The sequence below is a fragment of the Leptolyngbya sp. CALU 1928 genome, assembly GCF_056784215.1.
Window position 1 is genome coordinate 2,248,283 of the sequence record NZ_JBXBCE010000001.1, and the last position, 57,671, is coordinate 2,305,953.

The 57,671-nt window shown below is 49.0% G+C and carries 54 protein-coding genes and 1 tRNA gene (1 of these 55 cut by a window edge); 30 read left to right on the top strand and 25 right to left on the bottom strand.

Features of this window, described 5'->3' with window-relative positions; translation table 11 throughout:
• A protein-coding gene (cobJ, locus tag AC1S5B_RS10430) for a precorrin-3B C(17)-methyltransferase (RefSeq protein ID WP_482035611.1) crosses the window boundary here: on the top strand, positions 1–658 show its end. 764 nt of this gene lie to the left of the window's left edge; 658 of the gene's 1,422 nt are visible here — the last part of the coding sequence; its start codon lies beyond the left edge, outside the window; it ends in the stop codon at positions 656–658.
• A 206-nt stretch (positions 659–864) separates the two neighbouring features.
• Here cobJ and AC1S5B_RS10435 read toward each other — a convergent pair whose 3' ends face one another.
• Entirely contained in the window at positions 865–1,578 is a 714-nt protein-coding gene (locus AC1S5B_RS10435) for a Uma2 family endonuclease (RefSeq protein ID WP_482035612.1), read from the bottom strand.
• An 88-nt stretch (positions 1,579–1,666) separates the two neighbouring features.
• On the bottom strand, positions 1,667–1,849 hold the full coding sequence (locus AC1S5B_RS10440) for a hypothetical protein (protein WP_482035613.1): 183 nt from the start codon (positions 1,847–1,849) through the stop codon (positions 1,667–1,669).
• A 189-nt stretch (positions 1,850–2,038) separates the two neighbouring features.
• Here AC1S5B_RS10440 and AC1S5B_RS10445 point away from each other — a divergent pair, with 189 nt between their 5' ends.
• Both AC1S5B_RS10445 and AC1S5B_RS10450 read left to right on the top strand, forming a co-directional pair.
• Positions 2,039–2,470, top strand: coding sequence for a response regulator (locus AC1S5B_RS10445; RefSeq protein ID WP_482035614.1), 432 nt, complete (start codon positions 2,039–2,041; stop codon positions 2,468–2,470).
• 299 nt (positions 2,471–2,769) lie between these two features.
• Positions 2,770–3,231, top strand: a complete 462-nt coding sequence (locus tag AC1S5B_RS10450; RefSeq protein WP_482035615.1) for a WGxxGxxG family protein — start codon at positions 2,770–2,772, stop codon at positions 3,229–3,231.
• A gap of 217 nt (positions 3,232–3,448) precedes the next feature.
• On the opposite strand, the gene AC1S5B_RS10455 is transcribed toward AC1S5B_RS10450, so the two are convergent.
• A complete protein-coding gene (locus AC1S5B_RS10455) occupies positions 3,449–4,657 on the bottom strand; it encodes an amidohydrolase family protein (RefSeq protein ID WP_482035616.1) in 1,209 nt (402 codons plus the stop codon).
• Positions 4,658–4,774: 117 nt separating this feature from the next.
• On the opposite strand from AC1S5B_RS10455, the gene lepB reads away from it, so the two are divergent.
• Complete coding sequence (lepB, locus tag AC1S5B_RS10460) at positions 4,775–5,362, top strand: signal peptidase I (protein ID WP_482035617.1); 588 nt, start codon at positions 4,775–4,777, stop codon at positions 5,360–5,362.
• Between the two features lie 213 nt (positions 5,363–5,575).
• Positions 5,576–7,579 carry a hypothetical protein gene (locus AC1S5B_RS10465; RefSeq protein ID WP_482035618.1) on the top strand — a complete coding sequence of 668 codons (2,004 nt, stop codon included), beginning with the start codon at positions 5,576–5,578 and terminating at the stop codon, positions 7,577–7,579.
• Positions 7,580–7,692: 113 nt separating this feature from the next.
• Here the strand turns inward: AC1S5B_RS10465 and rppA are convergent, their stop codons facing one another.
• The gene (rppA, locus tag AC1S5B_RS10470) at positions 7,693–8,379 is read right to left on the bottom strand and encodes a two-component system response regulator RppA (RefSeq protein ID WP_482035619.1); all 687 of its coding nucleotides are present in this window, start codon (positions 8,377–8,379) and stop codon (positions 7,693–7,695) included.
• A gap of 163 nt (positions 8,380–8,542) precedes the next feature.
• Here rppA and hisG point away from each other — a divergent pair, with 163 nt between their 5' ends.
• The 3 genes from hisG (at position 8,543) to AC1S5B_RS10485 (ending at position 14,195) form a co-directional block, all read left to right on the top strand.
• Complete coding sequence (gene hisG, locus AC1S5B_RS10475) at positions 8,543–9,175, top strand: ATP phosphoribosyltransferase (RefSeq protein ID WP_482035620.1); 633 nt, start codon at positions 8,543–8,545, stop codon at positions 9,173–9,175.
• A 448-nt stretch (positions 9,176–9,623) separates the two neighbouring features.
• Positions 9,624–11,732 (top strand): bifunctional arginine dihydrolase/ornithine cyclodeaminase, encoded by a 2,109-nt coding sequence (gene argZ / locus AC1S5B_RS10480; RefSeq protein WP_482035621.1) that lies wholly within the window; start codon positions 9,624–9,626, stop codon positions 11,730–11,732.
• 654 nt (positions 11,733–12,386) lie between these two features.
• Positions 12,387–14,195, top strand: coding sequence for an iron uptake porin (locus tag AC1S5B_RS10485; protein WP_482035622.1), 1,809 nt, complete (start codon positions 12,387–12,389; stop codon positions 14,193–14,195).
• Positions 14,196–14,288: 93 nt separating this feature from the next.
• Here the strand turns inward: AC1S5B_RS10485 and AC1S5B_RS10490 are convergent, their stop codons facing one another.
• Positions 14,289–15,278, bottom strand: a complete 990-nt coding sequence (locus AC1S5B_RS10490) for an ADP-ribosylglycohydrolase family protein (protein ID WP_482035623.1) — start codon at positions 15,276–15,278, stop codon at positions 14,289–14,291.
• Positions 15,279–15,496: 218 nt separating this feature from the next.
• On the opposite strand from AC1S5B_RS10490, the gene AC1S5B_RS10495 reads away from it, so the two are divergent.
• Positions 15,497–15,706 (top strand): hypothetical protein, encoded by a 210-nt coding sequence (locus tag AC1S5B_RS10495; RefSeq protein ID WP_482035624.1) that lies wholly within the window; start codon positions 15,497–15,499, stop codon positions 15,704–15,706.
• A gap of 11 nt (positions 15,707–15,717) precedes the next feature.
• On the opposite strand, the gene AC1S5B_RS10500 is transcribed toward AC1S5B_RS10495, so the two are convergent.
• The gene (locus AC1S5B_RS10500) at positions 15,718–17,307 is read right to left on the bottom strand and encodes a glycoside hydrolase family 57 protein (RefSeq protein WP_482035625.1); all 1,590 of its coding nucleotides are present in this window, start codon (positions 17,305–17,307) and stop codon (positions 15,718–15,720) included.
• 246 nt (positions 17,308–17,553) lie between these two features.
• On the opposite strand from AC1S5B_RS10500, the gene AC1S5B_RS10505 reads away from it, so the two are divergent.
• Entirely contained in the window at positions 17,554–18,678 is a 1,125-nt protein-coding gene (locus AC1S5B_RS10505; RefSeq protein WP_482035626.1) for a type IV pilin-like G/H family protein, read from the top strand.
• A 150-nt stretch (positions 18,679–18,828) separates the two neighbouring features.
• Positions 18,829–19,692 carry a slipin family protein gene (locus AC1S5B_RS10510; protein ID WP_482035627.1) on the top strand — a complete coding sequence of 288 codons (864 nt, stop codon included), beginning with the start codon at positions 18,829–18,831 and terminating at the stop codon, positions 19,690–19,692.
• A gap of 19 nt (positions 19,693–19,711) precedes the next feature.
• Here AC1S5B_RS10510 and AC1S5B_RS10515 read toward each other — a convergent pair whose 3' ends face one another.
• Positions 19,712–20,113, bottom strand: coding sequence for a GFA family protein (locus tag AC1S5B_RS10515; RefSeq protein WP_482035628.1), 402 nt, complete (start codon positions 20,111–20,113; stop codon positions 19,712–19,714).
• Between the two features lie 122 nt (positions 20,114–20,235).
• On the opposite strand from AC1S5B_RS10515, the gene AC1S5B_RS10520 reads away from it, so the two are divergent.
• Positions 20,236–21,204 (top strand): Hpt domain-containing protein, encoded by a 969-nt coding sequence (locus AC1S5B_RS10520; RefSeq protein ID WP_482035629.1) that lies wholly within the window; start codon positions 20,236–20,238, stop codon positions 21,202–21,204.
• Between the two features lie 128 nt (positions 21,205–21,332).
• Here AC1S5B_RS10520 and psaC read toward each other — a convergent pair whose 3' ends face one another.
• Positions 21,333–21,578: a photosystem I iron-sulfur center protein PsaC gene (gene psaC / locus AC1S5B_RS10525; protein WP_171572613.1), complete on the bottom strand. Its 246-nt coding sequence runs from the start codon at positions 21,576–21,578 to the stop codon at positions 21,333–21,335.
• Between the two features lie 308 nt (positions 21,579–21,886).
• Here psaC and AC1S5B_RS10530 point away from each other — a divergent pair, with 308 nt between their 5' ends.
• A complete protein-coding gene (locus tag AC1S5B_RS10530; RefSeq protein ID WP_482035630.1) occupies positions 21,887–22,270 on the top strand; it encodes a hypothetical protein in 384 nt (127 codons plus the stop codon).
• A 135-nt stretch (positions 22,271–22,405) separates the two neighbouring features.
• On the opposite strand, the gene AC1S5B_RS10535 is transcribed toward AC1S5B_RS10530, so the two are convergent.
• The gene (locus AC1S5B_RS10535; protein WP_482035631.1) at positions 22,406–23,308 is read right to left on the bottom strand and encodes a CoB--CoM heterodisulfide reductase iron-sulfur subunit B family protein; all 903 of its coding nucleotides are present in this window, start codon (positions 23,306–23,308) and stop codon (positions 22,406–22,408) included.
• Between the two features lie 301 nt (positions 23,309–23,609).
• Between AC1S5B_RS10535 and acpP the strand changes: the two genes are divergently transcribed.
• The 9 genes from acpP (at position 23,610) to AC1S5B_RS10580 (ending at position 33,867) form a co-directional block, all read left to right on the top strand.
• Positions 23,610–23,861: an acyl carrier protein gene (acpP, locus tag AC1S5B_RS10540; RefSeq protein WP_482035632.1), complete on the top strand. Its 252-nt coding sequence runs from the start codon at positions 23,610–23,612 to the stop codon at positions 23,859–23,861.
• Positions 23,862–23,981: 120 nt separating this feature from the next.
• Entirely contained in the window at positions 23,982–25,235 is a 1,254-nt protein-coding gene (fabF, locus tag AC1S5B_RS10545; protein ID WP_482035633.1) for a beta-ketoacyl-ACP synthase II, read from the top strand.
• Between the two features lie 210 nt (positions 25,236–25,445).
• Complete coding sequence (gene tkt, locus AC1S5B_RS10550) at positions 25,446–27,464, top strand: transketolase (RefSeq protein ID WP_482035634.1); 2,019 nt, start codon at positions 25,446–25,448, stop codon at positions 27,462–27,464.
• Between the two features lie 219 nt (positions 27,465–27,683).
• Positions 27,684–28,862, top strand: coding sequence for a branched-chain amino acid ABC transporter permease (locus AC1S5B_RS10555; protein ID WP_482035635.1), 1,179 nt, complete (start codon positions 27,684–27,686; stop codon positions 28,860–28,862).
• Positions 28,852–29,706 carry an ABC transporter ATP-binding protein gene (locus AC1S5B_RS10560; RefSeq protein WP_482035636.1) on the top strand — a complete coding sequence of 285 codons (855 nt, stop codon included), beginning with the start codon at positions 28,852–28,854 and terminating at the stop codon, positions 29,704–29,706. The genes AC1S5B_RS10555 and AC1S5B_RS10560 overlap by 11 nt, the downstream gene beginning before the upstream one ends.
• A 362-nt stretch (positions 29,707–30,068) precedes the next feature.
• Positions 30,069–30,323 (top strand): 30S ribosomal protein S16, encoded by a 255-nt coding sequence (gene rpsP / locus AC1S5B_RS10565; RefSeq protein WP_482035637.1) that lies wholly within the window; start codon positions 30,069–30,071, stop codon positions 30,321–30,323.
• Positions 30,324–30,335: 12 nt separating this feature from the next.
• Positions 30,336–30,740: a KH domain-containing protein gene (locus tag AC1S5B_RS10570; RefSeq protein WP_482035638.1), complete on the top strand. Its 405-nt coding sequence runs from the start codon at positions 30,336–30,338 to the stop codon at positions 30,738–30,740.
• A 48-nt stretch (positions 30,741–30,788) separates the two neighbouring features.
• Positions 30,789–31,745 carry a PhoH family protein gene (locus AC1S5B_RS10575; protein WP_482035639.1) on the top strand — a complete coding sequence of 319 codons (957 nt, stop codon included), beginning with the start codon at positions 30,789–30,791 and terminating at the stop codon, positions 31,743–31,745.
• Between the two features lie 241 nt (positions 31,746–31,986).
• Positions 31,987–33,867, top strand: a complete 1,881-nt coding sequence (locus tag AC1S5B_RS10580; RefSeq protein ID WP_482035640.1) for a CHASE2 domain-containing protein — start codon at positions 31,987–31,989, stop codon at positions 33,865–33,867.
• 93 nt (positions 33,868–33,960) lie between these two features.
• On the opposite strand, the gene AC1S5B_RS10585 is transcribed toward AC1S5B_RS10580, so the two are convergent.
• The gene (locus AC1S5B_RS10585) at positions 33,961–34,128 is read right to left on the bottom strand and encodes a hypothetical protein (protein ID WP_482035641.1); all 168 of its coding nucleotides are present in this window, start codon (positions 34,126–34,128) and stop codon (positions 33,961–33,963) included.
• 552 nt (positions 34,129–34,680) lie between these two features.
• Between AC1S5B_RS10585 and AC1S5B_RS10590 the strand changes: the two genes are divergently transcribed.
• Positions 34,681–35,658 carry a DUF1517 domain-containing protein gene (locus tag AC1S5B_RS10590; RefSeq protein WP_482035642.1) on the top strand — a complete coding sequence of 326 codons (978 nt, stop codon included), beginning with the start codon at positions 34,681–34,683 and terminating at the stop codon, positions 35,656–35,658.
• Positions 35,659–35,732: 74 nt separating this feature from the next.
• Here the strand turns inward: AC1S5B_RS10590 and AC1S5B_RS10595 are convergent, their stop codons facing one another.
• The 6 genes from AC1S5B_RS10595 to murA form a co-directional block, all read right to left on the bottom strand.
• Positions 35,733–36,338, bottom strand: a complete 606-nt coding sequence (locus AC1S5B_RS10595; protein WP_482035643.1) for a DUF3318 domain-containing protein — start codon at positions 36,336–36,338, stop codon at positions 35,733–35,735.
• Between the two features lie 323 nt (positions 36,339–36,661).
• Positions 36,662–37,351, bottom strand: coding sequence for a hypothetical protein (locus AC1S5B_RS10600; protein WP_482035644.1), 690 nt, complete (start codon positions 37,349–37,351; stop codon positions 36,662–36,664).
• 258 nt (positions 37,352–37,609) lie between these two features.
• The gene (locus AC1S5B_RS10605; RefSeq protein WP_482035645.1) at positions 37,610–38,017 is read right to left on the bottom strand and encodes a hypothetical protein; all 408 of its coding nucleotides are present in this window, start codon (positions 38,015–38,017) and stop codon (positions 37,610–37,612) included.
• A 112-nt stretch (positions 38,018–38,129) separates the two neighbouring features.
• Positions 38,130–39,773 carry an ArnT family glycosyltransferase gene (locus AC1S5B_RS10610; protein ID WP_482035646.1) on the bottom strand — a complete coding sequence of 548 codons (1,644 nt, stop codon included), beginning with the start codon at positions 39,771–39,773 and terminating at the stop codon, positions 38,130–38,132.
• A 43-nt stretch (positions 39,774–39,816) separates the two neighbouring features.
• Positions 39,817–40,707: a M48 family metallopeptidase gene (locus tag AC1S5B_RS10615; protein WP_482035647.1), complete on the bottom strand. Its 891-nt coding sequence runs from the start codon at positions 40,705–40,707 to the stop codon at positions 39,817–39,819.
• 204 nt (positions 40,708–40,911) lie between these two features.
• A complete protein-coding gene (murA, locus tag AC1S5B_RS10620; RefSeq protein ID WP_482035648.1) occupies positions 40,912–42,411 on the bottom strand; it encodes a UDP-N-acetylglucosamine 1-carboxyvinyltransferase in 1,500 nt (499 codons plus the stop codon).
• 99 nt (positions 42,412–42,510) lie between these two features.
• Here murA and AC1S5B_RS10625 point away from each other — a divergent pair.
• Positions 42,511–42,594 (top strand) — tRNA-Leu (locus AC1S5B_RS10625).
• Between the two features lie 125 nt (positions 42,595–42,719).
• A complete protein-coding gene (locus AC1S5B_RS10630; protein WP_482035649.1) occupies positions 42,720–43,499 on the top strand; it encodes a TrmH family RNA methyltransferase in 780 nt (259 codons plus the stop codon).
• 46 nt (positions 43,500–43,545) lie between these two features.
• Here the strand turns inward: AC1S5B_RS10630 and AC1S5B_RS10635 are convergent, their stop codons facing one another.
• Positions 43,546–43,809, bottom strand: a complete 264-nt coding sequence (locus AC1S5B_RS10635; RefSeq protein ID WP_482035650.1) for a hypothetical protein — start codon at positions 43,807–43,809, stop codon at positions 43,546–43,548.
• Positions 43,810–44,058: 249 nt separating this feature from the next.
• On the opposite strand from AC1S5B_RS10635, the gene lpdA reads away from it, so the two are divergent.
• The 5 genes from lpdA (at position 44,059) to AC1S5B_RS10660 (ending at position 49,654) form a co-directional block, all read left to right on the top strand.
• The gene (gene lpdA / locus AC1S5B_RS10640) at positions 44,059–45,492 is read left to right on the top strand and encodes a dihydrolipoyl dehydrogenase (RefSeq protein ID WP_482035651.1); all 1,434 of its coding nucleotides are present in this window, start codon (positions 44,059–44,061) and stop codon (positions 45,490–45,492) included.
• Positions 45,493–45,671: 179 nt separating this feature from the next.
• Positions 45,672–46,589: an indole-3-glycerol phosphate synthase TrpC gene (trpC, locus tag AC1S5B_RS10645; RefSeq protein ID WP_482035652.1), complete on the top strand. Its 918-nt coding sequence runs from the start codon at positions 45,672–45,674 to the stop codon at positions 46,587–46,589.
• Positions 46,590–46,685: 96 nt separating this feature from the next.
• Positions 46,686–46,958 carry a DUF5340 domain-containing protein gene (locus AC1S5B_RS10650; RefSeq protein WP_482035653.1) on the top strand — a complete coding sequence of 91 codons (273 nt, stop codon included), beginning with the start codon at positions 46,686–46,688 and terminating at the stop codon, positions 46,956–46,958.
• Between the two features lie 133 nt (positions 46,959–47,091).
• Positions 47,092–48,519 carry a hypothetical protein gene (locus AC1S5B_RS10655; RefSeq protein WP_482035654.1) on the top strand — a complete coding sequence of 476 codons (1,428 nt, stop codon included), beginning with the start codon at positions 47,092–47,094 and terminating at the stop codon, positions 48,517–48,519.
• A 433-nt stretch (positions 48,520–48,952) separates the two neighbouring features.
• Positions 48,953–49,654 carry an FHA domain-containing protein gene (locus AC1S5B_RS10660; protein ID WP_482035655.1) on the top strand — a complete coding sequence of 234 codons (702 nt, stop codon included), beginning with the start codon at positions 48,953–48,955 and terminating at the stop codon, positions 49,652–49,654.
• Positions 49,655–49,722: 68 nt separating this feature from the next.
• Here the strand turns inward: AC1S5B_RS10660 and AC1S5B_RS10665 are convergent, their stop codons facing one another.
• The 8 genes from AC1S5B_RS10665 to AC1S5B_RS10700 all read right to left on the bottom strand — a co-directional run bounded on the left by AC1S5B_RS10665 (position 49,723) and on the right by AC1S5B_RS10700 (position 57,608).
• Positions 49,723–50,571: a Tab2 family RNA-binding protein gene (locus AC1S5B_RS10665; protein ID WP_482035656.1), complete on the bottom strand. Its 849-nt coding sequence runs from the start codon at positions 50,569–50,571 to the stop codon at positions 49,723–49,725.
• Positions 50,572–50,748: 177 nt separating this feature from the next.
• Positions 50,749–50,946: a hypothetical protein gene (locus AC1S5B_RS10670; protein WP_482035657.1), complete on the bottom strand. Its 198-nt coding sequence runs from the start codon at positions 50,944–50,946 to the stop codon at positions 50,749–50,751.
• 188 nt (positions 50,947–51,134) lie between these two features.
• Entirely contained in the window at positions 51,135–52,811 is a 1,677-nt protein-coding gene (locus AC1S5B_RS10675) for a B12-binding domain-containing radical SAM protein (protein WP_482035658.1), read from the bottom strand.
• Positions 52,812–52,933: 122 nt separating this feature from the next.
• Positions 52,934–53,257, bottom strand: a complete 324-nt coding sequence (locus tag AC1S5B_RS10680) for a YnfA family protein (protein ID WP_482035659.1) — start codon at positions 53,255–53,257, stop codon at positions 52,934–52,936.
• A 117-nt stretch (positions 53,258–53,374) separates the two neighbouring features.
• Positions 53,375–53,971: a gamma-glutamylcyclotransferase gene (locus AC1S5B_RS10685; RefSeq protein WP_482035660.1), complete on the bottom strand. Its 597-nt coding sequence runs from the start codon at positions 53,969–53,971 to the stop codon at positions 53,375–53,377.
• Positions 53,972–54,182: 211 nt separating this feature from the next.
• Positions 54,183–55,490 (bottom strand): type III glutamate--ammonia ligase, encoded by a 1,308-nt coding sequence (glnT, locus tag AC1S5B_RS10690; protein ID WP_482035661.1) that lies wholly within the window; start codon positions 55,488–55,490, stop codon positions 54,183–54,185.
• A gap of 124 nt (positions 55,491–55,614) precedes the next feature.
• Positions 55,615–56,625 carry an alpha/beta fold hydrolase gene (locus AC1S5B_RS10695; RefSeq protein WP_482035662.1) on the bottom strand — a complete coding sequence of 337 codons (1,011 nt, stop codon included), beginning with the start codon at positions 56,623–56,625 and terminating at the stop codon, positions 55,615–55,617.
• Entirely contained in the window at positions 56,622–57,608 is a 987-nt protein-coding gene (locus AC1S5B_RS10700; RefSeq protein WP_482035663.1) for a fatty acid desaturase family protein, read from the bottom strand. Before AC1S5B_RS10700 ends, AC1S5B_RS10695 begins: the two co-directional genes overlap by 4 nt.
• Between the last annotated feature and the right edge of the window lie 63 nt (positions 57,609–57,671).

The following is a 57,671-nucleotide window of genomic DNA, read 5'->3' on the forward strand; positions in this document are numbered from 1 at the left end:
TTATAAAACCTATCTCGATTTGGCAGAACCCTTGCGGCAATCCCACACCACCCGCCACGAATCAGACAATCGAGTCGAACTCGATCGCGCCCGGTTTGCCTTGGATTTAGCCGCCAAAAAGCGAACTGTAGCGATCGTCTCCTCTGGCGATCCAGGAATCTATGCCATGGCAGCCGCCGTATTTGAAGTGCTGGAGCGTGAGGCAAAACCCGAATGGCAGGAGATTGAAATCCAAGTCTGTCCGGGAATTTCGGCAATGCAGGCAGCCGCAGCCCAAGTCGGCGCACCCCTGGGACATGATTTTTGCACGATCTCCCTCTCGGATATTCTCAAACCCTGGGACGTGATTGCCCAGCGGATTACAGCAGCGGCACAGGCAGATTTTGCGATCGCCTTCTACAATCCCGTTTCTAAACAGCGCACCTGGCAACTAGAAAAAGCCAAAGCCATTTTGTTGGAATGGCGATCGCCCGAAACACCCGTTGTGCTGGCTCGTAATCTGGGCAGACTAGGACAAACAGTAATAGTGAAATCGCTTGAGCAGTTAGAGATCGCGGATGCCGACATGCGAACCGTCATTTTGATTGGTTCCAGCAAAACTCGCACGGTTCAACAACGCCAGGGAAAACACTGGCTATACACTCCACGCCACTATTAAAGCTGGAGAAAAACTATAAAGATGCAAGTAAGTTGTATATGCATTCAAATTGTAGAGAGAAGGGGCTTAAGCCCCTTTTAATAAAAGGATTAAGGATTGAAGCAGCAGTTTCGCTATGACTATCAAGCGGGTGTTGAGCAGGGAAGCGATCGCGCCCATCATCAATAGGGTACACAATAATAGGGTACACAATGCTTGACAGGCGATTAGTCTGGTAAGCGATCGGGATCAATTCCTTGCGATCGCAAAAATGTCTCTAATCGTTCTCGTTGCTGTCTCTCTTGCTCTGTGCGTTGTCTCTCTTGCTCTTCAGGACTAAGATGGCGATCTCCCCGTTCGTCATACCAAGTCAAAATCTCCTGGGGCAATCCACCAACTACACCTCGATAGCGTCCAATCCCCAAGCCCACTTCCGGCATCCAGTAAGGTTCACCAATTTGTTGGTGATAAACGCCATTTTCCAGTTTGTAGAGTTCAAACGGTTGACGACGATCGCGCTGCCAAAACTCTGGATTGTAAATAAGGTAATACAGCACACCCAACTTGGTGTATAGATCCAGCTTTTCGTCATATTCTTCTCCAGGACGGTGGGATACCATCTCCAGCACAAAAATCGGCACTACCTCATTTTCTTCCCAAGTGGCATAGCTACGGCGGGATTTTCCACCCTTTCTACGTTCGACATTGAGGCTCAAGAACGCATCGGGCACGACTGGAACTTTTGGATTGATACCTGTCGTATGGTATACCGCCATGTCTACACCGAAGTACCAGTCTAGCCGCGCTGACCAGAGATGAATCAGCAAGAGTAAGAGCAGATTTGGTAGAAGGTTTTGGTCTTCATTATCCACGGGTTCATCATCCGAGCAGGGCAGGTCGGCAGTGCTGGGTAAGTTTTGCAGGGAAAGCTTAGAAATCACGATCAGAACCGCCAGAGACAGTTGTGGCTCAAGTATAGACCATGCCCAAGGTGGATGAATTAGAGCGATCGCTCAAAATAATTGTGCATCAATAGTGCCGCCGTATTGCAAAATCGTAGCGCTTCATCAGTTGCGCCGCCTCTTCTTGGGAGAGTTCAGTGTGAACTTTGATCGCGCGATCGCACCGCTTTAATCTTATCTTTTTTTGCCTGCTCAACTGTTGCTGAAAGAAGCAATACAGAACGATTGTTTTATTCTTGTACCCCTTCATAGAGCAATCGGGCAAAGGTCATATTCTCCTAGATTTGGGAGAAGAGTTTGGGGCATGAGGGCAAATTTGCGTAACTTGGGATGCACTCAGTAGATCTCTCTATAGTAGGAGTGAAATGCCGAGATTGATAGAGACAATAGGTATGTCTATCAAAAACTCTTTGCCTTTAGAAAAGTATTTTTTGCAGTAATGAATAGCTTATCTCCTCAAATAGCACCACAAGTCGATTGCATTCTAGTAGTGGATGACCTTTCCGATAACTCCTTTTTGCTACAAACAGTTTTAGAAAGTGAGGGATATAAAGTTGAGGTTGCTGATAGTGGACAATCTGCTTTGGAGAAGGTTGCTGCCCATCCACCAGAGTTAGTCCTGTTAGATGTAATGATGCCAGAAATGAATGGATTTGAGGTGACACGGCAGATTCGGAGAAATCCTCATTTGCCTTTTATCCCTATTCTTTTAGTAACTGGCTATAGCTCCTTGATGCCTGCGGAAGGATTTGATGCAGGAGCCGATGGGTTCATTCGTAAACCGATTGATTTCGAGAATTTACTCTATCAAATTAAGGCGATCTTACAGCCTAGCCACCAGATAAACCCAGCTATATCAGATTCCCTGTAGACCGGAAAGACCTTAATCAATACGCTACATTTCAAATTTATTGCGATCGCTAACTGCGCCTAACAAACCGCTATGAATACCAGAAAAATCTATGTCCTAGGTTGATATATTGCCAACAAAAACTATTTCTTGGGTAGGAACTAATTTAATACACTGCTGGTTATTCTACATAGATAAGTCAAGTATTTAGCTGCCCAATGCTACTTACTCTCAGATCATTAATCAATTTGCCCTACGCCAATTTGCTTTTCTAACAATCGAAGCATCAACTAATATCCAAACACTAAGGAGCCATACTCATGAAACTCTCAAACCTGTCTAAAGCTGCATTGACCAGTACTGCTGCGATAGCCCTTGCTGCACTTCCCATGTCTGCATTTGCTCAAAGTAGTAGTCCATCCGGTAGCAGTTCTTCCGGCACCTCTAGCACCACTACGACTCCTGACAGCACCGGCACAATGGGTGGTAGTTCTGTAGCTCCAGGAAGCGGTACTTCCAACACCACAACCACGACTCCTGATAGCACAGGCACCTCTGGTAGCATGACTTCTCCCTCCACCACTTCTCCTTCCACCACCTCTACGGATGGTTCTTCGTCCTATGGCACGACCAGCACAACCAGGGATGATGATGGGGCAGATTGGGGTTGGCTAGGCTTATTAGGCTTAGCTGGTTTAGCTGGATTGCGCCGTCCTAAGCATGACGAAACTACTACTCGCTATGAGCCAACTAACACCACAACACGTTCTGATTTTCGATAGTTTCTGATTTGTTTGTCTAAGTCTCTTCTCATCAAAGTTAGGTAGTTGTCATAGGTAAGCAGTGGAGGATCTAGTCCTACAAAACGGCTTACCTTTTGTCTGTTTTTCCACCTTGATGTTAATTTCGCTCAGTCAAAGTAGCGATGAACTATTGCATCATTTGGCTGCGATCGCCCCTTTCCAAAACACAACACTTTTCCAAAACACAACACTGTGATTATGCCGCTGGTTGTAACTGCGGCTCGAAGGGCGATCGCTCAATATGAAAATATTCTCCGCTGCGGCAAACCCCGTTTACCTTTAACCGTTGCGGTATGGTCTGGGTTTGATCGCTGTCATCCTTTGCAGGTGTGGGTTCATCGTTCCATTCAAAAATGGTGAAATCTGCCAGTTGACCGGGTTTAAATCCGCCTAGCTGACTGGATTGACCGATCGCGGCGGCTGGCTGATGGGTGACTCGTTCTACGACTTCGCTCAACGAAAGCCCCAAATTTATAAATCGAGTCATCACGGCGGCTAAGCTATCTGAGGTTCCCACAGTAGAACGGTTGAGATTAGTGGACAGAATATTCGGCAGAATGCCCTGAGCGATCGCGGCTTTTGCTAATTCAGTCGAACAGTCTGCATCGCTGTACCCTACATCTAACAACACGCCGCGATCGATCGCATCTTGGGCAGCAGGCAGTAGTTTATAGTTCTGATCAAACAGGGCATGATTGGGCTGAAAACAGTGGGTCACAATATCTGCCGCTTTTAGCTGGGGCAATAGCTCTGCGGCTGGTATCACTTCATCCTGAGAAAAATGCCCCAAATGCACCAGCAGCGGCAATGAAAACATTTCTGCTAGTTTTTTAGCAGTTTCCAACAGTGGCGAAGTGGTCTCCCCAATCCGACGAACTGGACGCACATGAAAGCCCACAATTACATCTCGGTGAGCTTCCACAACAGCAGCGGCGCGATCGATGTCTTGGTTCTGGGGATTGGCAACAATATCTAGCTGATGGGCGATTAGGTCTGAGGTGGCAACATACAGCAACGAGGGATTCATGAAAGAGAACACCCGTGTTTTTGCAGTCGCGATCGCCGTTTGCCGAAATGCATCAAAGGTAAGAATGCTGGAGGTGCCGGCATCGGCAATGGTTGTCACACCAGAGCGGATGCCCACATCATCAGCAGATAAGCAAAAATCGCCCAAGGTGTTACAAACATGAGTATGAATATCCATCCATCCAGGAGACAAAAAAGCTCCTTCTAGATCAATAATTTGGGTATCCCACTGGGGCACCAAAATAGGCACAATTTTACCGATCGCCGAGTCCTCTTGCAGCACGCCCACGATTTTGCCGTTATCCACCAGCACATCGCCGCGTCCTTCAATTCCCTGCATCGGATCAAGCAGGTGAGCATTTCTAAAAATTGTTGCCATAGCCCAATTTACTGTCCTTAACACGCCTTCCAGAATACCGTTTTTAGGGTGCGATGCAAGATTAAGTCATCAGAGAGAAGTTGCGCTCTGTGCCCTACGCTTGCGACAATACAATCTATGAATTCCGAAAAGACCTCTGAGCCAAAATCATCCCCGCCGATTCCGGCAAGCAAATCTCCCGGTCAGATTTGGTGGGATAACTTTCAAATTCTGTTTATTGCGCTGATTTTGGCGCTGCTGATTCGTGTATTTGTGGCTGAGCCGCGCTTTATTCCTTCTGATTCGATGGTGCCCACGCTGGAAGTGGGCGATCGCCTGGTAGTTGAAAAAGTCTCCTATCGGCTCCATCCGCCCCGCTTTGGCGACATTATTGTCTTCGAGCCGCCGCCACAACTCCAGAGCTTAGGATTTGCCAAAGATCAGGCATTTATCAAGCGGATTATTGCCACATCGGGTCAAACGGTTCACGTCCTCAACGGCAAGGTGTATGTCAACAATCAAGCCCTCGTAGAGCCATATATTGCCGCCCCGCCCAATTATCTGTTGGAGCCTGTGAAAGTGCCGCCCGATCAGTTTTTCGTCATGGGTGACAATCGCCCCAACAGCAACGATTCCCATGTTTGGGGCTTTTTGCCGAGCAAAAACATCATTGGTCGTGCCATTTTGCGATTTTATCCGTTCGATCGAGTGGGCAGGGTGAATTAAATAGTGGACAGGTGAATGAAATAAAGCCTAGTTTCTGACATTCCCCTTTCTCCACGAAATAAGGAATCTTAGAAATAAGGAATCTTAGCGTTCCCCATTTTTACAGCTAGAATAGCGCAAACCTCCGTCTGCACTAACCTCGTTGCTGAGCAGTTTGGCTGCGGTGAGGAGTGAAATAATAGCTTATGGGATGGACGATGGAGAGGAGAAGGCATGGTCAGCAAACAATCAAATCCTTTTGAACTAGACCCGGATAGTTCTAGCAGCCTAGCAGAGCCGGAAAAAGACCAGTCTGAATTAATAGTGCCTGTTTTAGAGCGTCGCCGGGGTTCTCCGCTCCGTTCTATATGGTCTAGAACAAAATCCTGGCGGTGGCTGTTGGTCAGTGCGGGAGTTTTTTGTGTCGTTGGCAGTGTTGGTACAGCGGCGCTATGGCTATTAGCAACGCCTCCTCCTTCCGCAGACTGCCAACAAACTTCATCGTTATCCACAGATATGGAGCAACTCTACTGCGCCCAAGAAGCGGCTCGTTCTGGAGAAGTGCCCAAGCTGCTAGCGGGAGTGGATACCTTAAATCGATGGACACCCGACCATCCGCTTTATCGAGAAGCTCAGCGGTTGATTGCAGAATGGTCGCAGCCTATTTTGACTGCTGCCCGCGATCGCATTCATCAAAGTGACTTAAAAGGAGCCGTAGAACTGGCAAGCCGCATTCCTAAAACAAGTCCACTCTATGGAGAAGCGCAGGCAGATATCACACAGTGGCGGCAATTTTGGCAGGAAGGGGAAGCCGTCTCCACGGCTGTTCAAAAGGCTTTGAAATCGCAACAGTGGACTATTGCCGCAGAAAAAATTGGCTTACTGCGAGAGTTTACGCAAGATTATTGGCGCTATGAACGGGCAACCGCGCTGACCCAGCAGCTTGAATCGGAACAGCGCGATCGTCGCTATTTTGCCCAAGCTCAGGAAGTCGCAAAGCTCAATCAACCGAAGCAATTGGGAGCCGCGATCGCAGCCGTAAGCCGGATGGATCCCAAAACCCATGCTTGGAGCGACGCGCAGCAATCTCTGAGCCAGTGGAGTGAAACCCTCCTATCGTTGAGCTATCAAAGTTGGGTCAAGGGCAATCTTGCCCAGTCGATGGCGCTGGCAAAGCTAGTGACTCCCAACCCAAAAATGACCCAAACCGCTCAGGATTTAATTTGGTTGGCTCAGGCGCGCAGTCATTCCCTAGGCAGCCGCGCAACCCTGAAGCCAACGTTGCCTCAGCTTTGGAACCTAACCGCCGCGATCTCCACTGCCGAGTTGCTTCCGCCTAACAGCCGTTACTATCCCCAAGCTCAAGCCAACTTAAAAAGCTGGACAGCGCAACTTCAAGATCTCACCCTCCTTCAGTTAGGTTGGGCTATGGGCAGTTTGCAGCATCCCCAAGCTCTTAAACTTGCGCTCTGGCAGGGGCAACAGATCACCCGCGATCGCCCCCGTCGTGCCCAAGCCCAAACCCTCGTTGCCTATTGGCAGCAAGAATTACTCAAGTCTGAAGATTTGCCCTATCTCGCCTACGCCAAAAAACTTGCCGATAAACGCTCAATTCCAGATCTGCAAGCGGCGATCGCTCAAGCCAATGGTGTACCGATCGGTCGTCCTTTACGTCAAGACGCTCAAACCTTAGTGGCGATCTGGACTGGAACCATTCAAACCATTCAAGACCAACCGACCTTAGACCGGGCTTGGGCACTGGCATCTCAAGGGAATTTGAATGGTGCCATGCAAACTGCGGCAGAAATAGCCCCCAAGCGATCGCTCTATGGACAGGCTCAAGGGGCGATCGCCAACTGGCAAGCCGAAATTCGAGCGGCAGAAATAGCCCGAATTCGAGCGGCAGAAATAGCCCTCGAACGTTCCCGCCGTTCCTTAAAAAAACCTCCGTCTTTCAATGAAAATCCATCCGATCAAGAACGCTCCTCTGATCCTGAAGATAGTTCATCACCCGATGCGACTCCATCCCCGAATGAATCTTTACCCCCTGAAACCCCAGTTAATGTTGCTCCCGCTCAACCCTATACTCAACCCTATACACCGCCGCCCCGCCGTCCTTCTGCCTATCCTGCTCCAGAAAGTGCCCCGCCGCCGCCCGTGGAACCTGCGCCACCACCTGTAGAGGCTGCGCCGCCCGCTTATGAGCCTTACGCACCCATCCTGCCGCCAGTTCGGTGACACTCTGATAGGCATTCAAATTGCAGGAAATAAGGGGCTTAAATCCCTTGTTCATCGAGATTTTTGAACTTTACAAGACTAAACTTAAATGACGATTAGCGTAGAAAGACTAATCATCTGAGAGTACAACAGCCAAAGCGGTAGCCTTTGCCATACACGGTGCTAATGAGGGGCGATTCATTATCCAGTTCAATTTTGCGCCGCAGCAGGCGGATTTGAGCCGCTAGGGTGTTACTGGTGGGTTTTTCGTCCCCCCAAACATGATGATAGATTTGCTCGTGAGTCAGTAATTGATTAGGCGATCGCATGAGATAGGCGAGTAGCTGGGCTTCTTTTTCAGAAAGTTCAATTTCGCGATCGCCCCGATAGGCAAGTTGGTTTTCGGGATCAAGTTCTAGATCGTTTACCTGGAGCCGTCGAGTGGAAGGCTCTAAAGTCGCAGTGGGTCGCCTTAGCAGCGCTCGCACCCTGGCTAGCAATTCTCGTAGCTCAAAGGGCTTGATCAGGTAATCATCGGCTCCAGCATCCAAACCCTGAACGCGATCGTCAATTGTATCTTTCGCAGTTAGAAATAATACTGGAGTCATGTTGCCCCGCGATCGCATGGCTTGGCACACTTCCAACCCCGTTTTTTTGGGCAGCATCCAATCTAAAATCAACAGGTCATATTGATTGTCTTGGGCAAGTTGATTCCCGCGATCGCCTTCATAGGCAACCTCAACCTCATATCCTTCCCGCATCAACAAACGGCTGAGGGGATCTGCCATTTCCACTTCGTCATCAACCAAAAGAATACGCATAGAAAGGGTTAACAGGTGTCAGGTGTCGGGTTTCAGGTTTTAGGTTCAGAGTGTGGGAGTAGGCAGTAGTGAGGTTGAGTATGAGGATGGCGTTATAGAATATAGCGTATCGTTATTTTTACTGATCCCCAATCATTCGTAATTCGTAATTCGCCATTCCTTTATGATTACCGTTGCTTTGCCCAAGGGCGCACTTTTAGATGACAGCATTCGTTTGTTTCAGTCCATTGGCTTAGATTTCAGCGCTTTTTTAGATAAATCCAATCGCCAACTCCAGATTTCAGACCCAACGGAAACCGCTAAAGCGCTGTTGGTCAGGGCGCAGGATGTGCCTGTATATGTGGAATATGGGCAAGCTCAGCTAGGCATAGTAGGGTACGACGTGCTGCGAGAGAAAACGTCGCAAGTGGCGCAGCTAGTCGATCTGGGCTTTGGTGGATGTCGCATGTCTGTTGCAGTGAAAGAGTCTAGTCCCTATCGCTCCTCTTTGAAATTGCCGCTGTATGGACGGGTTGCCTCTAAATATGTGCAGTGTGCGCGGGAATATTTTGATGCCCTCGATTTGCCAATAGAAATTGTGCCGCTGTATGGCTCAGTGGAATTGGGACCGATTACTGGAATGGCAGAAGCGATCGTGGATTTGGTTTCTACCGGGCGGACTTTGAAAGAAAACGGCTTGGTTGAAATCGATGTGCTGTATCACAGTACGGCGCGGTTAATCGCCCATCCTCTGAGCTATCGATTGAATGCGGATGGAATTCAGACCGTGATTGAACAGGTGCGATCGCACCTGTAGGTAGTTGCCAGGGGACAGGCGGTGCGCTGGCAGCATCAGCTTTCCTCCCATTCACTAACAATCGCTTACTTTCAGGTGTAAGCTGCCCTTCAAGAGTTTCCACCAATTCACGAACCACCTCCGTCTTAGTTCTGTCTTTTTGCTGGCACTATGCCTAGCTAAATCTCGATTTTACGAATCGTAGGGGGGACGGTCTACCACACTTTCAAGATACAAGGGTGAGGGCTACAAAAGTGCGATGCACTCAATCACTACTGCACAGGGCATCCGCTATGGACACTCCCCACGACATAAACTTTCCTGGATGACTTTGCAGATTGTCAGCAGTCTTTAACCATGTAGTCATTAGCTTTGCTTTTCGGCAATCCAGTCAATAGTAAGATGAAAGATTGGCTGATCTTTTGGCTGTATTTACGTTTGCCTCCTACCCATCTACAAGTTTAATGTTATGACTTCTGAAATCCGCATCTTGATGTGTGCCCCTGACCACTATGACGTGGACTATGTGATTAACCCGTGGATGGAAGGAAATGTCCACAAGTCTTCGCGCGATCGCGCCGTCCAACAGTGGCAAGGGCTGTTTGAGGTTCTCAAAGAACGGGCGATCGTGGAACTGGTCAAGCCTGAGAAAGGTGTACCCGATATGGTGTTTACTGCCAACGCTGGCTTGGTGCTGGGCAAAGAGGTGGTACTCAGCCGCTTTTTCCACAAAGAACGCCAGGGCGAAGAACCCTTTTTCAAGCAGTGGTTTGCCGATCAAGGCTTCACCGTGCATGAGTTGCCTAAAGATTTGCCGTTTGAAGGGGCGGGAGATGCTTTGCTCGATCGCGAAGGACGTTGGCTGTGGGCAGGCTATGGCTTCCGCTCCGAACTCGATTCTCATCCTTATTTAGCGAAGTGGCTGGATATAGAAGTGCTGTCGTTGCGGCTCATGGACGATCGCTTCTATCACCTGGATACCTGCTTCTGCCCCTTGACTGGCGGCTACTTACTTTACTATCCGCCTGCATTTGACTCTTACTCTAATCGCTTGATCGAAATGCGGGTGCCAGAAGTAAAGCGGATTCCCATTGGTGAGTCGGATGCCCTCAATTTTGCCTGCAACACGGTAAATATTGGCAACGTTGTGGTGATGAACAAAGCCAGCGATGAGCTAAAACAACGGTTGAACGCCGCAGGGTTTGATGTGGTAGAAACGCCGCTAACGGAGTTTTTGAAGGCGGGAGGTGCGGCAAAATGTTTGACGTTGCGGACGACGGAACCTGTGTTGGCAGATATTCATGCCAGCGGCACAGTGGAAAGCCGAATCGTGCGGATGGAAGGGCACTTGCTGGATGCAGGCTTGATTAATCAGGCACTTGATCTGATTGTGGAAGGCGGCGGCAGTTTCCAAGTATTGAACTTTAATCTGGGTGAACAGCGGCAAAGTACGTCTTCAGCGGAAGTGAAGGTGACGGCTCCTTCCCATGATGTGATGGAGGCGATCATGTCGCAACTAATCGATTTAGGGGCACTGCCTCGGCTGGATGAGCAATGTGATGTTCATTTAGAAGCGGTGATCCAGGATGGTGTAGCGCCTGACGATTTCTATGTGTCCACAATTTATCCAACGGAAGTGCGGGTAAATGGCGAATGGGTGCAGGTGCAAAAGCAGCGGATGGATGGCGCGATCGCCGTAGATATGACCGGAACCCCAACAGCAGCCTGTCGATTATTGCGGGATTTGAAGGCAGGCGATCGCGTGATCGTCGGAGTGGAAGGCATTCGCACCATCCGCAAACCCGAATCGCGCGAGACTCGCAGCCAAGAATTCAGCTTTATGGGATCTGGAGTTTCGAGCGAACGGCGGGTAGAACTGGTGGTGGAGCAAATCGCCTGGGAAATGCGCCAACTCCGCGATCATGGCGGCAAAGTAGTGGTTACAGCAGGTCCCGTGGTGATTCACACGGGCGGCGGCGAACACCTGTCTCACTTGGTGCGTGAGGGCTATGTGCAGGCATTGCTGGGCGGCAACGCGATCGCGGTTCACGATATGGAACAATCTATGCTGGGCACCTCCTTGGGCATGGATATGAAGCGCGGGGTATCCGTGCGGGGTGGGCATCGCCATCACCTGAAAGTGATCAACATTGTTCGACGCTATGGCAGCATCGCCAAAGCTGTGGAAGCGGGAGTGATTACCAGCGGCGTGATGTATGAATGCGTTAAGCACAACATTCCTTTTTCGCTCGCTGGCTCCATTCGGGATGATGGTCCATTGCCTGACACCGAAATGGATTTGATCAAAGCGCAAGAAGCTTACTCGCGCTTGATTGAAGGGGCTGACCTGATTTTGATGCTGTCTTCCATGCTGCACTCGATCGGCGTGGGCAACATGACCCCGGCTGGCGTGAAAATGGTCTGCGTGGATATCAATCCAGCAGTAGTGACCAAACTCAGCGATCGCGGCTCTGTCGAATCCGTCGGGGTCGTTACCGATGTAGGTTTGTTCCTCAGCTTGCTAATCCAACAACTCGATCGCCTCACCCATCCCTATCCAATCGCTCAACGGGTGTAGAAGGCTACCAGGGATGGAATGCAGATTCTTGCCCATCATCCCAATCCGCGATCGCTTTGAGAAGTGATCGCTGGCATCAATCGCATAACGATCAACATTTTTCTCTCCAAGGGTTCAAGCCCTTGGAGAGATTTTATTTATTTTGCTTTTACTACCGATTCTTATTAGCAATTTGAGTCATGAAAAGTAACTTTTTTGATAAAAATAAAACTCTTTAGACTATGAATAATCTTAATAGATCATCCTCTATGAAAAACCATAGACTTCCTTCTCAGGGAAGCATCAATTTAACTCGATCATCAACTTGAGATTATCTATTTCATAACAATTTCAAAGTGTTGTTTACGTCACAAAAGGCTTCCATAGCAGGTACAATTCAAACACAAACCCTATCTGCTACTTTTCTTTTTAGAAGCTCTAAGGCGGTAGATACAGATTGACAAGTTTAGAAAATATGCTCAGCTTGCTTAATGCGATCGCATATTTAAAGAACATTTCTAATCATTAAAACCAGCCTTCAATAGGCTAATAAAATCACATCTTTTTTGATAGAAATCATTCTATCTTTCTTGCGAAAGTTTTGCTCATTTGCATTGACTTCGCCCGGATAAAGAACTGTGAAAAAATCAGTGAAATTCTACGTGAGGAATTACCGTGTATATCAATTCACCTGTGAGTATTTATAAGGCTCGGCTGTATACAAAACTGTTAAGTGTGCTGGCGGGTTCTTTCGTAGTTGGCACTTTCCCTGTGAATGCTGCGGAGCAACCGCAATCGGTTGTGGATGACTCTTTCGCTCAATCGTCATCAATGACTCAGGTGACTTCTGTCTCCCAGCTATCCGACGTAAAGCCAACCGATTGGGCATTTCAGGCACTGCAATCTCTGGTTGAGCGATATGGCTGCATCGTCGGCTATCCCGATAAAACCTTTCGGGGCAATCGGGCACTGACTCGCTTTGAATTTGCGGCAGGATTAAATGCCTGCCTAGATAAGATTCAAGAATTGATTGCTGCCGCCACTGCCGACTTCGTTAAAAAAGAAGATCTAGAAGTTGTTAAAAAATTACAAGAAGAATTTGCGGCAGAATTGGCATCCTTGCGCGGTCGAGTTGATGCCCTGGATGTTCGCACTGCAACCCTAGAGAAACAGCAGTTTTCAACCACAACCAAGCTGAGCGGAGAAGTCATTTTCAGTCTGGCATCTGCCTATGGTGCTTACCCCGGCCCCAGACGCAATGCGGCTCCCTTCAATACTTCTAGAACAGGATTAGGACCCGCCGCCGATACATCACCTGGGAGAGACGCAGAGGTTGTATTCAACAATCGCGTTCGGCTCAAGCTACTCACCAGTTTTTCTGGTAAAGACTTATTGATTACGGGATTGCAAGCCTACAACTTTGGTGGCGGCGCTGGCAGCCTTGCCTCTCGTTTAGGAAGTCTGTCAGGCACTTTGGGCTATGGTGACGGAGTGTTTGGCACGGCGAGTAACGTCCGGTTGGCATATGAGCCGCAGTTTGGCACAACCAACCCTTCGACCCTAGGCGATGCACCTGGTGCTAATAATTCGGTGGGCTTGTATAAGCTACTGTACATTTTCCCCGTTGCATCCAAACTCACTGCCTTTGTAGGAACGGCGGCTGAGGCAGATGATGCATTCCCTGAGATCGTGCCATTTTATGGCGATGCTCAGGAAGGCATTTCTCGATTTGGACAAATGAATCCGATTTTGCGGATATCGGGGGGTACGTCTGGGATTGGGTTGGCTTCGGCGGCGGGGTTGATCTGGAATGTGTCCAACGCGATCGATTTTCGAGTGCTGTATGGCAGTGTGAATGCTAATTTGCCCAATAACTTAGGTTTTCCAGGAACACCGTTAGGCGCAGGCTTGTTTGGTGGTAGCTATGTGGCAGCAGCGCAGTTGACGATCAAGCCGTCTCCAGCGTTTGATATCGCCTTGAACTATGCTCACAGCTATCACCAAATTAACATTTTAGGATTGGGTGAATCGGCGGTGGCAGTGGGGGCAATTCCAAACGTTGCCGCAACCACACCCGTCAAGCTCGATTCGTTTGGCGCAACAGCTGTTTACCGCATTACTCCTAAAGTCAGTCTCACGGGGTTCTTCTTCTACAGCATGGTGGATGCGGCTTCGCGGGTGGATGCGGGAACAGATATTCTCAGCTACATGGGCGGAATCCACTTTAAAGACGTGCTGAGTACTGGCAGCACGGCGGGGGTTTTGTTTGGGCAGCCGCCAGCGCGGGTGAATACGTCTGGTGTTGCTTCGCAAGTTCCTACCCTCGAAAACGCCAAGCCTTATCATCTTGAGGCTTATTACAAATACCGGGTGACTGACAACATCAGCATTACGCCCGGATTATTTGTGATTTTCAATCCAGAGGGCTTTAGCGGCAACCCGACCGTATTCGTTCCGGTAATTCGGACTACGTTTACCTTTTAACGAAAGCAAAAATGCTGAAAGTGGTAAGTCAACAGCAACCGCGATCGCGATCGCAACTCCGTCGAATCGGTGAACGTTGCGACTGATGTTGGTTTATTCCTCAGTTTCCTGATCCAACAACTCGATCGCTTGACCTAGTCCACCATAAAGCTGATGGGCAAGCGCGCTGATTTCTTGGCGCATGGTCAGTTGGCTGAGCCAATGGGGTGGGATTCCCAACTCTCCATAATGCGCTCCCGCAAGTTGACCACAAATGGCGGCGGTGGTATCTGCATCGTCGCCCAAGTTGGTTGCTGCAAGAATCGCCTGTTCAAACGTTTCTGTTATCCAGAAGCACCACAGCGCCGCTTCGAGGCTTTCTACTACATAGCCCATACCGCGAATATTATCGATTGTTTTAGTGCGATAGTCACCAGCCGCGATCGCTTGAATGGCTGGCGATCCTATCCCAGTTCGCTCATTTCTAAACAGAATTTCAGTTTTGCTAGCTCCTGAAAGGGCGCGAAAAATCATCTCCCCAAACAAACAACTTGCGTCAATGCATTCTGCCGCACCATGAGTCGTGCGAGAACTCTCGCCAGAAAAATGTACAACGCGATTCCGCAAAGCGGACCCCTCACGGGAATCGCGGTCTGGAAAGTAGAACATCGGCACGGGTGCCAATCGCATCAAGCAGCCATTCCCTGCCGACCTAGGATTTGTGGAGCCACTGAACGGATTGCCAGATAGCTTGTATTGCTGCAAGGCTTGACTAACGGTATTGCCAATATCAAAACAAACTCCTGTACTGCTCAGATAACCCTCTTCATACCAGCGACAGTAGCGATTCATTTGATCGGCGGCATCAAACCCGTCCATTTTGATCAGACTGGTGGCAAGGCATAGCGCCATCGATGTATCGTCAGTCCATTGACCTGGCTTCAGATTAAAGGGACCGCCACCCACCATATCGGTCACGGGTGAAAATGAGCCACGCTGCCGAAACTCAACGGTTGTGCCAACTGCATCCCCAGCCGCCAGACCCAACAGGCATCCTCGAAATCGTTCTAATGAATCCACTACACTGGCCTCTGCTTCGTCCATTTCAATCAAATTCATGAATGGATTCGATCGGAAACTTTTATCACGAATCACTCATCTGAGGGGTGTAACCCCCTATCCTAGAAAGATAAGATAACCCTCATGACCCAGGGTTTGAAATAATAGCGATTTTTTCGATTTCGATAGTGAACTTTTCTGATATTACTGCGTCACCTGTGTTGTAGATAGCATGACCCATTTATAAAGTGTGGATCCCTCCCATGGAAAACTTCGCTTACACCTACTGGAATTGGCACAAAGAAAGTGAGCAGGGCGCTACGACCCCGATCTCGTCTAGTGACTCAGCCAAAACAATCGAGCGAGATCGCGATTCTGCCAGCCAACCCGATACCTGGCTATGTCCATCCCTTCTAGATGATGTCAGCTTAGAATTTGATGCCCAATCTTGCCCGACCTATTTTTTGATGTAGGGTAAAGCAGCTTAAAGCGGTCGATAGACTTGATAGTTAATGTTTGGGAAGATATTGTCGATCGCTTCCACTTTTTCCACCCAGCCGGAATCAATCTTGCTTTGCAGGATATCTTCATAGAGCTTGTTGAATCGCATCAAGTGCGATCTCGTGCGGCGTACTGCATAGGGCACCATCGTTCCCGTCCGCATGATAAACGCCCAATCTGAAGACTGCGCCAGCAATAACTCACGCGCTGCCTGATTCAATGCCTTGCGCTCCAGTTCATCTACCGCTTCCCGCTTTGCCAACTCGATCATTCGCTCGGTTGCTTTGTGCAAATGGGGATAGATCCAAGCATTCGTTTCATTCAGCCAATATTCATGAAACCCTTTGTAGCCCCAGCTAGACTGTGCCGGATTAATCATTTGCTGAGTCGGGTTTTCCCTTAGGTAATCCGCTAAATGAGTCATTTCATAGCTGCCTTGGTCAAACCAGGTTTTGCGGAACAGATAATCCAAAAACCAGGGACCCTCATACCACCAGTGCCCAAAAAGCTCGGCATCATAGGGCGACACAATAATCGGCTTTCGCTGCATCATGCCGTAGAGATGCTCCACCTGCCGCGCTCGATTCACCATAAAGTTGCCTGCGTGTTCGGCGGTTTTTTCCCGTGCCCAGTAGGGATCGTATAGTTCCTTATCGCTTAGCCCAAAGCCACGCCCAGTAATTTTGTGATACTTGATGCCTACATTCTTCCGCTGACCATTGGGCATGACGTAGGGCTTGATATATTCATACTCCGCATCCCAGCCCAAATCGCGGTAAAACTCCCGATATTCTGGCGCGCTAGGGTAGCCTACCTCCGATGACCACACCTGCTGAGACGACTCGTGATCGCGCCCAAAAGCTGCTACCCCAGACTGAGTATAAACTGGGGCATAGGTGCCAAAGCGGGGACGAGGGCGACCATACAAAATCCCGTGCCCATCGGTAAGAAAGTAGCGCAGTCCGGCATCTGCCAGCATCCGCTCCACACCCTCGTAATACCCACATTCCGGCAACCAAATCCCGTTAGGTTTGCGTCCAAAATTTTCTTCGTAATGCTCGCACGCCACCTGAATCTGCGCCCATACTGCTTGGGGGTACATCTTCATTAACGGAAAATATCCGTGGGTTGCGCCGCAGGTGATAATTTCTAAGTTGTTGCTGTCGGCGAATTGTTTAAAGGCTTTGACTAGATTGCCGTTATGGCGCTCCCAGGTGATGCGAACTTGGTTAAATTCGTTGGCGTAGTGTTCTGATAAATACTTCAGATGTCCGTTGAACGCGTTGCGCGTCGCTTCTAATTCGGTCAGTTCTTCCAGCTTGGCAAGATGTTCGCTGTAGCGCTCTTGCAAGAGGGGATCAAGCAACATGGAGATTAATGGCGGGGTCAAACTCATGGTGAGCTTGAAGTTTACTCCGTCGCGCTTTAAGCCTTCAAAAACCTGAATGAGGGGAATGTAAGTTTCGGTGATAGCTTCAAACAACCACTCTTCTTCAAGAACGTAATCGCTCTCTGGGTGCCGCACGAAGGGCAGATGAGCATGAAGAACGAGCGCGAGGTAGCCAATACTCATAAAAACGGGTGAAACGGAAAGGGCAAAGAGTGATTGCCAAAATTGTAAGGCGAAACGGGAACGAAAAGAGGCTCTCTAATCAAAGCTGCATACCTTGGTTGGGACAGGTGTTAGGTTTCGGGTTTTAGGTGTTAGGTTTCGGGTTTTAGGTTTAAGGAATCCTGATCCCTGCAAAAAAAAGTGGCTACTTAAGAGTTTGCGAGTACTTTAGAAGTGCATTTTTACTTCTTGCGTTTGGCATCTTTTATGGTGACTCAATCCCAATTACTCAATCTGGCGAAACAGGGGAATCCTCAAGCGATCGCGGCACTGATGAACTCGGTTTTGGAACCAAAAGGCGTGACAACGATCGCGCAATTAACTAATGATTGTTTGCTGATCGAAGTGCAGTCAGAAAAGCCGTTAAATCAAGCGGCGATCGTGAGTTTCATTCGTACTGGTATTGGCGCATTAGGGGCAGCATCGATTCGCAAGGTCAAAGTATCTGCTCAAACCGGAGAATCAACACTATGGACAGAAGAATTTCAACTCGGAAGTTCTGCGTCCCGTGAACCCATTCTCACCTCAGATTTAGCATCAAGCCAAGCCTTAAAATCTTCTTCACATCAGCCTATAACTAGCGCCTCTTCTTGGACACAGCGAATTATTCAGCAAGTCTCTAGCTTTGCGTTGACAACTCGATTGTTCCCCAAAGCAAGTTCGACGAGATCAAAAGTACCCCCAGCGAACGCGCTTTCGATGCCAATGCCAACCATAGTCCAGCGCTTACTGTCCAAAATTAACCCTTCAAATCAATGGATGGTGTTGGGTGGAATGGCGGCGATCGCCTTTGCTTCCGGCGGGATTGTGGCAGCCGTCACCAATGCTGCCATACCCAAAAAGCCCCCAGCCCCAGCCCCAGCCGCTCCCAAAGCATCTTTTCCCGCAGCCATGGTGCCACCAGCAGCCCAGCCCCAACCCCAACACACGACTCAATCGCTGACTGATCTCACGATTGCGGTGCAGCAGAATGAGGTGAAAGACTACCTGACTAAAATGGGCACTGCCCAGCAAGCGTTTTATCAAACGAACGGTCGTTTTACTTCTAGCTTGGCAGACTTAGAGCAGACAGCTATCCCCAAAAGCGCCTACTACACCTACAAATTGACGGTCATTGATCAAACTCAGGCAAAGCTAACCGCTATCCCTAAAACCGAAAAACTAAAAAGCTACGTCAGCGCAATTCTGGCTAATCCAGCGAGTGCTAATGCGTCGAAAATGGCAACTATCTTATGTGAAAGTGCCCAACCCTCGACCTTGGCACCTGCTGTGCCTGAAGTGATTGATGGTGCGATCGCCTGTGAAGCAAGCTCAATCGACGTAGGGACGTAGGGCAAAAGGACGAGGAGCAGGGAGAGAGATTTTCATTATCCGAAACCTGACCCCCGAAACCTGACACCTGATCCTCCCTCTCATGTAAATCTTTAGATCAATCCCAAGCAGTCTCTCTAAAATAGAACTATCGCAAGGGATTAAGTCGCCATGGAAGCTTTAATTGGGTTGCTGTTCGGCGCAATGATTTTTGCAGCGGGTGGAATTAAGCTCGATCGCGAATATCAGCGCGGGGTAATTTTTCGGTTGGGGCGATCGCGCGGCGTTCTCGGACCCGGCATGTATTGGATTGTGCCTTGGGTGGACCAAAAAATGCAGGTGGATGTCCGTACCAAAACCGTCAACATTGAGCCACAGGAAACCGTTACCGCCGATAGCGTCACCATTCGAGTCAATGCTGTGCTTTATTACCGCATTCTCGATCCAGCCAAAGCGATTAACCGGGTAGAAAGCTACGAAATGGCGGTGTACCAAATCGCATTAACCACCCTTCGCAATGTGGTTGGGCAAAATATTTTGGATGACGTGTTGCAAAATCGCGACAAAATCAACGTCAAAGTCCAGGAAATTGTGGATGAAATCACCGAGCCGTGGGGCATTGTGATTGAACGGGTAGAAATGAAAGATGTAGAAATTCCCACCAGTATGCAGCGGGCAATGGCAAAAGAAGCCGAAGCCATTCGGGAAAAACGGGCGCGGATTATCAAAGCTGCCGCTGAACAGGAAGCCTCTCAAAAACTGGCGCAAGCGGCTGAAACAATTAGTGCTAATCCCACGGGTTTAGAATTGCGCCGCCTGCAAATGCTGACCGAAATTGGGGCTGAAAACAACACGACGACGATCGTGATGATTCCTTCCGATTTCGTGAATTTGGCGCGGCACCTCTCTCAAACAGAACCCAATGCGGCTCTGACTCAAATGAATCGTCCATTTAATCCAGAGGTGTTGGTAAACAACAAGCCTGTAGAAGAGAAGATTGAAGACAAGAGAACTGGGAGAGTTCCTAACGATTAAAATCGTTTTCAGCGCAGTTTTAGTCTTGCGTCTGAATTTGATGCACATTGGCTTCCCAATTTTGACCGTCGAATGGAGTGATGCAAAATTGGGAGAGTACATTTTCATCCAGGCAGCGGAGGTTGACATCTATTTTGTGAGGATGCGATCGCGGACGATAAAAAGCATGAATGCCACAAATCCGGCAAAAAAGATGTTTGGCAATGCCTGTATTAAAGGTATAAGTTACCAAAGTATCTTCACCCTGAAATAGGGTAAATTGCTCCAGCGGCACAATCAAATGCAGAAACCCTTTTTTGCGACAGATAGAACAGTTGCAATCCGAGACTTCATCTTGTTTCGGGTTTGCCTTCACTTGAAATCTGACTGCCCCACAATGACAGCCCCCTTCATAAGTCACTAGGTCAGTTGTCTGTGTCATAAGATTTCCTGTTTACAAACCGATAAAAAGTGAACGGATAGGGGAACATTAGAAAGGAGAGACAACGGAGGAATTGCAATCTCTGTGGCTCGTACAACGTTAACATTCAGAGGATTTGGGTTGTGCAAGCGACGAAACAACAGCAAATTATGGGGTTCTTTATCGAGGAAGCGAAAGAACACCTCGATACGATCGAACAAGGGATGCTAAATCTAGAGGCAACCTTGGCAGATCCTGAACAGATGAATGAAGTCTTTCGAGCGGCTCATTCGGTGAAGGGGGGGGCGGCAATGCTTGGCTTTGATAGCATCCATCGCACCGCCCATCACCTTGAGGATGCTTTTAAGATTTTGAAGGACAATCCGGTCAAGCCTGATCGCCAGCTAGAAAACTTGTTTCTCAAAGTGTTTGATGTGCTGAAGGAATTAGTTGAAGCACTTCAATCTCCATTTGGTTTTCAAGAAGCTCAAGCAGAGCAGATTGTCCAAAGTGCTCAGCTCGCTTTTGTAGAAGTTGAAACTTACTTACACCATTTAATCCAAAATAGGTCAACTAAAGCCGTTATCGCCATCAAGGTCAGTGCTGAAGCGCCTGCATTTATCAACGCGGCTTTAAGAAAGATGTTGCAGTTGTTTAAGCAGGGCGACACGCAAGTTTGCCGTCAGCAACTCTCTATCCTTTGTGATCGCATGGCACAACTCAGCAATTGCTCATCTTGGCGAGGGTTGTTGGCAGTGGCTCAAGGCGCGATCGCCAATTCGCACACTTCCTATCCTGTCCTAGCCCCGCTGATTATTAAAGAACTCAAGCAATCGGGTGATTTGCTAGTCACCGGGCGATCAAGCGAAATTATTCCCAGCGATAAACTGCGACAGCTTGCCCCAGCAGTCACTTTTGCGCCCGTTTCAGCGATCTCGCAGTCCCCAACCTTAACAGCGGGTCTAACAGCCCCTGATCAAAACGGGGCAACCCGGACTCAGCAGATTTCGATTCCTGTAGAACCTCGAGCTGCTGCCAGAGCCTTACTAGGTGCCTTTAACAAGCAGCAATTGATTGAATTAGCAGAGTTTTTGATGAAAGCGATTCAATAACAAAAGGCTGATTTATTGATAGAAACAAGAAAGAGGGAATTACTCCCTCCTTTTTGCGTAAGTCTGGATTATGAATAAACCCACGGACTAAAGCGATCGCATTAAATTTACCGCTCTAGATCCCCCGTTTAATAAGCCAGACCCATACTACGAGTCGTTTCAGCCCCTAGATACACACGAATGCTGAGAAAATCAGTTGGGCAAGCCGTTTCGCAACGTTTGCATCCAACACAATCTTCCGTTCTAGGAGAAGAAGCAATTTGCCCTGCTCTACAGCCATCCCAGGGAACCATCTCTAGGACATCTGTTGGGCAAGCACGAACGCATTGGGTGCAGCCAATGCAGGTGTCATAAATTTTGACGCTATGAGACATGTTATTAAAGGCTCCAATGATTGCTTGACACTTCGCAATATTTATTAGCCCATCGGATCAACAGCATAGTGCCGCCAAACCTTGGATGAACGTCAGTTTACCCTAACGCCTGAGACACGCTCGATGAACCGCTGTAAAAGTTTAAACAACGTAATAGAGCAAGCAAGAGTTGGGGTTCAGAGTTTGGGGGTTCGCTATTCGCCTCTTGTCAATCACCAAAGCCTTACATGAAGATAAAGAATACTAAACTATCCGAAAAACCCTTGATATGATAATGGCGATCAAAACGAGTGGAGCATTAACTCGATATGGCTACTGCAACGGTTTTGAAGTTTATGCAGAAGACTGCGGAAGACGAAGCTTTGCGCCAGCAGCTTGAAACTCTATTAGGCGTTGGAGATGGCAATATTAGCAGCGAAGCAGATTTAGACCCTGCTGAATCGGAGGCGTTAAAAGGGGAGCGCGCTCCAGTGGTTGCCGAGTTCGCTGCCCAAAAAGGCTACTCGTTTTCTGTGGATGAATTGATCACCGTCGTAGATGCTTTCCAAAAGCATCAGGCGGGCGAACTGTCAGATAGTGATTTTGCGGCGTTGTTGGGGGTCTCTTTTTCTGCTCAGACGAATGAAGCAGGAATGCTGAGTGCTGCAAAGGTAAAGAATTGGTTTATGAGAACTTATCTTGGCGCTCGATAGTTTGCTTAGCGATCGCGCCTGAGATTTCTCAAAAAAGCTAGCAAACAGCCTATAGAGGATCGCAACCCCGTGCTTCTATAGGCTTTTGCACTCACTAACTTTATTGATGTGAACCCGCACCCCGTACCCCGCACTCTACCTCAGCTTACTCAGAACAGAGCTTGTCGAAACAATGTGACGATCTAAGCCGAGTTGTTGGGGACTAACACCCAACGCCAACGCCACCAACTGTGGCAAATGCAAAATGGGGAGTCCTAATTTGGAGCCAATCACTTTTTCAACTTCGGGTTGGCGAGAGTCTAAATTGAGGTGGCATAGAGGACAAGGGGTAACGAGACAGTCAGCACCAGCGGCGATCGCCGCTTGAATATGTCCACCTGCCATCGTAAACGACTGCTCCGTTGCATAGCTAGCTAGTGGCCAACCGCAGCACTGAGTCCTCCCCGGAAAGTAAATCGGCGTGGCACCCACTGCTCGAAACACATTTTCCATTGACTGCGGATTATAGGGATCGTCGTAAGGAATATGATCTTGGGCACGCAGCAAATAACAGCCATAAAATGCCGCACACTTTAGCCCAGCCAGTTTGCGAGTTACTTTTGCCTGTAACGCCTCCAAGCCATAATCTCCCACCAGTGCCCAGAGAATGTGTTTCACCTCACCGCTGCCTTGATAGGGAGAACAGCCTTCTTTTTTAAGCAATCCATTCACTTGTTCCACGTAGGCGGGATTCTTAGCTTGAGCGTCCTTCAAGCGTTCATCTACATGACCCAATACACCCTGACAAGTACTGCAATGGGTCAACAGGGGCAGGTTTAATTCCTCTGCTAAGGCAAGATTTCGGGCGTTTACGGTGTCTTCCAACAGTTGAGAATCTTCCTTAAACGTGCCGGACCCGCAGCAAGAGGCTTTTTTGAGTTCGACTAATTCAATGCCTAAGGCTTGAGTTAGAGCTTGGGTGCTTTGATACAGTTCTCGACAAGCTCCTTGGGCAACGCAGCCAGGAAAGTAAGCATATCTTAAGGATTTAGAGGTCATAGAGAAGGTTCGGCGGAATGGCGAATTTTCAAGCAGTGTTCTGATTAAGCCACAATGAGTCTGGATGTTCCTATCTTTGAATGTTGTGATCTGAAATCTACTAGATTCTTAGATTCTTGTCGGTCAAAATTAGAAAGCGTCCACTCTGCTTCAGAGCGATCGCGCTTTCAGCTTAAGATAGTGAAATGCCTAAACTAGATATATCTGGCAAAAAAGTGTCATCAACGCTTAAACCATTTATATCTGGACATTGTACACACTCCGGCATGAGTTTTTGTCAGTGCATTCAGCGAGGGAGTTTATGAGCGAAACCGAAATTTTCAATAAAGTTCAGAAGATTGTGGCTGACCAACTGGGAGTTGATGCCACTGAGGTGACTCCTCAAGCCAGCTTTGCCAACGACTTGGGAGCCGATTCCTTGGATACTGTTGAGCTAGTCATGGCATTAGAGGAAGAATTTGACATTGAAATCCCTGATGAAGCGGCTGAGGAAATCGCTACCGTACAATCGGCAGTGGACTATATCAGCAACAAAGCAACCGCATCTGCCTAACCAGACAGTAGGTAATGAGTTATGAGTCGCGAGTTTCCTGAAAAAATATTTCAGATCAAATATTGCTATTCATAACTCAAAACTTTTTCAGTTTGGGTTATTTATTTTTACGTTGAAATCATGACAAACGTTGTTCGTAAGCGTGTTGTCGTCACTGGGCTTGGCGCAATTACCCCCATCGGAAACACCGTGGGTGACTATTGGGACGGCTTGATGAGTGGACGCAACGGCATCGATTCCATTACCTTATTTGATGCCTCCCGACATGATTGCCGCATGGCTGGGGAAGTGAAAGGCTTTGATCCACTCGCCTACCTGGATCGTAAAGAAGCAAAGCGGATGGATCGCTTTGCCCAGTTTGGCGTATCTGCCAGTAAGCAGGCGATCGCGGATGCTGAGTTTGTGATTAATGACCTGAATGCTGAGCAAGTCGGCGTGTTGATTGGCACAGGCATTGGCGGCTTGAAAGTGCTGGAAGATCAGCAGGAAATTTACCTGACTAAGGGACCTGATCGCTGTAGCCCCTTTATGATTCCGATGATGATTGCCAACATGGCAGCGGGTTTGACCGCCATTCACACGGGTGCCAAAGGACCTAACTCTTGTTCGGTTACGGCGTGTGCGGCGGGTTCCAACGCGATCGGGGATGCCTTTCGCCTCGTTCAGCAAGGCTATGCCCAAGCCATGATCTGCGGCGGCACGGAAGCCGCAGTCACTCCTTTATCCGTTGCAGGATTCGCGGCTTGTAAGGCAATGTCTACTCGCAATGATGATCCCGCCCATGCCAGCCGCCCGTTTGATAAAGATCGGGATGGGTTTGTGCTGGGTGAAGGCTCCGGTATTTTGATCCTAGAAGAGTTAGACCATGCTCTAGCGCGCAACGCCAGAATTTATGCGGAGATTGTCGGCTATGGCATGACCTGCGATGCCTACCACATGACCTCTCCCGTGCCCGGTGGCGAAGGGGCTGCTCGTGCGATCGCCCTCTGTCTCAAAGATGGCAACCTCACTCCTGATCAGGTGAGCTACATTAATGCTCACGGCACCAGCACCCCTGCCAACGATTCCACAGAAACTGCCGCTATTAAGAAAGCATTAGGCGATTCGGCTCATCAGATTTCTGTGAGTTCAACAAAATCAATGACTGGGCACCTCTTGGGCGGATCGGGTGGCATTGAGGCGGTCGCAACCGTGATGGCAATCGTCAGCGATCGCGTTCCTCCTACTATCAACTTAGTCAACCCTGATCCAGATTGCGATTTAGATTATGTGCCCAACCACAGCCGAGAGCAGATTGTAAACGTGGCGTTGTCAAATTCTTTTGGGTTTGGGGGACATAACGTGACCCTTGCCTTCAAAAAGTATATTGCCTGAGAATAGATTGTTGAGTCATTAAAACCAGCGTTGCTGGCTGATTTGAGGAGTTGTTCAGTTAATACCAAAACTATTAGTTTTTCCAATAGGAATTATTGCCTACCGTCTCTAATAATGGGATGATGAGGCAAAGAAATTATCGGGTGGCTTGTCTTACCCAGCATCTTGTTTATCCCCGTCCTAACGCTAATTCATCACTGAGTAGGAATCATGGCTGTCGTAACTCAATCACTTGAAGAACTTTGCATTAATTCAATCCGTTTCTTGGCGGTAGATGCTGTTGAGAAAGCAAAATCGGGTCACCCTGGGCTACCCATGGGCGCGGCTCCAATGGCATTTGTGCTGTGGGATCAGTTCATGCGGTTTAATCCTAAGAACCCGCAGTGGTTTAACCGCGATCGCTTTGTCCTGTCGGCAGGTCATGGCTGCATGCTGCAATACGCCCTGATGTATTTGACTGGGTACGACAGCGTCACGATTGAGGACATCCAACAGTTCCGCCAATGGGGCTCTAAAACCCCTGGACATCCCGAAAACTTTGAAACTCCCGGTGTAGAAGTGACAACGGGTCCCTTGGGTCAAGGGATTGCGAACGCCGTGGGTCTGGCGATCGCCGAAGCCCATATCGCCGCCAAGTTCAACAAACCCGATGCCACCTTGGTTGACCACTACACCTATGTCATCTTGGGTGATGGCTGCAACATGGAAGGGATTTCTGGGGAAGCTTGCTCTTTGGCAGGGCACCTCGGTCTGGGTAAACTGATTGCGCTGTACGACGACAACCATATTTCGATCGACGGCTCCACCGACATTGCCTTCACCGAAGATGTTTCCAAACGCTTTGAAGCCTACGGCTGGCACGTGTTGCATGTGGAAGATGGCAATACCGATTTAGCTGCAATTGGCAAGGCGATCGCGGCGGCAAAAGCTGTCACCGACAAGCCAACGATGATTAAAGTCACCACCACGATCGGCTACGGCTCCCCCAATAAAGCAGGCACCGCCAGTGCTCATGGCTCAGTGTTTGGCGCTGATGAAATTAAGCTGACTCGCGACAAACTAGGGTGGACTTATGAACCCTTTGTCGTGCCTGAAGATGCATTGGCACATACCCGTAAAGCAGTTGAACGCGGTGCCAAACTGGAAGCGGAATGGGAAGCAACCCTAGCACAATACAAAACCAAGTTTCCTCAAGAAGCGGCTGAATTTGAGCGGTTGATCAGCGGCAAACTCCCCGATGGCTGGGACAAAGTGTTACCCACCTACACGCCTGAAGACAAAACCCTAGCGTCTCGCAAACATTCTGAAATCTGCTTGAACAAGCTCGCGCCTGTTCTGCCAGAACTCATAGGCGGCTCAGCAGATTTGACTCACTCCAATCTGACCGAACTAGATAACAGCGGCGAATTTCAAGCAGGACAGTACGAAAATCGTAACCTTCACTTTGGCGTGCGTGAACACGGCATGGGCGCAATTTGTAACGGCATTGCCCTACACAACTCTGGCTTAATTCCCTACGGTGCCACCTTCCTGATCTTTACCGATTACATGCGCTGCTCCATTCGGCTTTCGGCGTTGTCGCAGGCGGGTGTGATTTGGGTCATGACTCACGATTCTGTGGCGTTGGGTGAAGATGGTCCCACGCACCAGCCCGTTGAAACGATCGCGTCTCTCCGAGCAATTCCTCAACTGACCGTTTTACGTCCGGCTGATGGCACTGAGACTTCTGGAGCCTACAAAGTTGCAGTCTTGAACGCCAACCAAAATCGCCCCACCTTGTTGGCGCTGTCTCGTCAAGGGCTGCCAAACCTAGCTGGATCGTCGATCGACGGTGTGGCAAAGGGGGCTTACTCGGTGGTTGACTGCGATGGCACTCCCGACCTAATCCTGATTGGCACGGGTTCCGAAGTGAATCTTTGCGTCAAAGCAGCGGAACAACTTACTGGCGAAGGTCAGAAAGTCCGGGTTGTTTCCATGCCTTCTTGGGATCTGTTTGAAGCTCAGGATGCAGCATACAAGGAATCCATTTTGCCAAAAGCCGTGAAAAAGCGCGTGGCAGTGGAAGCTGGAATCACCATGGGTTGGCATAAGTATGTGGGCGATCAAGGTGCAGTCATTGGCATCGATTCCTTTGGCGCGTCGGCTCCCGGTGGCGTGTGCATGGAGAAATTTGGCTTCACGTTAGAAAATGTGCTGGCAACGGCAAAAGCAGTCTTGGCAGCAATCTAAGGCAGCTTATTGCAAGCATTATCACTAGGGGCGTACAATACGCCCCTTTTTTATGTATTCCCATGCCGTGCCCTATCCTTTTTTCAGGTTGAGTTTTGACTAGGCTCAACGCATCTTTCGCGATCGCCCGTTTGATTCCCCCTCGCCATTCGTCATTCGTCATTCACCCTCCCTTAACCTGATACGATACGATTCAACTAATCATTTCCCAAACCCTGTATGGTTGGCTATCTCGTTACACTGATTATTTCTACCTCAATTTATGCGCTATTTAGTCTGGGTCTAAACCTGCAATGGGGCTATACGGGGCTGCTCAATTTTGGGCATGTTGCCTTTATGACCGTGGGAGCTTACACCACTGTAATGCTGAGCCTGAATGGAGTATCGTTGCTACTTGCAACGTTGATCGGTGGCGCACTGGCAGCCCTACTAGGATTAATCCTGGGAACTACTACGTTACGCCTGCGGGAAGATTATCTATCCATTGTCACTATTGGCGCATCAGAGGTGATTCGGCTGATTGCCTTGAATGAAGAATGGTTAACTCGTGGTGCTCTGGGCGTTGCCAATTTTCCGCTGCCCCTGGGCAACCTGACTCAACCTACGATGGGCAGTAAGATTGCCATGATCGCCCTATGGACAGGCATTTTTGCGCTAAGTGGTCGGCATCTGTGGAACTGGACGCGGCGCGTTGATGGGTCAGGGCTAGCGCGATTCTCCATAGGAGAGTCTACGCCAACGCCTAGCCAATCTCCAAAACCTACCCAGTCTCCAAAACTCCTATTAGGGCTAGCATCCGGCGTTTTAGGATTGTTTATCTATGGCATTGGCATAAGTGCTTTATATGACTATTCCTATAAGGCAGGGCTAATGTTGGTATTGGTGACGGTGCTGGCGTTGACCTATTGGCGACTGGAAGTTTCTGTGAAATCACCGTGGGGACGGGTGCTTAAATCAATTCGAGAAGATGAAGAGGTGGCAAGAGCGTTAGGGAAAAACGTGTTTTGGTATAAGCTGCAATCTCTCATGTTGGGTGGGGCGATCGCTGGGATTGCCGGAGCCTTCTACGCCTGGAACCTGACCTTTATCAACCCTGATGGCTTCATTCCTTTAATCACCTTTCAAGCCTGGATTATCGTCGTCTTGGGGGGAGCCGGAAACAACGCCGGGACAATTTTGGGAGCGATCATTTACTGGGCGTATTACTCGGCAACCCGCTTCTTGCCAGAGTTTTTACAAGCGCTCCATTCTGTGATCCCCATTATTCCCGCCAGCATTGACGATGCCCGTTTAGGTGCTTTTAGAATTATGGTAATCGGCTTGCTGCTGATTATTCTGATGATGGTACGTCCTCAGGGCATTTTAGGTAAAAAGGAGGAGCTTACCCTTGGTCGATGAACCCATTAATTTTCCTCAAATTTCCATAGGTGATCCTGCTGGAGACCCTCTAGTCTTACAAACCGCGATCGCCCCGCCTATGGAACTGCCTTTACTAGCAGCCAGTGGACTTGTCAAAAATTTTGGTGGCACCTGCTGCGCGGTCGATCGCGCCCAAATTGAAGTGTGCAAGGGCAGCATCACCGGGTTGGTGGGACCAAACGGCGCTGGAAAGACTACCCTATTCAATCTGCTATCCAATGTGATTCGTCCCGATCACGGGCGAGTGCTATTCGATGGCGAACCGATTGATCACCTCCAACCGCATATCATTGCGCGAATGGGTATGATTCGCACCTTTCAAGTGGCTCGTGTCCTGTCTCGGCTCTCGGTGTTAGACAATTTGCTACTAGCGGCCCAAAAGCAAACCGGGGAGAAATTTTGGAATACCTGGTTTCAGCAAAACCAGATTGCCCAAGAAGAAAAGGCACAACGCCAGAAAGCGATTGAAATTTTAGACTCAATTGGATTGGCGCATATGACCAATGAATATGCTGGGGCACTGTCAGGCGGACAGCGAAAACTCTTGGAAATAGGACGGGCGTTAATGGCTGATCCGAAGCTGATTTTGCTGGATGAACCGGCGGCAGGTGTAAACCCAACGTTGATCAACCAAATTTGCGATCGCATCCAGGGTTGGAACCGCGACGGTATGACCTTTTTGATCATTGAACACAATATGGATGTGATTATGTCCTTATGCGATCGCGTGTGGGTGTTAGCAGAAGGGCGTAACTTGGCAGATGGCACCCCGGCAGAAATTCAATCCAACCCGGAAGTGCTAGAAGCCTATCTAGGTCATTAGCTTTAAACTGCACCCCTGCCATCCCAAAACTACAGTCCACAAATTTCTTTCTTAGGCAGCACGACAAACTGAGCTAGATCAAAATCTGAGCGGTCATCCGTTGAGCCATTATTTAGACCTTCCTATCAGACATCTGAATTTCTCTTGTCTCAAGTTAGGCTAAGTGATCGCGCTTTTTTCTCTAGTTTGGGACAATCTGATGGAGTTGAACAGCGTGACCCTCCTGTTTTTCTTGAACTCAAACGCTGATAAAATCCTGGCTGTGATATGATCGATAATCTGTGATTGTGTGCGGTGCCTTTCGTGCGCCGAGAAAAATCGCCTAGACTCCATTACTCATACTCACTAAAGCAAAAATTAGCATGATCAAACTGCGCCTAAAACGGTTTGGAAAAAAGGGGGAAGCTAGCTTTCGGATTGTGGCGATGAATAGCGCCACTCGCCGTGATGGTAGACCCTTAGAAGAACTAGGCTTCTACAACCCTAGAACCGATGAAGTTAAATTGGATGTGCCTGGAATTGTCAAGCGATTGAAACAAGGGGCACAACCCACTGACACAGTCCGTGATATTTTGCGAAGAGCTAATGTGTTTGATCAACTCAAAGCTGAGATTTAAAGCTTAAACTTCATGCCTCAACCCATTGCAGTGAATCCTTCTACAGCAGCGCCTCCAGATTATGAAAGCTTGATCCGCTTTTTGGTTCAGCCTTTTTTGGAGTCGCCTGATGCATTGCGGCTAGATTGTGAAACCTCCCCCAGTAAAACAAGGGTTTGGGTTCGGCTTGCGTTTGAAGTCGCTGACAAAGGGCGAGTATTTGGTCGGGGTGGGCGCAATATTCAGGCAATTCGCACTGTACTTTCTGCGATCGCTCAGTTAGCGGGGCAGTCTATCCATCTAGACATCTACGGTAGCCCATCATCTACGTCGGTTGATGAGCCTGAGGGAGAAAGAACTCCCAGTGCCCCTCGCCGTGTTTTGCCTAGCCCCAAACGGGTTGCACCCCGCAGCCAAGATATGCAGGTTGATGAATGAACATGTTAGGATTCGCTCTGAACCCTTTAAAGTAGCCAACCCGACTGCATGGCAGAGGCATTGAAGATTGAGTTACCCAGTGTTGTTAGTGCGATCGCCTTAGCAGGCAATCGAGAAGAAAACTTAAAGTTAATTGCTCGCCAAACAGGGGCAAAGTTGGTTTTGCGGGGGCAAGAGCTTTCAATCTCTGGCACCAATGAACAAGTCTTATTGAGCCAACGCTTGATTCAGTCGTTAGAGCAGTATTGGGGGCAAGAAAAACCTATTTCTAGCGCCGATATTCTAACAGCGCAGCAAGCGATCGAAACTCAGCAGCAAGATGAACTGCAAGACCTCCAAAAAGATATTCTTGCGAGGACTCGTCGTGGATATGACATTCGCGCCAAAACTTTTCGGCAGCGGCAATATATTCAAGCGGTTCGCACCCACGACCTCACATTTTGCATCGGTCCGGCTGGGACTGGAAAAACTTTTCTGGCGGCAGTTTTGGGCGTTCAAGCCTTACTCAACAACGAATTTGAACGGCTAATTTTGACTCGTCCCGCTGTGGAAGCAGGAGAAAAGCTAGGATTCCTTCCGGGCGATTTGCAGCAAAAAATTGATCCCTATCTGCGCCCACTGTACGACGCACTATACGAATTCATTGATCCTGAAAAAATTCCTGGTTTAATGGAACGCGGCGTGATTGAAGTGGCACCGATCGCCTATATGCGAGGGCGTACTCTGAATAATGCGTTTGTGATTTTGGATGAAGCCCAAAACACGACTCCTGCCCAAATGAAAATGGTTGTGACTCGGTTAGGATTCCGCTCTCGAATGGTGGTGACGGGCGACATCACCCAAACCGACTTGCCGCATCACCAAGCATCTGGGTTGGCGATCGCTGAAAAAGTGCTGCACTCCGTTGAAGGAATCGCCTTTTGTACTCTAACCAAAGCGGATGTCGTGCGCCATCCTCTAGTGCAGCGGATTGTGGCAGCCTATGAACAGCACGAAACACCCTAAAATTTAGGATGATCACTGGCGGTGATTATCCTAAATTTTCTCTATAGTCAAATAAAGGTAGAACTGTAAAGTCGCTGTCATCAATTTGTGCTGACTATAATTGCCACATCGTTAAGTTACTGATTACCTAACTGAATCGGGCTGAGTCAGTCCAAAGAGGATTTCCTTGATCGTCTGGTTTCGTCAATTTTTTTCACGGTGGTGCAAATTATCCCCGCTAAGTACGGCTCCTGAACTAAGAGTGCTAGTCCTTGCTGGAATTAGCGTCACTGGCTTAGTGCTGGGAACTCGGCAGCTAGGGTACTTAGAACCCTTCGAGTTAGCTGTTTATGATGCAATGGTGCGGATGCGACCCGATGCGCCAACCGATGCGCGGTTGTTGATTGTTGCCATTACAGAAGCCGATATTCAAACGCAGAAGCGATGGCCACTGCCCGATCGCGTTTATGCAGCAGCGCTCAATCAACTTCAACAGCACCAACCACGAGCGATCGGGCTAGATATTCTCCGCGATATTCCCGTAGAACCCGGACAGGCTGCCTTAACCAAGCAACTACGCCGCTCCAATGTGATTGCTATTAAATCGTTGGGAAACACCCCAGAAGAAGCAATTCCTGCACCGCTTCCAGTACCCGCTGACCGACTTGGTTTTAGCGACTTGATTACCGATACCGATGGCGTTATCAGGCGCAATCTTATGTTTGTCTCAGAGGGGTTTGTCTCAGAGGGTGTGGTAGAGTCTGCCTCTTTTTCGACCCGGCTGGCAATGCACTATCTGAATCAGTCGGGCGATCGCCTGCCCAACGGAAACTGGGTGTTAGGAAAGGCAACTTTTTCACCCTTGAAATCCAATTCGGGCGGCTACCAACGGATTGATGCCGGCGGCGAACAGATTTTACTGAACTATCGCTCGGCTCAGTATCCCTCGGAAGTCGTCACCTTAAATCAGGTTTTGCAAAATCAGGTTAATCCGGCGCTGATCAAAGACCGCGTTGTCTTGATTGGAGCCGTGGCTCCGAGTGCCAAAGATTTGTTTTTCACGCCTTTTAGCCCTGCCAAAACCGCAAATCCTAAAATGTCGGGAGTGGTGATTCATGCTCACATGCTCAGCCAAACGCTAACGGCGGCAATAGAAGGGCGATCGCTATTTTGGTTTTGGTCTGAACCGATTGAAATCCTGTGGATTGTAAGCTGGGCGATCGCGGGTGGATTGCTTGCCGGGTGGATTCATCGCCCGGTTATCCTAGCGCTGGCAGGCACTGGGCTGCTGCTGCTTTTGATAGGGGTCGGCTATGGTTTCTTTTTACATCACGCCTGGATTCCGATTGCTGCTCCCGCGATCGCCGCGATCGCCGTTGGCAGTTTTACGATCGTTCATCAAATGCAACATGCGCGTCAGCAGCAACAAATAGTGATGAAGCTATTGGGGCAGCAAACCTCCCCTGAGATTGCCTCAGCTTTGTGGAACTCTCGTGATCGCCTACTTCAGTCGGGCATGTTAGCGGGGCAAACTCTCACGGTTACCATTCTGTTTATTGATATTCGCAACTTTAGCGGCGTTTCAGAGCAACATCCTCCAGAAGTGATGATGGGCTGGCTGAACGAATATATGAGTAGCATGACTCAAGCCGTCCATCATCACCACGGCGTTGTCAACAAATTTATGGGAGATGGTCTGATGGCGGTGTTTGGGGTGCCTGTGCCCCGTTTAACGAGCGCTGAAATTGCCGAGGATGCGAGGCATACGGTAGGCTGCGCGATCGAAATGGGCGATCGCCTACAAACACTGAATCAAGACTGGCAGCAAAGAGGCTTACCCGTCGTGCAAATGCGGGCTGGGATCTACACGGGAACCGTAATGGCTGGCAGCTTAGGCGGAAGAAATCGCTTGGAGTATGCGGTAATTGGGGATAGCGTTAACATTGCTGCGCGCTTAGAAGCCTGTCAAAAAGACAAGCAACTTGATCAGTGTCGAATTTTAATTGCCCGTGAAACCCTAAACCATCTACAAGAGCAGTTTCGGGTGCAAGCTTGGGGACATCTCCAACTGCGGGGTAGACAAAGCCTGGTTGAGGTCTTTCAAGTGTTGGGCTATGCCGATTTACCCAATCAACCTAGTTAGCTCGATAAACCACAACCAAAGCTCTATCGCGATCGCCTAGCTATGGAAGATCCCAACAGCAACGAACAGGTAGCAGTTTAGGCGCTAGTCAAACTAACCTAAACCTAGCCATGCTAGTAACCCTTGACCACTGGCATACTCGATCGCCAGCATTAAAGCAAAGCCAATCATGGCAGCACGACCATTTAGGCGTTCAGCATATTCATTAAAACCAAACTTAGGTTCGCCAACTTTAGGCGTTACGGAGGGCTGTTGAGTCATATCAGTGAACCTTGTTAGTAGTTGGAAAAAACGTCAAACAGAAAAGTAAAAAAAGAACAGAATCGCTCTGTTACATTTCTTTACTGCAAAACCATTGTAAGGAGAAACTAAGTTTCGTCAAGGCTGCATCCCTTAATTAGGTCTGTCTTTTGCTAGACGTTTTTCTTGCTTTTTTCTGAGAATATTAAGACTGAAATCCTAGATTTTGAAAACTGCCTCACTTTCCCATGGCACACAGCAAAAAGTAGGAGAGATACGATGCCCTTAGGGCTTTAGAACAGGAGAACCGCCTATCAAGCTACGGAAATCCCCCAGTTTTTATCCTGTTTTTGCCCATAAAGACGGTAGAAAAGGCTGTAAATTAGTAGATGAGAGTAATTTATAACTCTTAATAAAGGGCGAATAAACTTTTAACTTAGGGCGTTAGCATAGTCAATCGAAAGAGGTTGCCTGAGGTGCTTATATGGTGGACATACAGAAACGCTAAGGCGAATAGTTTCCAATCCTCCTTACCATCATTTCACATTAAACAAAGTCTAGTAGATGTCAGTTATGCAAAAGAAGCTCATTTCCTATATCAAACCGCTGTTAAAGCCATTCATTCTCCTGATTTTAGTGCTGGGTTTATCCCTAGGGCAGGCAAATGATGCTTTCGCAGTATCGCGGGGCGGCGGACGAATCGGCGGCGGGTCATTTCGGGCACCCATGCCTAGCCGTACCTATACGTCTCCTCGCAGCTATTCACCTTCTATGGGCGGCGGTGGCGGCTACTATCCAGGGGGTGGTTTTGGCTTTCCCTTCATTGCTCCGACTTTCTTCCTTGGCGGCGGCGGCAGCCTAGTGACGATTCTGGTTTTCTTTGCGATCGCCAGTTTTCTAGTTCAAACCTTTCGTCGCAGTCAAGGAGAGGGTTCTGAGTATGATGCCATTGAAAACCCAACGGTTAGTGTTGCTCGGTTGCAGGTTGGATTGTTGGCAAACGCTCGTGAACTTCAAGCTGACTTAGATAAATTGGCAGCCAGTGCTAACACTGGTTCAACCGCAGGGCTTGCTCAGGTGTTGCAAGAAACTACTTTGGCACTGCTTCGCCATCCAGAATATTGGACTCATGCGAATTCCACTGTGCAGCAATCGCGGTTAGCAAGCGCAGAAGCAGAATTTAATCGGCTTGCCTTAAACGAGCGCAGCAAGTTTAGCCGTGAAACCCTTTCAAACGTCAATAACCAGTTACAACAAGTGTCTCTTGACACACTGTTGGCAGCTGGCGATGACGGTGGAGCTTTGGCAACCCAAGAGTTGAAAGATCCGGGTGAATTTATTGTGGTGACGCTGGTGGTTGGCGCTCAGGGTAAATTGCAACTGCCTGCTGTCAACAATACTGAAGATTTGCGTCAGGCTTTAGGCACCTTGGGCGGCGTTGCCAGCGATCGCCTGCTGGCGTTAGAAGTTCTTTGGACTCCTCAAGCAGAAGGAGATGTATTAACCCGCGATGATTTGCTGGTTGAGTATCCATCCCTGACGTTAGTCTAATCGTTCTGGCTAGATAGCATTTTTGGAAGGAGGCAACTGAGCCTCCTTTTTATCTTGGGATGATTCTGTTGAGGCTAATTCTTGCGGAGATTTGCCGGAATGCCAACGGGAGACAGTTGAGCGATCGCCCGCAAATTTTGGCTCCGCAATAAATCACTAAAGGTAAGGTTACGTCCCTCAATTTGGGCGACGGTTTCAATGGCAGAGAGTAATGCCTGTGCTGCCTCTGGTTCGGTGTAGCCTCGGCGTTGGGCCACTTGAATTGCAGCTTCATCCGCGTCCAGTTCTTTTTGAGTGCTGTGATTTTCGCGCCAAATCTGTGTTCCCGCGATCGCGCTCAACCCCCCCGCTACAACCATACCCACTGCGTCTGCTTGCACCGCTTGCACCGCAACGCCCACGACTCCTGCCAAGCCCCCTGCTTGATACCAATTGGGGCGAAACCACTTGATGCCAGTCATCCAACTCACAGTACGCAGCACGAGTAGATCACATTCAGGACGAGATAATTGGCTGAGCAGATCAAAGTTTATCCAAATGGGACGAGTCGTCATCCAAGGCATAGGAAAAGGATGATCAATCACTTGCCGTTGCTCTGGCTTACTTACCAACTTGGTCATCATGCGACCAGAGGCTGGCAGCAAATCCATTAAGCGATAAATCTCTGAATCTAAATACATGGGGAGGAAGGTGTTGGATTTCAGGTTTCGGGTTTCAGGTTTCGGGTTTCAGGTATTGGAGAGAAGGTGAAAGGCTCAGAGAGAATTTCTGATGCTCATATCGTTGAGGCACCAGTATTGTTGAGGCACCAGCCTCAAGACTCGATCCTAAGAAATAGAGCTAAGGCAGATGTTGAATGGTGGTCAAACAAATATATTCGCCTATTCGCCAAATCTATCACCTAAACCCTGAACCCTGATACCTATTTCCTCCCCTGAAACTTGATTTATTTTCCTGCAACCTGAAACCTAATACCTGAAACCTATTTCCCGAAACCTATTTCCTAAAGTGGCTCAAGACTATTGGCAAGGGCAGAAACTGCACCTGGCACTCGATCGGCTCCGGTTTTAGTCGCAGCAATCAATAGCAACAAAATATATTTGGAAGATGGGCGAACCAAAATTACGCCGCTCATGGGCTGGGTGGTGCCGCCTAGGGTGAGGGTGCCTGACCAATTCATCACTGATCCCCCGCCCTCTTCGAGTTGGGCAGGAGCAGGTTGGAATCCTTCGCCTCGTTGAAAGGCAGCGATCGCAATTTTGGCAAGGCTATCGCTGTTGTCATAGCCCGCGTTTAGCCCAATTGGATTACCCAACGGTTGGGATTGAGGCACAACGACATACGCTAAATTACTATCCACTGATTCAACTAGCACCGAGCCAGCTAGCGGACTAATTTTGTAATCTTGCAAAATGCCAACCCGAAAGCGTCCACCAGGATCTTGATAGATGCTGCCCATGGGCAAGGGGGGCGCAGTTGAGGCAGGAGGCGCAAATGATGCAGAGGACGGATTGACTGGAATAGCAGGCAGAGGGCTAGGAAGTGTAGTTGGAGTAGGATTGGCAGGCTGAGCGATCGCACTACCCCCTTGAAAGGCACTTTCAGATGATTGGTGTTGATGATAGCCGCTGAATGTGAAGGCGATCGCGCTGAGGATGCCTAAACTCACTAACCACAGTCGCTTTCGGTTCATAGTATTGAAAACTCAAGAAATATTTTTCCAGACTATTTTACAAACACCTAGAAATTACTTTTTGGTATCGTCGGCTTGTACTGTGAAACTTGTAGGAATGTGAAACTTGTAGGAACGTCTCTCATCTTGCCCCATATTACAGCGCGAATAGGCACAAGGCATTCCTACAGCCAGAAATATCCAGAAATATCCAGTTGCATTCAACAGTGTTTTCAAAGAGTGCTTCCCAAGAAAAGAGTGCTTCCCAAGAAACGACCCTTACGATCGCACCGCACCGTTGTAGTCAACTGTTACTTGCCAAGTACTGCCGTCTACCGTGACGATGGTTTCCGTAGTGGGTGTTACAAAGCCTGGTGCGCCGCCTTTGATGGTAAATGTCCAACTGCCGTTGCCATTATCGATGCAAACCGCATCAGACAATCTGCCATGCATTGAAGCATCAGTACGATATTCGGCTAATCCACCGTTAGCCGCTTCTGCCGCCTGCCGAGCTAAATTTCGAGCGCGTCCCAAGTCATTGATTTTAGCGATCGCTCCATCTCCACTGGCGATCGCCTTGCCAGCGCAATCAGAAAAAGTGGTTTGAGCCAATATCGACGGCTGAATTAAGGCAAGACTGCTTAACGCAATACTCGCAGAAGCAATGAACCGAAAAGTGTTGTTCATTTTTAACCAATCCTTATGAAATCAGGTGAAAATAATTGACGATACCCCTATTGGGTACTCTAATTTTGAGTTTTGGGTTCTGCTTTCTTCACTTTACCCGATCGCTCCTTCTTCACCTATCGCCTCGCAGCATCGCCGGTTTTTCGCTGTCGATGCCGTAGAGCCTAGGATAGGGTTTTAACAGGTTTTTGCCTTGATAGACCTGAAATACCTCCACGATCGCGCCGCCGCGCCAAATAGGAATTTCTCCAATTGGTTCAAAGCTTTGAAAATAGCCTGCATATTGAGTGGCGTTGGACTGACTTTTGGGGGTGAGGTACAGTCCATTTTTACTAACCCATTCTGCCGCCGTTGACCAAAACGCAAACCCCCGCAAGTCATCGTTAAAGCAGATAATTGGCGGAGGGCTGAGTGGTGCCAGTGCCATGCCCACATACCCTGCCATAAAAATATCATTCGCAAAAACGAAATCAGCTTGCTTGAGCGCACGGGTCAAACTAGCCGATTCTTCAAATCCCCGTCTAACCTGCTGAATATCTACCAGTTGCACTGAACCATCGACGTTTGCGGGAATCAATCCACCGAAAACAGCATAAGTACTTGGCTTTTGTAAGGTGCCCAAGGTCAGATGGGAGAGGGCGATCGCCAGCAATACACTAATGATCACCGCTGAACTCCACAGCCATCGCCGCACTCCACGGGGCGACCAACTTGCAGCGCGATCGCCTAACAGCAGCGTTATTCCCCAAAAACCTGGCATTGCCCAAGTCGGCAAAATTGGACGATAGCCCCCCATCAGCGTAAAGCTAAGAATAATGGGCAAGGAAATCCAAAGGATAAGGCGAGGGGCAAAAGGCGATCCCGTAGCGTCTCCATAAGATTTAAGACAAGAGGAACGGAAGGTTTTTTGGCTGCTGCGCCATTGATCCCAGGTTGTTTTTAAGCTAACCCACCAGAGCGGAAAGCCAAAGCTAGGAAAGAGATAGCCAATACCAATGAGCAGGGTGCCAGCGAGTTCCAATAGGCTGTAGCTGCGATCAGGGATGGCTCTACCAGATTGATAGCGTAGGGAAATCCAGTTGTGCTGGAGGTTCCAGATAATAATGGGAGAAATTGTCAGACTAAATAACGCCAGTGCTGCCAGCATCCAGGGAGATTTGAAAGCGGTGCGATGCTGACGACTGGTCAGGCAAAATCCGACTAAGCCCAATCCTAAAGCGACTCCGTGATATTTACTAAGACATGCCAGCCCGACTACAAGCCCGATCGCGGCAAGTCGCCAGCTTGGATGATAACTCGGTCGGCGAAAAAACTCTTCGACAGACAGCAAAAGAGCAGCAGACCAGAAAAAAATTAATGGGCTATCCGGTAAAGTTAATACGCCAAAACCAATAAAAAAGATAGGAATGAGCGACGCGATCGCCACCGTTAAAACTGCCGCTTTTTGAGAAAATAAGCGCACACTCGTGAGGGAGAGCAGAACCAAGGCTCCGGTATAAAGCAAGAGGGAGCCGATGCGAATCGTGAATTGGGATACCTGCCCGGTGAGCCAAGGTCCAAAACCCGTGGATAGCCCCACCATCAACGGATGATCAAAATAGCTCCAGTCTGGATGCTGCGTGTAGAGATAGTAGTAAGCTTCGTCAAAACCGGGGGGCAGCCACACTGCGATCGCGCTTCGTACCAGTAAGCCCCCCATTAACAACCAGGCGATCGGGTACGCCTCAAACCCCCACCCCTTGACAAATTTCCCCATTCAGCGTCCTTCGGTTGCAGTCATCCCTGGCTGATTGAACTCCTTACCAGTTGCGCCAGCCACCTTTCGCTTGAGCCTGTTCACTCGACTGTTGACTCGATTGAGCCGGGCGATTGTGCAGCAGTGATTGATAGGTTTGGCTGCTGCCCCAGCGATCAATTTCTCGCGCCCTCAACACGGGCACTGGATGACTTAGTTGAGCGGTCATTGACTGCTTCAGCAGTTCGCCCAGTTGATCCTTGCTGATATCGTCGTAGGCTCGTGCTTGAGCCAGAAAAGCATCTAAATTAAGCTGACTCGCCAAGGTTGGAGAACCGCCTGCCAATTTCATCAGCACTGAAGCTACGACTCTGGGATTTTGGGTTGCCAATAGTGCGGCGCGATCGCAGCTAAACTCTGCACAGCGAACCCACTCCATCATCTGAGCTTGCAAGCTCTGGGCAACTGCCGCGCCAGCGCCCCAAGGAAGCTGACCCGCCGCAAGAACCAAGATATTTGCCAGAGTCAAATACACACCATGCTCACACTTGAGATGTCCCAATTCGTGGGCAATCACCGCCTGCACTTCTTCGGGTGTTAGCAAATCGATCAACGACGTATGCACCACAATAAACGGTTGTTCACCGCGCATAGCAAAGGTGTATGCATTTGGCGCGGGATGTTGCCGTACATAAAGCTGCGGCGGCTCCAGATCCAAGATCTTGCAAGCATCTAACAGCAAATTGTGTAAGTCAGGCAACTGCTGCTCACTGACCAAAATGCTGGAAGCAATATTTTCTAAGTAAAAAAACTGCCCCGCCAATGGACCGAGCAAATTACGCACAATCCCATCTAAACCGGGCATCTGCTTGAGGTTTGCCGTAGCCTCTAGATCGAGCGGGTGGCGGAAGTGATCGGCACGTAGACCCAGTAGAGGAGTTTTGAAAAAAGCCATGAAGAATGCCAGAAACAGTACAAGCTAGCTCGTGAAACCAAAGGGGGGCGATCGTGCTCTGTGCGACGTTGCGTGCTTCCCAAGGGGAATACTCGTTCGCCTCCGTTACTGTCAGTATAACGAGCGTGAAGGACGGTGATGGCATGAATGCACAAAATGGGTGGAGCGCCTGGGTTCCACCCATAACGAATCTAATCTACTTTCCTATCCAGGCTGATTCAATATCGATGGCTCAGAGGGCACTGTCACCGTGTCATCCGATCGCTCATCTAGTTTGATATCTGACTTAACTCGATGCATCCGAGCGCCCAGTTTTTGCAGCTTAGCCTCTAATTGCTCATAGCCCCGATCCAAGTGATGCAAGCCTTGAATAGTGGTTTTGCCGTTTGCTGCCAATCCCGCCAGCACAAGGGCTGCCGAGGCTCGAAGATCGGTCGCTACTACAGGGGCACCCGACAGCATCGGAACCCCCCGAATAATGGCATGATTTCCCTTAATCCGGATATCTGCCCCCATACGGCTTAATTCCGGCACATGACCCATACGATTTTCAAACACCGTTTCTGAAATGATGCTGTCTCCTTCACTCAGCGTCAACAGTGCCATGAACTGCGCCTGCATGTCAGTTGGGAAACCAGGATAGGGCAATGTCTCGATATCAGTTGGGAGAATATTCTGGGAAGGAATCACACGAACGCTGTGGGTGCCTTCATTGACGACCTGCACGCCGATCGCCTGAAGTTTGGCAATCACCGCCGTCAAATGGTCGGGAATCACGGGAGACACCAAAATTTCAGAACGAGTGATTGCACCAGCCACTAAAAAAGTACCTGCTTCAACCCGATCTGGAATGATGCTGTAGTCGGCGGTGTGTAATCGAGACACGCCAGAAATTGTGATGGTATTGGTGCCAGCCCCGCGAATTTTTGCCCCCATCGCTCGACAGAAGTTGGCTAAATCGATCACTTCAGGTTCTTGGGCAGCGTTTTCAATCGTAGTTTCTCCATCTGCCAACGTTGCCGCCATCATCAACGTTTCCGTTGCGCCGACGCTGGGATAGTCGAGATAGATCTTGGCTCCTTTTAACCGCTTGTTTACCCCTTTGACATAGGCATAAACAATGCCGTGATCAATCTGTACCTCTGCTCCCAAGGCTTGCAAACCCCGAACATGTAAATCAACGGGTCTGGCACCGATCGCGCAGCCGCCGGGTAAAGGAATCCGGGCAACTCCCAAACGGGCAAGCAATGGACCAATTACAAAAAAGCTGGCACGTAGCTGACTGACCAATTCATAGGGCGCTTTCGATTGCCCAATCGTGGATGCGTTGATGATTAAGCGATCTCCCGATCGCTTCAGCTTGACCCCCAATGCCGCCAAAATCTCACTCATGCAAGATACATCAGCGAGAGAAGGCACGTTACGAAGGGAGCATTCATCCGAGCAAAGTACAGCACCTGCCATCAGCACCAGTGCCGAATTTTTAGCGCCGCTGACGGCAACCTGTCCACTGAGGGGCTGTCCACCCCAAATTTCTAGGATGGAAACGTTTTCTTCGGCAGGGGAATGAGCGTTGGGTTGGCTAGGAGAAAGTGTAATAGGTCTGTCCTCCGCGATTAACTGTGTGACAAATTCGGTCTTGATTCTACCGGAAACGTTCCAGATGTCCCAGTTTTTTTTCAGTTGATGATTTCTTATGAGCAATCGGTTTTTGTTGCTTGTCCAAAAGTTTACACGCTGAGTGATTGACAGATAGTTTTAATTACTAGATGATTGGAAGTCGCGGATTCATACGTGTTGTTAGCGGAACTGGCGGAATTGGTAGACGCGCTAGATTCAGGTTCTAGTGTCTGCAAAGACTTCCGGGTTCAAGTCCCGGGTTCCGCATTGATATAGAGTGTCTTGGGCAGCCTGATCGTTGCCCATTTTTGTTTATTAGTTTTCTTGAAGATAGATAACTATTTTCAATACATTTCTTAAAGTTAATACTAAATTTCAATCATTCTGGCTTCATGCTAACTAGCCTGCAAAATCCATTAGTGAAGCAGATACGGCAGTTACACCGGGCAAAAGAGCGGCGAGAACAGCAGCTTTTTCTCCTGGAAGGGACGCATTTGATCGAAGCGGCTTGCCTTGCCGATCGCCCTTTAGTGGTGGTTTGTCATACACCCGATTGGCAACTGCGCTATCCAGAACTGTGCCAGCAAATTGAACAGCGCGTCCAACGCTTGGAAGTCGTCAGTCCAGCGGTGCTACGGGCAATTGCTACCACAGTGGAGCCAGATGGAATCATTGCCACCGTCGAGCGATCGTCCAGTCCTACACCCATCTTTCAGCAGTTAGGGCTGGTGCTGGAAACGATTCAAGATCCGGGAAACTTAGGCACTATCATTCGGACGGCGGCAGCAGCGGGAGCCGATGGGCTATTGCTGAGTGACGATAGTGTTGATCTTGATCATCCCAAAGTGCTGCGTGCTTCTGCGGGGCAATGGTTCCGCCTGCCTATGGCAACTAGTCCCGATCTGCCAGCCGCGATCGCCCTTTATCGCCAGCAAGGGTTCCAAGTTGTTGCCACGCTGCCTACTGCTGAGCGCACCTATTGGGACGTAGATTTCTGCAAGCCTACTCTTCTCCTGCTCGGAAACGAGGGCGCAGGATTATCGCCCGATCTCGCTGCTCTCGCTGACGACAGCGTTCAGATTCCTTTAGCCGTTGGAGTGGAATCGTTAAATGTGGCGATCGCGACGGCTCTACTACTCTATGAAGCGAAACGACAACAGACGCTTGAATAGTACGGGGCACAGAGATCAGTCAGTTCTTTCTAGCACTCAGAAGTTTCTACAACGTTTCTTGGGACTGATTACGTTGGAGAAATTGCTCTAAGTCGGCGATCGCATCCTCAAAGTTACTCAAACTAAACTGGGTCATCGCTTGAGTGGATGGCTCAGAGGAATCCGGCATCGCTGAAGAATCTGGGAGCGGGAGTTGTTCCATCGACTCAGCCGACTTAAATTCCATAGGTTCAAACGTCTGCTCTAATTGTGCAAGCGACTCTTTGAATGCTTGTGCGGCGGCTTGGCGCTCAGGTGGCGGCTGTCCCATAGTTGTGGCTCCAAAGCGGTCTGAAGTATTGAAAGTCAGATTCACCCTTTTCCTGATCATGGCACCCGTCCTGCAAACTAAGTTAGGTTTAGGTTGCCCAATAATATCTCTATTCTCTGCAAACGTCCTGAGTGAACCTAAGCAGACAAAACTTAGATGAAGCGGCAAAATCCATCATATATAAAACGAATAGGGTTGTCTGATGGGTAACATCCAACGGAAAATACGGAGAATGAGCAGGAGAGAACCGTGAGCGAGACATTTGATTACGATTTGCTGATTATTGGAGCGGGTGTAGGTGGGCACGGGGCGGCTCTGCATGCTGTCAGTTGCGGGTTGAAAACTGCCATTGTAGAAGCAGGGGATATGGGCGGCACCTGCGTAAATCGGGGTTGTATCCCATCCAAAGCGTTACTAGCGGCTTCGGGCAAGGTACGCGAACTGCGCGATACGCACCATCTGGAATCGTTGGGAATTGGGCTGTCAAATGTAACGTTCGACCGAGCCACGATCGCAAACCACGCCAACACCATTGTTGCCAAACAGCGAGAAGCTCTGACTGGTAGCCTAAAACGCCTTGGGGTAGACATCATTCAAGGCTGGGGGCGAGTCACGGCAACTCAAAAAGTGACGGTTGCCACCCCTACCGGCGATCGCGTGGTTACCGCGAAAGATATCATTTTGGCGACTGGATCGGTGCCCTTCGTGCCGCCCGGTGTCGAAATTGATGGGAAAACCGTTTTTACCAGCGATGATGCAGTGCGGTTAGAATCCTTGCCGCCTTGGATCGCGATCGTCGGCAGTGGCTATATTGGTCTGGAATTTGCCGATGTTTACTCAGCGTTGGGCTGCGAAATCACCCTGATCGAAGCGCTAGATTATTTGATGCCAGGATTTGACCCAGACGTGGCAAAGCTAGCTCAGCGAGTGTTGATTACGCCACGAGATATTGAAACGAAGGTCGGCATGTTAGCAAAACGGGTGATTCCAGGGTCGCCCGTGGTGATTGAACTGGCGGATGCTAAAACGAAAGAAGTCGTAGAGATTTTGGAAGTAGATGCCTGTCTAATTGCCACAGGGCGCATTCCTCAAGCCAAAGACTTGGGACTGGAAGCAGTGGGCGTTGAACTCGATCGCCGTGGTTTTATCCCCATTGATGATTATTTGGCAGTGGTCAAAGAAGGGCAGACAGTGCCGCATCTTTGGGCGATCGGGGATGCCACGGGCAAAATGATGCTGGCGCATACTGCATCGGCTCAGGGAGTGGCAGTGGTTGAAACAATTTCTGGGCGACCTCGCATCGTGGATTATCACAGCATTCCAGCCGCTGCTTTCACCCATCCCGAAATTGGCTTTGTGGGCATGACAGAACCCGCTGCCCAAGAGAAAGCAGCGGCAGAAGGGTTTGAAGTAGGCGTAGCAAAAACATACTTCAAGGGGAATGCCAAGGCGATCGCGGAAGGAGAAACCGATGGGCTTGCCAAAGTGATTTTTCGGAAAGACACAGGCGAATTGTTAGGCGTTCACATTTTTGGACTCCATGCCTCGGATTTAATCCAGGAAGCCGCCAACGCGATCGCCGATCGCCAATCGGTTCACACCCTTGCCTTCTTGGTTCACGCCCATCCCACGCTTTCAGAAGTGCTAGATGAAGCCTATAAACGAGCCGTGGCAACACATTAGGCAGGTTGCAGGGGACAGGTGTCGGGGGACAGGGGCTAGGGGTCGGGATCTAGATTTCCGCCAACTTCATACCTCAAGGTAGGGTACGCTATCGAATAGCTTGTCGCCGCCTACAGACAGTGAAATCATTCCTTCCTTGTTTTCTCTTCCCTAACCCCTGAAACCCGAAACCTGATTCTATGCAAATTCGTCGTCGTCCTCCGAATCCTACTATTGCAGTAGAGTACTTACGCTATCAAATCAAAGCAGATGATGCTGCTCCACAAAATATCCTAGAGGAAATTGTTTGGCATAAAGAAACTGAGGTTGATCAGTTACGGGAGGCGGTGCCGCTTGTTGAGCTTCGCAAACGCCTGTTAACGGCTCCGCCTGTGCGAAATTTTTTGGCGGCGTTGCAACAATCAACTACCCAGCCTGCGGTGATTGCGGAAGTAAAAAAAGCGTCTCCTAGCAAAGGAGTGATACGAGAAGATTTTGACCCGGTGGCGATTGCCCAAGCCTATGAGCAAGGGGGCGCAACCTGCCTCTCTGTTTTAACCGACTCAAAATTCTTTCAGGGTAGCTTTGAATATCTAGCAGCAATTCGGGCAGCAACTAGCCTCCCCCTACTGTGCAAAGATTTTATCCTGTATCCCTATCAGATGTTCTATGCGCGGGTTCATGGAGCCGATGCCGTATTGTTCATTGCTGCCATCCTGTCAGATCAAGATCTGCCATACTTCATTAAGATCGCGCGATCTCTGGGGCTGACTGCCCTGATTGAAGTCCATACACAGGAGGAACTGGATCGAGTTCTAGCGTTGGAAGATGTGGATCTGATTGGCATCAATAATCGAAACTTGCAAGATTTCTCCGTTGACTTACAAACAACTTGCCTATTGCTATCGAAACAAAATCAGCAAATTTGCGATCGCCAGATTTTAGTAGTCAGTGAGTCGGGGATTTACACCGCTGCCGATTTGAACCAAGTCAGTCAAGCCGGAGGCAGTGCCGTTCTCATCGGTGAAGCATTGATGAAACAACCCGATCCAGGAATTGCGTTGGCTGAGTTATTGCGATCGCTTAAGGCTGGAACTGCTTCACCCAAAGTCGATTGATAGTCGTCTTAAAATAAGCACTAATATCTTAGATCTAGGTTTTTACATTCCTCACCGCCGTTTGATTTTTTAGTACCTCAGTAAGTCAAGTCACCCATGGAACCGATCCCTTTACCCTCTCATGTCCACTACGAACTACTTTTGCAATTGTTAGAACGGCAAACAATGGTGGCAGTGCAACAAAAACCCGGTCTTCATGACCAAGTGCAGCAGCTTATTATTACTATGCGTAAAGCGATTTCTCAGCAGAAACGGCTCGAAGAAGCCTGTGAACGCTATCAGCTACCGATTGACTATCGCTGGTCGTTGAACACACCCCCACAGAGCGAACGAGCATCCAAAGATTTTCTGAGCTTGCAACCAGAATAGTTTGAATGAATGCAGTAAAATGGCAGGATCTTAAATAAATAGGCTTATTTCTGTATGCCTGCCAAAATCGTGTTTCATCGCGATTTTTTGTGGCTATAACAAAAGGCTAATCAACGTCTTTGGGGGGTTCTAGGTGACCGAACCAACTTTAGATCGCAGGTATAGATCGCCGAAAGAGAGTGGCTGCCCAAGCATTGAGCCTCGGAGAGTTGCGATCGCGGCATCGCCTGTCTCTGAGCAGCTTCGGCTGGATTTTGGCGAAGTTTCACCGTCTAACACGCCCAAAATGGCGGAGTCTTTAGCACGTCCTCTTATCATCGAAGCTTCACCGTCAAGCGACACAATAGAGCAACGTGCTGTAGAACAAGTATCCCCACCGGATCAAGAAACTTTAAGAGATGAACTATCGAATCAAGAGACTGTCAAAGATAAATTACAGTCTTGGCAATCTCTGATAGACGAGCAGGTTGAACGCATTCATGATTTAGAGCAGGCGTTAGACCAATCGGTGTCCTCTGTGGCTGATCTACGGCTGCAACTGATTAATCAGCAGTTTCTTGAAGCGCAATTAGCGTCAACCGAAGAAATTGCTAATATTCAGCAGCAGGCAATTACTCAACTAAAGCAAAGATTAGCCTACCAGCAGCTAGCCTTGGAAGGCTATAAGAGTCAAACGGGCGGCGAAACTCAGTCGTTTCAAGACTTATTGATTTCGCTGGAAGATTTGGCAGAAGGGCAGCAAACCAATCTCAAGCGGTTGTGGCTGCAAATTCATAGCGATCGCGCCGAAACCCAAGCTCAACAGACCTATCTAGATAGGCTAACCGAATTACAAGCAAAGCCTTTAGATCAGCAAGGTCTAGACGTTTTTTCTCACTCGCTGGATGTAGATCTTGCTGACCCGACTATCTCACCGGAGCAACTGCAATCCACTCTTGTGGAACTGGGGCAGCATTTAGCGAAGCGGCAGGCAGCCATTGAACAGTTAGAAATGGAACTGCACCGTGCCCACATTGCCTTGCAAGAACAGCAGACAATGATTGACACCTTGCAGCAAACTCATACCACGAGGCATCTTGCCAGTGATAGCCCCTTAGACAAGGAACTGTTTACGGCGCAATGTAAAATTCAAGAATTAGAAATTCAACTCTCTAAACAAACGACCACTCAAGCCATGCTTCAGCATTTTTGTCAGGAGCTTGAGTACACTCGCGATTGCCACCAAGCCCGCATCACCGAATTGGAACAGCAGACCGCAGATATGCAGGAGCAAATCCTCAAGCAAGCTCAGCAGGCAAGCGAATATGAAACCGCCATTCAACATTGGAAGGATCGCTACCATAATAGCCACGACTATCTCAATCGCCTCAAAGAACTGATCGAGCAAGTGTTGCCGAATTCGTCAGCCGAATTATCAGAGATCTTAGCCATTATTCAAGCGGCAACCGCTGATGCGACTGAGATAGAGGGCGATCACTCTAATTCAGATTCTCTCAAAGGCTCCAAGATGGACATTCCTGATTTTCTACTGCGTCGCCATCGCTATCGAGTACGCTCCTAAACTTCTTGAAAGACGCGGTCGTAGAAACTCGCAGTTTGAAGTGTAATTTGATACTCTGATTTAGAAAAATTGGAGTATTTTTATCACAATGGCGCTGAAACGATGATTCACAGGTTTAGCCTCCGTGATGTTGCGTAATTTTCAGAAGAAGATTTCTGGAAGTTTATCTTAAATTAAAATAGTTGTTATGTAGTGTTGCTTTGAGGGAACTCTAGGCAAGTAATTTACACCCTTTCAAATTTGAAGCTTTGTGAAAACAAAAGCTCAATTTCCATAAAAGGTGTCCTAAAAAGCCAACCTGTCACCCTCCTAGAGGTGGAGTATATAATTTGCTCCATGCTAAGGATTATTGAGCCATCTTCATCAATCAATGCTGGTCAAAATGCCAAGCAATCTTACTAAAAGCAACTGTGTCATGTCTGGGGAATACGGAATGAGTTCTGAGCCACATTTAAATGAAAGTCTTATTCACGGGACATCTGAGCGATCGATAGCCGAAGCTTCCCAAAGTGTTCTCCCAAAAACTTTTGAGGCTGGTTCTTTACCTAAAGGAATCGACGGGGAAGGGGAAGATCTGGCATTTGCAAAAGCTCAAACATTGATGATTGACTTGGAGCAAACTCCTGTCAATTCAAGTTCTGAAGGCTTGAGCGTGCCTAGTGAGGTGCCTTTAAAGCATTATGTTCAGGGAGTTGTTCAAGGACAGCAGTCTTATATAATCACTAACTTGCTGGGTGGCTCACTAACCCTGTTTCAGCCTCAGATGGTGTGGACGGTGGGGCGCAATCGGGGCGCTGCGTTGCCCTTGCGCGATCGCCTATTATCTCGTCGTCACGCCGTCATTATGTTTGTGTTGCAAGAAGGGTTTAACCTAGTTGATCTCAACAGCATGAACGGCTCATTTTTAAATGGCAATCGCATTCAACAGCGGCAATTGCTCAAAGATGGCGATCGCATTCGGTTGGGCAGTTTTGAATTCAACTTTTTTATTAGCCAAACTAGCCGGACTATCGAACCCATTCATCCTGAAGTCCTTGCTCGCTTCACGAGTTCAAAATCTTGCCAAGAAGGATTTATGGACTATTCTGCTTTAGAAGAACCAGAAATCTTGTTTAGAGAATTACCAAAAGTATGAAGGGCGAGGGGCGAGAGGTGAACTCAAAACTCAAAATATCTTCTAGGTCAACGCTGCGCCAACAAAACTCAGTCTTCCACGTCTTGTTTTAGCAACCAAAACGCAGTGTAGGTCATTCCTGCATCATCGGGTTGAATCAGCAAAAAATGAAGTCCTTTGCCTAGTTGCTTCCTCACTTCGTAGGTTTGGGCTGCGATCTCCATTTCTGGATCATCAAAGGTGGCGATTACCCAGCGATCGACTAACCCTGCTTCTAAAATTAAGCCATCCGGTGCGCCGGGTACATAGCTCAACGACACGGGATCAATCTTTTCTAACCACCGGGCTAACTGCATAGAACGCCGTCCTCCATCGATGACCACCCCTGAAATTAACACAGTAGATGCCAACCCCAAATTTAGCGGCAAAAACTCTTGGGTCATGTTGAGAATAGGGATCAGGCGATCTGAAAAAGCGGTGATCAAGTCACCAGCGGGTAAGGAAGCAAACCGCCACTGAATCCCCAAGAGGTTTTCAGAAATGGGCATAGGCGGGGGCTTGTCTAGCGTGACTGGCTGATAGGGCTGCCCTGTGTAGTTAGGCAAGGTTGGATAAACCAGCGATCTCGCTTTTAGCCAGCGTTTTAAGGTTGGAGTATGGCGTGTGGGTTCTAGCTTAATTCCTAAAGACTGAACGGCAATTTCCAGTAAGGAAAAAGTTTGGGGACGAAAAACACAAATTTTTTCTGGGCTAGGGTTCCCTTCTGCTAAAAGCTGCTGTAGTTGTTGTTTTAGCCAGTCTGCTGTGGCTTCTGATTGAGCGCAAAAAGCTAGATGCTGAAGGGTGCCTTCGCGATCGCAAATGAGCAACTCCCACACTGGACTTCCCGCCTCATCTTGAAGCGGGCGGCGATAAAAATCAATTTCCCAAACAGACATATGACAATCAAAAATATGGATCTGGCGCTTGAACGATGTAAAACGCGCTTACTACGACAAGAATAAAGCTCCTGTCAAACATTTGAACAGGAGCTTTTTTAAATACATAAGCTTTGAGACAAGGACTTTTTCAAGGCGGAAAAAGGTCGCAAGCTCAAGATAGTGGGTTTTCAGCAGTTAGTAGGCTAAGGTCTCTAACGTTTCCCGCAGATAGCGGCGAACCAAAGTATCTAGTCCTAGGCTACTCAACTGACTGTCAGCATTGCGTTCTAGCTGCCAACGCTGAAACCCAGAGCTAGAGGAAATTGCTTGCTTCAAGCTTTTCCAAACCTCAGAATCCTCTGGCAAATTGAGCAAGTCTGGAGAGTTTTTCATAGTGGAGAGAGGGTCAAATAAGGGTGAGGAGTCGGAACTTTCCATAAAGACCTTTGGAAGTCGGGGTTAGGGGGTATCAAATATTTACTCTAGACGATATGAGACCATTCCTACTTAGTATGTAAGAATAACCTACTCGTTTCAGCAAAAGATGTGTGTTGTAACACCATTTTAGAAAAGCAGAAGTATCACAGACGTGTTTTCAACAATTCCTTTGCAGGTGTTGATTCGTTACAGGGGTTAGCCTCGAACTGACCCGTCAGCGCTTGCGCGATCGCCCAGTGTTTTTGCAATGTTGCTTGGGGCAACGGACCTTGTAAATGGTGCCAGGGAAGCACTTGATTAAGCTGCCAATTTTCATGCACGTAGTATTCCATCGGGGGTAACGTGCCGCGCAGTTCCTTGAATGCTCGGCGATAGCTACCCAAGGAATCGCCATAGTGCCGGGTGAGTTCTAACAGATAAGAGAGACGGCGATCGCCCCGCGACAGTAGCGCTTGAATGACTGACCAGTTATAACTTTCAGGGCGGAAGTCAATGCCTTGCGATCTCAACTGTTTTTGCAAAAATTGCAGCCGTTTTTCTGCCTGTCGATCCACGCCACACCATTGAAACGGCGTGTGGGCTTTGGGTACAAAAGTACTGCAACCGAAGGTTAACCGTAATCCGGGAGCCGCTTTTTTGATCCTCTTCATCATTTCAACGGTTTGCTCTAAGTCTGCCATTTCCTCACCGGGAATGCCTGCCATGCCGTAGAGCTTCAGGCTGCTGAGTCCGCCTGCTTTTGCATTGATTGCCGCTTGAATAATTTCGTCATTGGTCAGTTTTTTATTGACGATTTGACGGACTCGCTCGGAACCACTTTCGACCGCGATCGTCACCGAGCGACTGTCATGTTTAACTAAGGTTTGCGCCAGTTTTGCCGTAACCGTATTGGTGCGAACCGAGGAAAAGCTGATGCGAACGTGGTCATACTCTGGACGGTTCAAATAATCCAGCAGTGTTTCAAACTCAGGATGTTGGGTGATGGAAGCGCCTAGCAGACCGAGGCGATCGGTAACTTGCAAGCCACGAGCGATCGCCGGAATCAGCGACTCTTCTAAACTTGCGACCCGAAATGGCAGAGTTAAATAGCTAGCAAGGCAAAAGCGGCACATCTCTGGGCAACTCCGCACCACTTCCACCATAAAGATATTTTCCCAGGCGGCTTTCTCGGTGACTACGGTGGAGGCAGAGAGGGTATTGCCGCGATAGGTTTGCTTGGCAATTTGGGCAGGAATATTGGCATCGATCGAGGCGATCGCTTGTATCCAGCCATTTTTCCCGGCATAGGTCGCTTCGTATAGGCTGGGAATATAAATACCCGGAACTTGAGCCAAGTGGCGCAGTTGAGTGGCGCGATCGCAAGTTCTTACCGTTTGATAGGCTTCAATAAATTCCCCCAGCAGCAGTTCCCCATCACCCAGTAAAATCACATCAAAAAAATCTGCATAGGGTTCTGGATTAGCCGTTAACACTGGACCGCCACCAAACACGAGGGGATGGGTATCGTCCCGATTTGTCGCCCGAACTGGGATTTGTAATGATTCCAGCAAGTTCAACACATTCACATAATCCAGTTCCCAGGAAAGGGAAAAACCCAACAGTTCCGGTTGAGACGGCAACGGTTCCTGCGCGTCTGTAAATAGGCGGCTAACTTGCACATCAGCCCGTGTTGCCAGGGTTGCCCACACCACCTGATAACCCAAACTGGTAATGCCAACACTGTACTCATTTGGAAACGCAAAAATGATGGGAATTGCGTCAGCCGTGGAGGGCGTGGGATCAAACAGCAAACGTTCGGCAGCAAAGGGCGATGCAGACATGAAATCCTTGGAATCAACCTTATTCAAGGTAACACTTATGGTTCTGAGGTTGATTTTTGCAGGTTGGCGATCGCTCAATTTATCCCAGCAGGCGCTCTAACTGTATTTTGACCCTTTGAATTCTAAGATCGGGGTGCGTACATGATCACCAACACGCCTAGAAGTGCAATCCAGCCTCCCAGTAGATCGTATTTATCGGGAGCGATGCGATCGACTATCCAGCCCCAAAGGATTGCCAGCACGATGAAGATGCCACTATAAGCCGCATAGATGCGCCCAAAGTTTGCGGGTTGCAACGTGGGCAAGATGGCATATATTGTCAGCACCACTACACCAATCACGCCTAACCAAGCGCTTTTTCCTTCACGCAGCCACAGCCAAAATAGGTAGCCACCGCAAAGTTCAAACAGCCCAGTCACTACAAACAAAAACAAAGATCGGAGCATTACTTTTAACCATTCCTTTAATCGCAGCGCCCAAAATGGTTCGCTTCACTTGTGCAACTCTAAGCCGCTCGGCTAACTAGAAAACTAAACAAGATCCCATCGTTGAGCGTCCTATTTTTATCGGTTTTCACAAGAAATTGAGCGCCCATGAGTAGAGCGTAAACCATAGGGCGATCGCGGGAAACTTTGTTTCTGTAGGGTGTGCATGTGGTGAAATAAGTTCCAGCAATAGTGTTCTGGCAAACCGCAGGTGATGGCACCCCGCATGACCACACTAAAATACCAATCGTTTGGAGCCAACTCTTCTGCCAGCTTATCCACCACCACGTAAGTCCGCACACTCGCATAAACTTGCTGGGCGCAATCGACTGTCACCATTTCACGACGATAGCCACACCGGGGGACTTCCTCCCGCTCATCCAAAAAATCGCTCAACCGCTCCGGTAGGTAGTACAGCACCCCTTCCACGATTGAACCAGGTGCTTGAACCACATCTAGGGTGCCGCAGTTCCGTTTGGGCGATCGCCGATAGAAACCGAGGCGATGGTCTTTAAGGGTTGCAGGTCCAATCACACAGGAGTAGACCGATTCCCCCAGCGATCGCTGCAAATCCACCGGGCACATACAAGACCCATAGGCGAAGTAATAAAATGCTGGCTCCGAGTCCGAGGGGGAAAGTAGAGACTCATGCGGATTGTTGAAATATTGGCTCATCGCACGTTTGGAATAAGATGGCGTTTAAAAATGAAAAAGATGTCGATAAACAAAATGATTCTAGGAGAAAAGGGCGATCGCATTTGACAGCTACAAAAGATAACGTAGCAGCCCTTCCTTATTCAAGAGTGAACTGTAGAGTTAGCGATTTCATGCGCCATCAAGCTTTGGTACGGTAGTTCTAAGTTCTTCATTCAAAATGGAGCAAGGTCTAGCAGTCTAGGGTAGTTTCTAGTTCCCAGGGGCTAATGTGGGTGCTGTACTCGTTCCATTCCTGATGCTTGAGTTTGGTGTAAGCCGACACGAGGGCAGACCCTAAAATCGGAGTAAGGACAGTATCTGCTTCTAGACAGCGCAAGGCATCCAGCAGATTTGCAGGTAGGCGTTTGACGGTTCCGGCTGGCAGCGGATCGGTGTAGGCGTTGTTGTCGTGGCGATCGCCCGGATCGCGTTGATGCTCCATGCCATCTAAGCCGCTGGCAATTAGGGCAGCAGGCAGCAGGTAAGGATTCGCGGCACCATCCGCCAAGCGAAACTCAAACCGTCCGGGTTCTGGAATGCGGATAGAGTGAGTGCGATTATTGCCGCTGTAGCTGATGGTATTAGGCGACCAGGTAGCACCGGAAGCTGTGACGGGGGCATTAATCCGCTTGTAGGAATTGACCGTGGGATTGGTGAAGGCGCAAAGGGCAGCGGCAGAGTGCAATACGCCGCCGATAAATTGATATGCCAGGGGTGCCAGTCCGAGTTTGCCCTTGGGGTCATCAAACAGGTTGGTGTTGCCTGCGGTATCCCAAACGGACAGATGAGTATGACAGCCATTGCCCGTCAGGTGGAGGAACGGTTTGGGCATGAAGGTGGCGCGCAGTCCATGTTTTTCAGCGATCGCCTTAACCATGTACTTAAAGAAAGCGTGGCGATCGGCAGTCAGCAGCGCATCGGCATACATCCAATTCATTTCAAACTGACCGTTGGCATCTTCATGATCGTTCTGATAGGCACCCCAGCCCAGTTTCAACATGGCATCACAGATTTCTGCAATCACTTCAAAGCGGCGCATGAGAGCCTGTTGGTCATAACAAGGCTTGCTGGCGCGATCGCGTCCATCCGAAATCTGTTCGCCATCCGCCGCCAGCAGAAAATATTCACACTCCACCCCCGTTTTCATCCGATAGCCGAGTGCTGCCGCCTTGCCCACCACCTGCTTTAGCACCCATCGCGGCGTTTGCTCCACAGGCTGCCCATTCATATATAAATCGGCTGCCATCCATGCAACATCCGGCTGCCAGGGTAATTGAATCAGGCTGTCGCGATCGGGAATCGCCAAAATATCCGGGTCAGCCGGAGTCATATCCAACCACGCCGCAAACCCCGCAAACCCTGCTCCATTCACCGCCATTGCATCGATCGCCTGTGCTGGAACGAGCTTTGATCGCTGCACCCCAAACAGGTCAGTGAAAGAAATCAGGAAATACCGAACCCCATTTTCACGGGCAAATTCAGATAACAGTGTAGTCATATCAGTTTTTATTAAGGAACCAGATTCGTAGGGGTTTAGCATTCGGCAAATGACTCTAGTTTAGTTTTAAGGTTTTTGCCCGAATGCTAAACCCTTACACCAGATTTCGTAAAGACAGAGTTTTCTACAGATCCAACAGTTCCCGAATTGCCGTTTGGATAAACACTTCATCCGCCGGATTTTGATAGGGATTCCCTGCCCGATGTCCCCAAATGGAAGGAATCGGGCAGTAGGTTGCCTGAGGAATCAAAGCCGCCTCAGCCGCACAATCTTCTGGCGTAAAGTATAAATCTGTTGCGGAGGGCATGACCAAAGTTTTAGCTGAAATTGATCGCAAAGCGTGAGCGTAATCCATTTGACCGTTTAGATTATTGCCCACATCACACCGCAACCAAGTATCCAGCATGGCAATTAAATTACGCGGATCGCGTTGCCGATAGCTCGTTTCCCAGGCTCGCAGCAAGTAATCTTCCAGCGACTCATAGCCCAGTTGATAATACAGTCCTTCTCGATAAAAAGCTTGGGATGCAGCCCAACTGGCATAAATCCGGGAAAAGGTGCGAAAGCCGCGATCGGGCATCCCGTCAAAGCCCGTACCATTCCAGGTGGGATCTGCGGTCAAGGACAATCGCAAACTTTCTAAAAAAATCCGATTGTGATCCGTCGTTCGCGCTGTGCCGCAGAGTGCCGCAATCCGTGACACGCGATCGCCATACATTACGCCCCAGTGATACGCCTGCTGCGCCCCCATCGACCAGCCATACACCAGCGCCAACTGTTCAACGCCAAAGACTTCTCGCAAAAGCTGTGACTGAGCGCGCACATTATCAACCTGGGTAAACCAAAACCCTTGTTCGGCTAAGCCACAGTCGGTGGAGTTACTCGGCGAACTAGACAGCCCGTTACCGAACATATTCGGGATGATGATAAACCAGCGCGTGGGGTCAAGAATGCCATTGGGACGGATCAACCAGTCGATGTCGCTGTGCTGGGCACCATAGGACGTGGGATAGAGAATGACATTTTGGCGATCGCCTGCCAACTCGCCATAGGTTTGATAAACCAACTCTGCTTGGGGTAATACTGTGCCGCACTGAAGCGCAAAATCTTTGAGAACAAAGCGACCAACGCTCATGAAGGCGAACCCATTTGAGCGCTCAGGTTTGCAATAATATCGCGGTTGACTTTCACATAGCCCTGATCCACTTGCGTGAAATGAGACTGCAAAATTTCATGGGCAGCAGGCAACGCATGGAACGGAATGGAAGCAACCAAATGATGCTCGGCATGAAATGACATGTTCCACATCAGCCAGCGCACTGGGGCGATCGTCAATGTGGTGCGGGTGTTGGTGAGGGAATTATCGTCAAGGGTGCAGCCCGTATGTTCAGCCAGCAAAAATCCCCGTAAAAGCGGCTGTCCAATCGCTAAGGGAATGAGCCAATAGGTCAAAAACCAGGGCTGTTGATAGCCGATGGATAGGGCGATCGCGATTCCATACACCAGCAGTTGCAGCCGAGTTGAACGAATTACCTCAGACCGGGCGCTATCGGGAATATAAGGACAGCCTTCTAGATTGCCGAGCGCAATTCTCATATGTCCGCGTACTTTGCCAATCCACCAGTTACAGCCACTCATGGCGACTAGATATTCGGTCAAGGTTTGCGGCTTGCGATCGCTCAGTTCGGGGTCTTTCCCAGGAATTTGCGTATAGCGATGATGCCACTTGTGATAACGACGATAAAACGCACTGTTATAAAACGACAGCAGCCCCGCAAACCAGGCAACCCCATCATTGAGGCGATTGTTGGCAAATGCGGTGCGGTGGCAGCATTCGTGCATGGGCGCAAACATTGCCGCCAAGGTAACCCCGTAGAGAATTAAAGCAGGCAGGGCAATGAATAAGCTATCGCCCTGAGTTGTCCATAGATAGCCACTTATTCCCATAACAATCAGATGTCCTGCTAGTTGCAATCCGCCTTTAATATTAGACCGGACATTCAACGCGTTGAGCGCTTGAGCAGACAGCAGTTGATTGGGCTTGATGGCGATCGCAGGAGATGAATTAGACGCTTCAGAAAAGGGTTCTGGCTGAGTAACTGCTGGCTGAGTCAACATCTCGGTAGGTATGGATAAATAAATCTAAAGTCATATTGGCAGATTGATTCATATAGGTCAACA

Coding starts and splice junctions, on each gene's coding strand:
- rppA (WP_482035619.1), bottom strand. CDS start 8,379: ATGCGTATTCTTTTGGTTGATGACGAAGTGGAAATGGCAGATCCCCTC.
- AC1S5B_RS10600 (WP_482035644.1), bottom strand. CDS start 37,351: ATGAACCGAAAGCGACTGTGGTTAGTGAGTTTAGGCATCCTCAGCGCG.
- AC1S5B_RS10650 (WP_482035653.1), top strand. CDS start 46,686: ATGGAACCGATCCCTTTACCCTCTCATGTCCACTACGAACTACTTTTG.
- AC1S5B_RS10495 (WP_482035624.1), top strand. CDS start 15,497: ATGGAAAACTTCGCTTACACCTACTGGAATTGGCACAAAGAAAGTGAG.
- argZ (WP_482035621.1), top strand. CDS start 9,624: ATGACTTCTGAAATCCGCATCTTGATGTGTGCCCCTGACCACTATGAC.
- glnT (WP_482035661.1), bottom strand. CDS start 55,490: ATGACTACACTGTTATCTGAATTTGCCCGTGAAAATGGGGTTCGGTAT.
- trpC (WP_482035652.1), top strand. CDS start 45,672: ATGCAAATTCGTCGTCGTCCTCCGAATCCTACTATTGCAGTAGAGTAC.
- AC1S5B_RS10590 (WP_482035642.1), top strand. CDS start 34,681: ATGCAAAAGAAGCTCATTTCCTATATCAAACCGCTGTTAAAGCCATTC.
- AC1S5B_RS10635 (WP_482035650.1), bottom strand. CDS start 43,809: ATGGGACAGCCGCCACCTGAGCGCCAAGCCGCCGCACAAGCATTCAAA.
- AC1S5B_RS10500 (WP_482035625.1), bottom strand. CDS start 17,307: ATGAGTATTGGCTACCTCGCGCTCGTTCTTCATGCTCATCTGCCCTTC.
- AC1S5B_RS10465 (WP_482035618.1), top strand. CDS start 5,576: ATGGTCAGCAAACAATCAAATCCTTTTGAACTAGACCCGGATAGTTCT.
- AC1S5B_RS10535 (WP_482035631.1), bottom strand. CDS start 23,308: ATGACCTCTAAATCCTTAAGATATGCTTACTTTCCTGGCTGCGTTGCC.
- tkt (WP_482035634.1), top strand. CDS start 25,446: ATGGCTGTCGTAACTCAATCACTTGAAGAACTTTGCATTAATTCAATC.
- AC1S5B_RS10440 (WP_482035613.1), bottom strand. CDS start 1,849: ATGAAGGGGTACAAGAATAAAACAATCGTTCTGTATTGCTTCTTTCAG.
- fabF (WP_482035633.1), top strand. CDS start 23,982: ATGACAAACGTTGTTCGTAAGCGTGTTGTCGTCACTGGGCTTGGCGCA.
- AC1S5B_RS10615 (WP_482035647.1), bottom strand. CDS start 40,707: ATGGCTTTTTTCAAAACTCCTCTACTGGGTCTACGTGCCGATCACTTC.
- AC1S5B_RS10695 (WP_482035662.1), bottom strand. CDS start 56,625: ATGAGCGTTGGTCGCTTTGTTCTCAAAGATTTTGCGCTTCAGTGCGGC.
- hisG (WP_482035620.1), top strand. CDS start 8,543: ATGATTACCGTTGCTTTGCCCAAGGGCGCACTTTTAGATGACAGCATT.
- AC1S5B_RS10700 (WP_482035663.1), bottom strand. CDS start 57,608: ATGTTGACTCAGCCAGCAGTTACTCAGCCAGAACCCTTTTCTGAAGCG.
- rpsP (WP_482035637.1), top strand. CDS start 30,069: ATGATCAAACTGCGCCTAAAACGGTTTGGAAAAAAGGGGGAAGCTAGC.
- AC1S5B_RS10670 (WP_482035657.1), bottom strand. CDS start 50,946: ATGAAAAACTCTCCAGACTTGCTCAATTTGCCAGAGGATTCTGAGGTT.
- AC1S5B_RS10530 (WP_482035630.1), top strand. CDS start 21,887: ATGGCTACTGCAACGGTTTTGAAGTTTATGCAGAAGACTGCGGAAGAC.
- psaC (WP_171572613.1), bottom strand. CDS start 21,578: ATGTCTCATAGCGTCAAAATTTATGACACCTGCATTGGCTGCACCCAA.
- AC1S5B_RS10685 (WP_482035660.1), bottom strand. CDS start 53,971: ATGAGCCAATATTTCAACAATCCGCATGAGTCTCTACTTTCCCCCTCG.
- AC1S5B_RS10630 (WP_482035649.1), top strand. CDS start 42,720: ATGCTAACTAGCCTGCAAAATCCATTAGTGAAGCAGATACGGCAGTTA.
- AC1S5B_RS10605 (WP_482035645.1), bottom strand. CDS start 38,017: ATGAACAACACTTTTCGGTTCATTGCTTCTGCGAGTATTGCGTTAAGC.
- AC1S5B_RS10445 (WP_482035614.1), top strand. CDS start 2,039: ATGAATAGCTTATCTCCTCAAATAGCACCACAAGTCGATTGCATTCTA.
- AC1S5B_RS10455 (WP_482035616.1), bottom strand. CDS start 4,657: ATGGCAACAATTTTTAGAAATGCTCACCTGCTTGATCCGATGCAGGGA.
- acpP (WP_482035632.1), top strand. CDS start 23,610: ATGAGCGAAACCGAAATTTTCAATAAAGTTCAGAAGATTGTGGCTGAC.
- AC1S5B_RS10680 (WP_482035659.1), bottom strand. CDS start 53,257: ATGCTCCGATCTTTGTTTTTGTTTGTAGTGACTGGGCTGTTTGAACTT.
- AC1S5B_RS10555 (WP_482035635.1), top strand. CDS start 27,684: ATGGTTGGCTATCTCGTTACACTGATTATTTCTACCTCAATTTATGCG.
- AC1S5B_RS10660 (WP_482035655.1), top strand. CDS start 48,953: ATGAGTTCTGAGCCACATTTAAATGAAAGTCTTATTCACGGGACATCT.
- AC1S5B_RS10610 (WP_482035646.1), bottom strand. CDS start 39,773: ATGGGGAAATTTGTCAAGGGGTGGGGGTTTGAGGCGTACCCGATCGCC.
- AC1S5B_RS10585 (WP_482035641.1), bottom strand. CDS start 34,128: ATGACTCAACAGCCCTCCGTAACGCCTAAAGTTGGCGAACCTAAGTTT.
- lepB (WP_482035617.1), top strand. CDS start 4,775: ATGAATTCCGAAAAGACCTCTGAGCCAAAATCATCCCCGCCGATTCCG.
- AC1S5B_RS10450 (WP_482035615.1), top strand. CDS start 2,770: ATGAAACTCTCAAACCTGTCTAAAGCTGCATTGACCAGTACTGCTGCG.
- AC1S5B_RS10510 (WP_482035627.1), top strand. CDS start 18,829: ATGGAAGCTTTAATTGGGTTGCTGTTCGGCGCAATGATTTTTGCAGCG.
- AC1S5B_RS10595 (WP_482035643.1), bottom strand. CDS start 36,338: ATGTATTTAGATTCAGAGATTTATCGCTTAATGGATTTGCTGCCAGCC.
- AC1S5B_RS10570 (WP_482035638.1), top strand. CDS start 30,336: ATGCCTCAACCCATTGCAGTGAATCCTTCTACAGCAGCGCCTCCAGAT.
- AC1S5B_RS10515 (WP_482035628.1), bottom strand. CDS start 20,113: ATGACACAGACAACTGACCTAGTGACTTATGAAGGGGGCTGTCATTGT.
- AC1S5B_RS10665 (WP_482035656.1), bottom strand. CDS start 50,571: ATGTCTGTTTGGGAAATTGATTTTTATCGCCGCCCGCTTCAAGATGAG.
- AC1S5B_RS10675 (WP_482035658.1), bottom strand. CDS start 52,811: ATGTCTGCATCGCCCTTTGCTGCCGAACGTTTGCTGTTTGATCCCACG.
- AC1S5B_RS10575 (WP_482035639.1), top strand. CDS start 30,789: ATGGCAGAGGCATTGAAGATTGAGTTACCCAGTGTTGTTAGTGCGATC.
- AC1S5B_RS10490 (WP_482035623.1), bottom strand. CDS start 15,278: ATGGACGAAGCAGAGGCCAGTGTAGTGGATTCATTAGAACGATTTCGA.
- AC1S5B_RS10505 (WP_482035626.1), top strand. CDS start 17,554: ATGGTGACTCAATCCCAATTACTCAATCTGGCGAAACAGGGGAATCCT.